Origin of the sequence: Paenibacillus alkaliterrae, from assembly GCF_021532375.1 — a bacterium.
GTDB lineage: Bacteria > Bacillota > Bacilli > Paenibacillales > Paenibacillaceae > Pristimantibacillus > Pristimantibacillus alkaliterrae.
Map to the genome: position 1 here is coordinate 288,357 of NZ_JAKGAP010000002.1, position 57,671 is coordinate 346,027.

Genomic DNA, 57,671 nt, shown 5'->3' on the forward strand with positions numbered 1-57,671 from the left:
CGTTCATAATGGGGAAACTGCACGCACACGAGGAATAGATACGCGGGACGGTCATTTCGCTATTCGGGTACGGGATTATGATAGAACAATATCTTGGCTGAAGCATCGTAAGATAGAGTATAAGGCCAATCCGGATAGCATTACCGGGTTTGCGCAAATCTTTATTATGGACCCTGACCATAATATTATTGAGCTCAATGCACGCTCTTGACACCCGCTTTGGATTGCTGTATAAATACTCTTAAGAAAAAAATGAAAATTCAAAAAAAACATTAGCGAATGGGACAGTAGTCCATGACGGATAGTTGCAGCGAGCCGGGTTAGTGGAAGCCGGTACGGATGTCTTGGAGGAAGCGGGCCCAGGAAATGGTTTGCCGAACCAGTCTTGCAGCAGTAGGCAAATCCGGTCAATGACCGTTACGAAAGCGAGGGGTTAGGTCTATTGCAGGCCTGACACTTAGAGTGGTACCACGGGATCTTCACGGCTCTCGTCTCTTATTTCAGAGACGGGGGCCTTTTTTATTTTTCGACTTATGGAATGGGGGATAAGCGATGGTTAGCAATCAAATTACGGCTGCGATCGAAGAGGTTACACTACAAATTTTAAAAGAGGGCAAGCTGCTGCGCCCTGATGATTTGAAAATCGCGGTCGAACATCCGGCTAACCCCGAGCATGGGGAATATAGCAGCAACATTGCGATGCAGCTTGCCAAGCTGCTGAAGCGAGCGCCTATTCAAATCGCGAATGCTTTTAAAGAGGAGCTGAACGGTCATCCATACCTGAGCCCTGCCATCGACAAAATCGAGGTTGCTTCGCCCGGGTTCCTTAATTTCCATCTCAACTGGGAACATTGGGCGAAGCCATCCAATCAGCAATTGCGCGATAAAGAACGTTCAAACAGGAAAGTGCTGATTGAACATACGTCCATTAACCCGAATAAGTCGGCTCACATCGGTCATTTGCGCAACTCTTGCATTGGCGACACGTTGGCGAGGATGCTGGTTAAGGACGGTTATCAGGTCGAGGTGCATAATTATATCGATGATCTTGGAAACCAGCTGGCGGATACGGTCGTTGGCATTTTGAATACGGCGACTAAGCAGCCGTACGAACGATTCGGGGATTTTTGCTGGGAGACGTATTCGAAAATCAATCAAGCCTACAAGACTCAGCCAGCGCTTCTGCAAGAGCGCACGAACGTACTAACCCATCTGGAGGAGGGGCATTCCAATATTGCCTGGATGGGATTGTTAGTTGCGGAACGAATCGTCCGCGAGCATGTCGAGGAGATGAAGCAATTCGGCATAACCTACGATGTTCTAGTGTGGGAGAGCAGCATCGTAAGGGAAGGCTTCTGGTCCCGCGCTTTCGAGCTTCTGAAGCGGACGTCGATCTTTCGCCAAGAGGAGGATGGAAAGCTGAAGGGCTGCTGGGTGCTGAAGCAGTCGGAACAAGGAAGCGGCTCATTAGACTGGGCAGACTATCAAGCCGATAAAGTGTTGGTACGCTCCAATGGCATCTTGACTTATACGGCGAAGGATATTGCGTATCATTTATGGAAGTTCGGAGTGCTGGATCAAGACTTCCGTTACAAAAAGTTTTCAGACGGTCTCTGGACCACGCATTCAAGCGGCATAAGAAAAAATATCGGTCATGCCGATATGGTTATTAACGTCATCGATCAGCGACAGGAATACCCGCAGGCGATGGTGAAGCAAGCACTGCTTGCTTTGGGCTTCACCGAGCAGGCCGCGAATCTTAGACATGTCAGCTACGGCGTTGTTTCTCTAAGTCCAGAGACGGCTAAGGGACTCGGAATCGATACGTCGGAGGGCAAGCATGCTTACGCGATGTCGGGAAGGCAGGGGATCGGGATAAAAATCGCGGATTTTCTGAAGCGAATGGAACAGATCATTGATAATAAACGTTCCCGCAAAGCCGGTTTATCCAGCCGTGCGATAGCGGCCGCATCCATCCGTTACTATCTGTTGCGGTTCCATTTGCAGACGGAGGTCGTATTCGATCTCGAGCAGGCGACGGAGGTATCAGGCAATACAGGCGTCTATTTGCTTTATTCGTATGCCCGCTCCTGCAGCATTTTGGAAAAGTCGAAGGTGTCTGCGACGTTACAGGCGGACATGATTCCGTGCGGACAGTTGGAGCTGCAGGAACGCAGTCTGCTCAGACAACTTGCCTATTGGCCGGACACGCGGCAATCGGCGATCAGGGAGCTCGCTCCCAATCAATTGTGCACATACGTATATGAGCTGTCTACGATGTTTAACCATTTCTATGCGACATGCCCTATATTGAAAGCGGATAGCGGGAAGCAAAGCTTTCGTTTATGGATAACGGAACGTTATAAGGAAACGATGCGCGAAGCGCTTGAAATGCTCGGCCTGCCGACGCCGAAAAGAATGTAGCCTCAGGTTCCATTCATGCATTTCGTCTGCCTGTCATATAGTTAAACGCAGAGGTACAGGCTGGGGAATGCGATGAATGGAAGGCGGGTGCGGCGTTTGGAGCATAATAGCGAAGCTAAGCAAACCGATAATAGCGTGACGATAGATTTTGCGGTACAAGGAATGAGCTGCTCGGCCTGCGCGGCAAGATTAGAGAAGGCCGTAGGCAAAATGGAAGGCGTGGAGATGGCGGCGGTCAGCTTTCCGCTGCGTACGGCTTGGGTACAGTACTCTCCGGGCGTGCTCGGACCCGCTCAAATAGCGGAGCGCGTTAAGCAATTAGGCTTCGAAGCGCTATTGAACGAGACCGCGCGCGAGGGACTGCATAAGGAGCATCTTGCGCTAAAGCTGCGGCTTGCTGTGTCTGCGCTGCTTACGCTGCCGCTCTTAACCGGCATGCTGCAGCATATTCCGCTGCTGGAGCCGCTGCTTGCGGCGGTTCCGGCGTGGCTAACGCTGCCATGGCTGCAATTGGCGCTTGCCTCGATCATTCAGTTCGTGATTGGCATGCCTTTCTATTTTGGCGCTTACCATGCTTTGCGGCAGCGGAGCGCGAATATGGATGTGCTGGTCGCGATCGGCACGACGGCCGCTTATTTTTACAGCCATTATGCCGTTTTTCAAGACGGGTTGTTTCGTCCGCTTTCGTCCGCGGCCGCTCATGCGCCTCCTCTGTATTTTGAAACCTCGGCAGTCGTTATTACAGCCGTGGTGCTTGGAAAATATATAGAAACCAAAGCGTCGCTCCGTGCCCAGCAAAGCTCGAACGGCTTCAACATACCCCAAAGCCAGCTCGCCGCAGTCGAGCGTGCGGGAGCAGTCGTGCGCATTCAAACGGAATTCGTTCGGGCTGGCGACATCGTGATCGTAGAAGCGGGCGAGGTTATTCCGGTGGACGGGATCGTTATCGGCGGACTGTCAGCGGCGGATGAGTCGCTGCTGACCGGCGAAAGCTTGCCGGTCACGAAGCGGGAAGGAGATCCGGCGTGGGCGGGCACGCGTAACGAGAGCGCATGTCTGCGCATTCGAACGGATGCGGCCGGACATGATACGATGATTAATCGCATTCAAGAGCTTGTACGGCAAGCGCAGCGCTCGAAATCGGCCATACAGCGAAATGTGGATGCGGCCGCGAGCTGGTTCGTGCCGGTTATGTTAGCCTTTGCTCTTATAACGGTTATTTTGTGGGGAGTCTTACTCGATCCCGGCAACTGGAGCCGCGCGTTCGTGAGCGCTATCGCCGTATTGCTGGCGGCATGTCCATGCGCGCTAGGCTTAGCGGCGCCCATATCACTGGTCATTGCTTCGGGCAGGCTGGCGAAGCAAGGCATTATTTCGAAGGAAGCGGGCGCGCTCGAGCGGCTTGCTGGAATTCAGACTCTAATATTCGATAAAACGGGGACTTTGACAGAAGGTAAGCCCCGCGTTAGCGCGATGCTGGCAGTAAAAGGCAGCCGCTCCTCGCTTCTGAGATTAGCGGCCGCGGCGGAAGCTGGATCTTCGCATCCATTGGCCGCTGCCATTAAACGGGAAGCCGGTAAGCTCGGACTTGTCATTCCGCAGGCGGATCAGCAAGCCTTCATCCCGGGCGGTGGGGTCGAGGCCGTGATTGAAGGGCAGAGGTTCGCGGTCGGCAATGCCCGGTTTGCGGCAGAGCGCGGCTGGAAGGTCGGTAAGGAAGCGGCAGCTTTCGCGGCAAGTCGAGAGGCTGCTGGAGAAACCGTCCTTTATGCAGCTGTAGAAAGGGAATGTAACGGCGTCATCGCTTTAAGCGACAGCATAAAGCATAATGCGAGACAAACGGTAAGGGAACTGAAGAAGCTAGGCGTAACCGCACTGCTTGCGACCGGGGATCACGAGTCGCCGGCGCAAGCAGCGGCCAAGGCTGCGGGCATTATCGAGGTGCATGCTTCGATGCTGCCGGAGCAAAAGGCAGCGCTCGTGGAAAAGCTGAAAAATCAGGGGAAAAGAGTTGCGATGGCTGGCGATGGCTGGAATGATGCTCCTGCGTTGGCAACGGCCGATGTTGGCATTGCTATGGGGGACGGTACAGCCGCAGCGCTAAGTGCCGGCCACATGACGTTGCTTTTCTCGCGCTTGCAGGTCATACCCGAAGCGATTCGGATTAGCCGGCTTACGATTCGGAATGTGCGCCAAAACTTAACGTTCGCTTTTCTCTATAATGTCATCATCATCCCGTTCGCCTCGTTCGGGCTGCTCGAGCCTTGGATGGCCGGAACGGCCATGGCGCTGAGCTCCGTATCTGTCGTGGGCAACGCACTTCGCTTAACGGGGCAGTTGCGGCGTACGGTTGGAGCTAAGTCATGACGATCACCTGGCAGCAGCTCGGACTTATTATAATGACTGGATTGTTTAGTGCGCCGCATTGCATCGGCATGTGCGGCGGCATTGTATCTGCTGTTACTTTGCAATCCGCAGCGCACGTTCGCCATTCGATGCTCCTATACAATACAGGCCGTATATTCTCCTATGCCTTATTGGGCGCTCTCATGGGCGCTGTCGGATCATTCGTAGATTTAGCAGGAAAGCTTGCGGGCGTCCAAGGACTTGCTTCGATCATTGGCGGCTGTTTCTTGCTGCTGTGGCTTTGGCGCCGATTTCAACTGCCGCTGATGAATCGGCTTTCAGACCTGCTGCACAAAAGGCTTGCCGGCAACGCCGGACGCGGCGGACGTCAGGAGTCGCTGCATTTGCTGGCTGCCGGAGTCGCCTTTGGATTTCTGCCATGCGGGCTGACGTATGCCATGCAAATGACGGCTGCGAGCACCGGATCGGCAGCCGAGGGAGCGCTGGTGATGGCTTTGTTCGGCTTATCCACGTTCCCGGCTTTGGCGGCAGCCGCTTTCCTGGCGTCCTTCGCCGATCGAAAGTGGCGCCGATTCATGCGGAGAGCAGGCGTCATAACTGCAATAGCGGTCGGCCTATTATCGATTCTGCGCGGCCTTGCCGCGAATGGAATTATACCAAGCATAAATCCTTGGCTTTGGTAGGGAGCGTTCAATGGACGGCTTCCAAGCGTCTTTCTAATGTATACGTCTGATTACCGGCTTCCAGTGTTAAAGTAGCCTTCCACATGCCGGGCATTAAAGGAATGCCTTCGCCGGTATATTTGCCGGGAGCCGCCTCTGTCATTTGAAACTCCACGTCTCCGCAAACCATGCCGAGCATATCCAGTTTAATTGCTAAGTCAGCTCCTTCAAACGGAGCCCCGTTAAGATTAGTTACATGTAACGAGAACGTATTTTCATGCAGCGCCTTAGCTGGATAGCCCTCGATTGACCAAATGAGATTCCCGCTTTCGAAGGCATGCTCCGTAATCTGGGGTGCAGTTTCCTTGCCGGAAAAGAGCCAGGTAAGCAAGAAAGCAATCGCCATGCCTAGGATTATGATGGCGAGTGCGAGCTTTATCCGAGGAGCTAACGGTTTATTTTGCGGAAGCATTCGGAAATACGACCTCCCTTATTTGTGGATGCATATAAAGTTTACTATGCTGACAACGTACGAACCAGAACGGCAAAAACTCCTTAATTGGCTATTGGACAAATTAGAAAATACGGTGTATAGTAACTACTGATAATTTCATAGTGAATAAATAGGTGCTGATACGAGAGAGTGTGAAGAAAGCTATTCACACGATTCGCTTCGTTTCTCGTTGAAGCTTAATAGGGAAGACCGGTGAAAATCCGGCACGGACCCGCCACTGTAAGGAATGGCATCGCAAGCTAACGCTTGGCGATTGCAGCGCGCCGACATACAGTCACTGAGGCTATGCCTTGGGAAGACATCGGCTGCGTATTCCGAGTCAGGAGACCTGCCTGTTTAAATAACGCTTGAACCTACGTGGACTTAGGGAGGTGTTGGAGAAGCTTTTCGCTTTGTTTTTAATGAGGCGTATAGTAGCATTTCTGGCACATTGTCAGAGATGCTTTTTTTATTTTATACGAAATTATTTATAGGGGTGGAGAGAAGGATGAATTCAGTCAACCGCAGTATAATGAAGATGTTGCTTGGATTGCTCTTGACGCTGATGCTCGTTTTTACGGCAGCATGCGGAGCAAATACCAAGACGGAGAATGAGCCTAATCAATCAGCAGCAAACACGGAGCAGGCAGCAACGAGTGAGCCGGCGCCGACAGTTACCGCTACCGCTTACCCGCTTACCGTTTCGGATGATACGGGTACGGAGATGACTTTCGAGCAAGCGCCGGCGAAGGTCGTTACGCTTGTCCCGAGTGAAACGGAAACGATTTTTGCAATCGGCTCCGGGGATCAGGTCGTCGGCGTTGACGAGTGGAGCAACTATCCGGAGGAAGCAGCCTCGAAGCAGAAGATTGGCGATATGACGACCAATATCGAGGCTGTTGCCGCGCTGAATCCGGATCTGGTTCTTGCTTCCGCTTCAATGAACTCGGATGCGATTGCTCAGCTTCGCTCATTAAACATTACCGTATTCGCAACCGAACCGAAAACCTATGATGCGGTTATTGCCAAAATCGAGCTTTTAGGTCATATTATGGATAAGCAAGCGGAAGCGGCGGAAACGGCAGACCATATGCGCTCCGTGAAGCAGCAGGTGACGGACGCCGTCAAGGATGCCGAGAAGAAGAAGGTGTATCTCGAGTTTTCTCCCGGCTGGACCGTTGGTGCCGGAACTTTCCTCGATGAGCTGTTAACGATCGCAGGAGGAACAAATATTTCTGCGGTTAAGCCGGATTGGTACGAGGTTAGCGCAGAGGAAGTCGTTGCTGAAAATCCGCAAATTATTATTTATCCTGACATGGGAGTGGATCCGAATCCAATCGTCGCCGGCATCGAAAGCCGCCCTGGCTGGGATGTGATCGACGCGGTGAAAAACAAGCAGCTGCATGCCGTGACCAATGATCCGCTCGTACGCGTTGGACCGCGTCTTGCCGACGGCTTGCTTGAGCTTGCGAAAGCGATTCACCCGGATCTCGTAAAATAAGCAGATGACATATAAACTCGTTTGGTATGGAGGAGCAGCTATGCTCCTTCTTGCTGTTTCTATCATAGTAAGCTTGTCTATAGGCTCGGCAGGGATTTCGGTCCGTGATGTGTGGGGCATCCTGCTTCATCAGTTGCCCTGGCTCGCGGATAAACCCGTTGCGTATACATCGGGAGAAGTAGCGATCGTGACGCAGGTTCGCCTTTCGCGCGTATTGCTGGCAGTCCTGGTCGGCGCCTGCCTCGCGCTTGCAGGGACCGGCTTTCAAGGAGTGCTGCGCAATCCGCTGGCCGATCCTTATACGTTAGGCGTCGCCTCAGGAAGCTCGGTGGGCGCCGCTTTTATTATTTTGTTCGGCCTGCAGACTGCGCTGGGTATGTGGACGATTCCGCTTGTAGCGTTCAGTACCGGAACGATTACGCTTCTGGGCGTTTTTTGGCTGTCCCGCAGCAAGGGCATCATGCAAATCGAAACGCTTATTTTATCCGGGGTCATCATTCAATCCTTTCTTGGCGCATTTGTATCGTTCATGGTGTCCTTGTCGCAGGGCGTAGTCAATCAAATCTTGTTTTGGCTGATGGGTTCGCTTGCCATGCGGAGCTGGGACAATGTCTATATGCTGCTTCCGTTTCTCGCAATTGGGCTGCCTGTGCTTCTTGTGTACGGCCAATCGCTCAATTTATTCGTATTGGGAGAACGGCATGCGGCGCATCTTGGCATTCGCGTGGAACGGACGAAGCTGATCGTATTGATCAGCTCGACGCTGCTTACGGCGGCGGCCGTCTCCGTTTCCGGTGTTATTGGCTTCGTGGGACTCGTTATCCCGCATCTGATTCGATTGCTGGTTGGTCCGGACTATCGGTTAATTATCCCTCTGTCGGCCATAGGAGGCGGAGTCTTTGTCTTATGGGCAGATACGCTCGCGAGAACGGCCCTGTCACCAAAGGAAATTCCTTTAGGCGTCGTGACCGCTTTAATCGGGGCGCCATTCTTTGCTTATTTACTGCATAGGCGCAAGCTCAAGGAGGGCGGCTAGAAATGATAGAAGCCAAGGCAATTGTTCAGGAGGTTCAAGGACGTCCTGTGCTGGGCGGTCTTTCCTGTTCGTTTCAGAAAGGCCGCATGTACGGAATTATTGGACCCAATGGTGTCGGCAAATCCACCCTGCTGCAGCTGTTATCGGGAATTGACCGTCCGAAGCATGGCGAGGTTCTGTTGGATGGGCGGATCATCCTGTCCTATCCGAGAAAGCAGCTCGCCAGAATTATGGCTGTGCTGCAGCAGAGCGGTCTTCCGCCTGTCGGCTTCTCGGTGCGCGAGGTCGTCAGCATGGGCAGATATCCTTATCAAAACTGGCTTGGCAGCGAGGAGAAGGATTCAGATGCCGTCATTGATGCTGCGCTAAAGGCTATGGGACTTAAAGAGCTTGAGCATCGCAAAATGGATCATCTGAGCGGAGGCGAACGGCAGCGCGTGGCGCTTGCCAAGCTTATGGCGCAAGAGCCGTCTGTTATTTTGCTCGATGAACCGACCACTTATTTGGATATTGGCTTTCAAGTGCAACTGCTCGATACGGTCCGTGCATGGCAGCGAGAACGCGACCTTACCGTTATCGCCGTCCTTCACGATTTGAATTTAGCTTCGCTCTATTGCGACGAGCTCGTTGTTCTGCACCGTGGGACGGTTGCCGCGGCGGGAGAACCCCATATAGTTCTGACGACAGCGTTAATCGAGCAGGTATATGAAACCGCTGCGAGCGTTATCTCCCATCCCTTGACGGGTTCCCCGCAAATTATGCTTCAGCCGTATTCGTACAAAGGAATGAATCAAGTAATGAAAGTGAAGGAGCGACAGTAATGGCAGACGATCTATCAATTAAGCTGGCGGAAACGATTAAAAAGATAAAGCCCTTTAATGAAGAAAGCGCGTCATTGGCGGATCATCACTCCGATCGATTGACGAAGCCGCCTGGAAGCTTGGGAAAGCTGGAAAGCATCGCAAGGCAGCTCGCCGGCATTTCCGGTCAGCTTTGGCCCGATTTATCGCGTAAAGCGGTTATTGTCATGGCGGGAGATCATGGCGTTTGCGAGGAAGGGGTCAGCGCATTCCCGCAGGCGGTAACGCCGCAGATGGTCATGAATTTTTTGAATGGCGGCGCGGCCGTCAATGTGCTCGCCCGTCAAGCGGGAGCGGATGTCGTGTGCGTCGATATCGGCGTGAACGCAGACCTGGCGCATGAGCGTTTAGTATGCAGGAAGATCGTACGTGGAACTGCCAATATGGCGAAGCAGCCGGCCATGACCCGCGAGGAAACGGTCCAAGCGATACTGGTCGGCATTGAGGTCGTGAATGAGCAGGTCAAGCAGGGCTTTCGGCTGTTCGGAACGGGAGAAATGGGCATTGGCAATACGACGGCAAGCGCAGCGATTACGACTGTGTTGACCGGACTTTCTCCAGAGGAGTCCGTGGGACGGGGAACCGGGATTAATGATGCGGGCTGGTTGAATAAGGTTGATGTCGTAAAACGGGCAATCGAGCTGAATCAGCCTGATGCAAGCGATCCGATCGACGTGCTGGCAAAAGTAGGCGGAGCGGAAATTGCCGGGCTGGTCGGCGTTATTATCGGAGCGGCGGCTAATGGCTGTGCGGTCGTCATTGACGGCTACATATCTTCGGCAGCGGCACTCGTGGCATCAAGGCTTGCGGAGCAGTCGAAGCCGTATATGATCGCGTCTCACTTGTCGCAGGAGAAAGGGCATTTGAAGCTGCTCGAATCGATTGGTTTATCGCCTATGATTCAGCTGGAGATGCGGCTGGGCGAGGGGACGGGGGCCGTGTTATGCTTTCATTTTATAGACGCTGCTCTTCATCTCATGCAGGAAATGGCCACGTTCGAGAGCGCAGGCGTATCTAAAGGATAGGTGAACGTAATTGGCAATACTCGTAACCGGCGGAGCTCGCAGCGGTAAAAGCGCCTTCGCCGAGCAATATGCGAAACGTACAGGGGCTAACGGTATCTATATCGCTACTTGTCAATCTTATGACGAAGAAATGAATGAACGGATCGGCAAGCATCGCCGGGATCGAGTGGATTCAGGTTTTGCGTGGGAGACGGTGGAGGAGCCCTATCAGGCAGCTGACCGGCTGGCAAGATTAGAACGGCAATTTACGGTAAATGCGGAAAATGGCCTGAAGCCTCCTGCCGTGCTGCTCGATTGCTTAACGCTGTGGCTAACGAATTGGATGCTGCGCATCGATCAACAATCTTTGGGCGATAGCCGGTTGGAAGCAGAAACGTTAAAGCTGCTCGCCGCTATTCAAGCCTTTCCCTACACGCTTCTTGTTGTTACGAATGAGGTAGGAGATGGAATCGTACCCTCTTATCCGCTTGGAAGGCAGTTCCGGGATGAAGCGGGCCGATTGAATCAGCGGGTTGCTGCCATTTGCGGACGCGTATTTCTGGTAACGGCGGGCATTCCGGTAGAGTTGAAATCGCGAGCCTTCAGGTGGGATCAGCTATGATGCTTTATTCCTTTCAGGAGCTGCTGCTGCTGGCTGCCGCGGCCATTGTTATAGACTGGATCGTCGGCGATCCGAAGCGCCCGACCCATCCCGTCATTTGGATCGGCCGCCTTATACGTTTATTGGAGCGGGTACTGGCGCCTGAACGAAGGAAGGACTGCACGGCTGCCGTCAGGCTATTAGGCGTTATCTTGACGGCAATCACCTTATGCATAAGCTATGGTGTGATGTGGTCGATGGTTTGGGCCGCGGATGCCGTGCATGTTTGGCTTGGTTATGCGGTAAGCGCCTGGTTTATATCGACGACTATTGCGGTGAAGGGCTTGAAGGAGGCTGCGATGCTTGTCTATACGCCGTTATCGGAAGGAAGGCTCGCGGAAGCGCGTAAATTTGTCGGCTTCATTGTAGGGCGGGATACCGGGAAGCTGGATGCCCGGGAAGCTTCCCGGGCCGCGGTCGAGACCGTGGCGGAAAATATAGTGGACGCGCTGGTTTCGCCTGTAATATTCGCGCTTATAGGAGGCGCGCCGCTAGCGATGCTGTACCGGGCGGCCAATACGCTTGATTCCATGGTTGGCTACCGTAATGATACCTACAGATACTTTGGCTGGTGCTCGGCCCGAATCGACGATGTGCTCAATTATATTCCCGCAAGGTTAACAGGCGTAATGCTTACGATGGCGGTGCTGGCATCACCTGGGATGAAAGCCGGTCGTGCTGTGCATGCGATGTTCGTCTTTGCTCGCCTGCACCCGAGTCCGAACAGCGGCATACCGGAATCGGCCGTGGCCGGAGCGCTTGGCATTGAGCTTGGAGGTACAAACGTCTATTTCGGCGTACCTGGCGAGAGAGCGAGAATGGGCTGGCCGCTTCGCCGATTGCAGCCGTTCGACATTGTGCGGACGATAAGGCTTCTGTATGGTGTTAGCTTCATTATGTTCTCGGGGGTGATGGCTGTATGGCTCGTCATAATATAAAACTGCATGCGCAAGCATTAGCCGCAGCCTTTCAGTTTTTGACCCGTCTGCCGATTCCTGTACAGGTGCCGTTCGAAGGACCGGTGCTAACGCGCAGTGTTATTTATTTTCCGCTTGCCGGAGCTTTCATAGGCATTAGTTTGACTGCAGGAGCTCTGCTTCTGAACTTAGCGGTACCGGTTTGGCCTAGTGCCGTTTTGTTATTGGTTTTGTGGACAGCGCTTAGCGGCGGCCTGCATATGGACGGTTGGATGGATACGGCGGACGGCGTTCTAAGCCACCGCTCCCGTGAACGGATGCTGGAAATTATGAAGGACAGCAGAGTCGGGGCAATGGGTGTGCTTGCCGCCGTATTGCTGCTCATGCTTAAAGCCTCTTTGCTGGCGGAACTCATGAGCGGGAGCAAGTCCGGTATTTGGCTGGCCGCGCTTACGATTTGCCCCGTTTGGAGCAGGGCCTGGATGACCGCTGCAATCGCATGCTGGCCGAGTGCGCGTCAAGGCGAAGGTATCGGCGTATTATTTAACGGTGTTAAAGGAATAAACGTTTTCTGGGCGCTCCTTGTATCGTCCGCATGTACTTGGTGTGTTTTGTGGATTGTTGGCATGAGTATTGCTTTTATATTGGTACTGCTGCCGGTTATCCTTCTTGTTACGGTATGCTGCGGAGGTTTGCTTGCCGCATGGCTTAACCGCAAGCTTGGAGGTTTGACCGGGGACACTTACGGAGCCATGAATGAAGCCGTTGAAGCTTCGCTGCTGCTTGCAGCTGTCATTTGGCTTAACGTTTTATAGAAAAGGAGTTGAGGCTCGGGATGTTGGAAAGATACGGGCATGGCGGCGATTTGCGGACAGCCGAGGAAGCTTTTGGAATAGCGGCGGACAGGTTTGTCGATTTCAGCTCCAATATGAATCCGCTGGGGCCTCCGCCTAGCGTAAAGCCAGCTCTTCATGCGTATGCGGATTTAATCGGACAATACCCGGATCCTGCCGTTCGCGGACTTAGAAGGAAACTGTCCGAGCTGCATAATATTGACGAGCATTCGATCGTCATTGGCAATGGAGCGGCGGAATTAATCGACCTGGTCGTCAGGGCGCTCCAGCCTAAACTAACGGCGCTCGCCATTCCTTGCTTCGATGAATACAGAGATGCCGTCCGTAAAATCGGCGGAGCGATCTATGAGATAAAGCTATCGGCTGACAATCATTTTTTATTAGACGGGGACAGTGAGAAATTATTCGAAATCGCTGAAACGGGAGTATTGTTCATGCTCGGTTCACCGAATAATCCAACGGGACAGCTCGTGGAGCCCGGATTGATCATGAAGCTCTTGCAAGAAGGCGCATACGTCGTCGTGGATGAGGCGTTTATGGATTTCGTACCGGAAGAATCGCGGTACAGCCTAATTCAAGAAGCGGCTCGTCATGAACGGTTATTCGTGATACGATCGATGACGAAATTTTATTCGATCCCGGGCATCCGGCTCGGTTACATTGTCGGCAAGCCGCGTTCATTAAGCGGATTACGGCGTCTGCAGGTACCCTGGAGCGTTAATTCCTTGGCACAGCTTATTGGAGAGGCGGTGCTGGGGGAGGCCGATTTTGCCGGAAGGACGCTTGCGTGGCTGTTGAAAGAAAGACCTTGGCTGATTGCGGAGCTGGAAGCCGTCGGTTGTGCAGTATGCCCGAGCGCCGCGAACTATTTATTGGTACGCATTCCGCCGGAGCTTGGTATGAGCGCCAGCATGCTGCAGCTTGCAGTGGGTAAGCTGGGCGTGCTTATCCGCGACGCATCAAGATTCCCGGGACTTAACCACTCCTATATTCGGGTTGCCGTCAAACAGAGAGAACAGAATGAGCTTTTGGTTAAAGCGCTGAAGCAATGTTTTGAAAATACCGGAAATCGTGGGGATTAAGATCATGAGTGAGAATCATACATCTGGATCGCGACCGATTTTAGGCCGTACGATCATGCTTCAAGGAACGGCCTCCGATGTGGGCAAAAGCTTAATGACCGCGGCTCTCTGCCGTATATTCACGCAGGATGGCTTTGCCGCGGCTCCCTTCAAATCTCAAAATATGTCGCTGAACTCCTATGTGACCTGGGACGGAAAAGAGATCGGACGCGCGCAAGGGATGCAGGCCGATGCGTGCGGCATCTTAGCGACGACCGATATGAATCCGATTTTGCTTAAGCCGTCAGGCGAAATGTCGTCGCAGGTCGTCGTTCACGGCAAGCCGCTCCGCGATTATGATGCGCGGGAATACCGCGAGAGCTATTTGCCGATCGCCGGGGAAATCGTTCGGGAATCGCTGCAGAGACTCCGGGAAAGCTACGACATTATCGTGCTGGAAGGCGCCGGAAGTCCGGCGGAGATCAATCTCAAGGATCGCGATATCGTCAATATGCGAATGGCGGCGTGGGCGGACGCTCCGGTCATTCTGGTTGCGGATATCGATCGCGGCGGCGTTTTCGCCTCGATTGTCGGCACACTGGAGCTGCTGGAGCAGGAAGAGCGGGACCGGGTATGCGGATTCGTTATCAATAAGTTTCGCGGCGACGTATCGCTGCTGCAGTCCGGACTTGATTGGCTGGAGCAGAAGACGGGCAAGCCGGTGCTTGGCGTTATTCCGTTTATTCCGAATTTGGAGCTGGAGGATGAGGATTCGCTTTCGCTCAGCAAACCGTTGGATGCTGAATTGCCTATGTCTGGCGCCGGTCGCGAGGCAGAGCTTGATATTGCGGTTATCCGATTGCCGCGAATATCTAATTTCACGGATATCGACCCGTTGCGCTTTGAGGAGGATGTCAGGCTGCGCTACATTGAACGGGTCGAACAATGGGGCAGGCCCGACGCTGTTATTTTGCCGGGGAGCAAAAATACGATAGAGGATTTACTATGGCTGAAAAATAACGGATTGGCCGAACGGTTGCAAAAGCATATGGCCGCCGGCGGCTGGACGGCGGGGCTGTGCGGCGGGTATGAGATGCTGGGAGAGCGCCTGCTTGACCCTCTGCATGTGGAGTCGGCGGTGGAAGAGACAAAGGGTCTTGGATTGTTTCCCTTTGTAGTCAATTTCACCGGGGAGAAAAGAACCGTTCGCGTCGAGGGCAGCGCTTTGCTGTCAAGCGAGCAGTTGCCGATACCAATTACAGGCTATGAAATCCATATGGGCGAGGTGAATTCCGTGCAGGCTGCAAGGCCGATTCACCGACCGTTTCAAATACGTGAGCAAAGGGACTTGACAGGCAGCGAAAGCCTTCTTCCATATGAAGCGGAGGGGGCGGCTACGCCGGATGGAAGACAGTGGGGAACGTTTATTCACGGCATTTTGCATAACGACGATTTTCGCCGGGCATGGTTGAACGACATTCGCGAAGCGAAAGGGCTGAAGCCATTGCGTGCCGAATTAAGGTTTCAGGAGAGACGCGAGCTTGCATTCGAAAGATTGGCAGAACATGCCAGGCGTTACTTGAACATGCCGTATATCTATCAGCTGCTGGGAATGGCAAAGGAGGGAGGGCGATGACGCAGCCTTTCCGTAACGGCAGCAGCTACGAGTCGGTCCATTGGAAGGGCTTAGGTCTGCAATTGTTGGAAGACCGGATCGAAGTAAGTTGTCCGGAGCCGCTGCATGCACTCAGCAGCGCCGTCCATCCGGGCGGTTTCTCGCAAACGGACCGGATCGTGAATTGGAAAGTTCCGCTGACTTATCAGTGCGGCGATCCCGTAAGTGATTTGGTACGTCAGTGCAAGGAATGGGGCTGCGATCCGCAGCGTACGGTCGGTCTTATCACGGCAGCTAAGCTTACCCATGCCTCGGTTGTTGAGGTCCAGGGCGATAAGTTCAACCTGCTTTGCTGCACGACAGCCGGGACGCGGAATGCGGCAAGAGCGGGGCTGCCCCGCCATACCTATCCGGCGTATACGCCAGGAACGATTAATACGATTATATTGATTGACGGTCAAATGACGGATTCGGCTATGGTGAATGCGGTCATTACGGCGACGGAAGCAAAGACGGCCGCTTTGCAGCAGTTAGGCATCGTCGAGAAGGCGAGCGGGGAGCCTGCAACGGGTACGACTACGGATGCGGTCGTAATCGGTGTTAGTCAACGGCTAAGCTGGAATGCGGTGCATGCGTATGCGGGAGCGGCTACCTCGATCGGATGCAAGATAGGGGAAGCGGTGTATGCATCCATACATGAAGCGACTCGAACGCAGCAGGAGGACTAAGGGCAGTCCAAGAAATCCCATAATGAATGAATCCATAGATGCTATGGGTTCTTTTTTTGATGAAAAAAAATCGTAACGGAAAGCAGCTATTAACATTACAGCCGCGTCTATTTCATGTAAAATAGATAAATGCGCGACAGGGGAAAAGGAGATTAAATCGTGATGCAGGAGAAGGAAGCTGCTCCTATGGGCAGAAGAAGAATGTTGAAGGTTGCAGGCATTTTGCTGAGCATCCTGGTCGTCTTGGCGATTATGTTATATTTGATGATTATCGCGCTCGGCAATCGTGCTCCCGCGGATCAAGCAAAGTTGGATCAAATGCTGCATTATACTTATTTTTCTAAAACCGCCGTTAACGGAATGAAGCTTCATGTGCTGCAGACAAAACCTGCCTATATTACGCTCGAGGCTATTCATAATAACGTGACGCTCACGGGCAAGGTAGGGATAAACGGCGGATTTTTTTACGGCGATCAGCTTTTAAGCATCGGTATTGTCAACAGCATTCCGGTAAACGGAGGGGCTCGCGAATTCGGCGCGGGCAACGAGAATGTGAAGTATGCGCGCGGAACGCTTGTCTGGGACGGCGCTTCGGATACGTTAAGTGTGCAGGTGGTTAATCAGGCATCGGAATTGAAGGTTAAGGATCACACCCGTTTCTGGGCTCAGGGCGGCATTAGCATGAGTCTAGACGATGACGAGAAATGGATGGAGCAAACGATGTCGGAGAATGCGCCTTTTCCCGATGACGACCGTTTGCGTTCGGCTGCCGTGTATGATGATAAGGGCGTATTGTATTTAATCGTAAGCGAAACGAAAGGTTCTATAGCGATGTTTCGGGAAGCAATTGTGACCAGCATAGGGGACGGAGGGCTTGTTGACGGGATTTTCCTCGATGGCGACGGCTCGTCTCAAATGCTCTCGAAGGAGGCCGCTTTGCCTGGCGATAACCGTCCGGTCGTGCAAATGCTGCGAATCGTGAAATAAGACCGGGATGGATGAAGGAGTCATTAGCATGAATCAAGTGCAATTGCCAATTGAAGCGGTATTGCCGCAGCTTCTGGAGTCGTTGCGAAGCGGTGTTAACGCCGTACTTGTAGCAGAGCCTGGCGCAGGCAAAACGACCCGGGTGCCGTTAGCGCTCCTGGACGAACCGTGGCTATCCGGAAAAAAAATAATTATGCTCGAGCCGCGCAGGCTTGCCGCAAGGTCGGCGGCGCAATTTATGGCGAAGTCGATAAGCGAGCAGGCAGGAGAGACAGTCGGTTACCGAGTCAGGCTTGACACCCGCGTGGGCGAGCGAACGCGCATTGAAGTGGTGACCGAGGGCGTATTAACGCGTATGCTGCAGGAGGACCCAGCGCTCGAGAACGTCGGCATTATTTTGTTTGATGAGTTTCACGAGCGCCATCTGCACGGCGATCTCGGGCTTGCGCTCAGCCTGCAAGCGCAGGCATTGCTTCGGGAGGATTTACGGATCGCGGTCATGTCGGCGACTCTCGACGCTGAGCCGATCTCCGAGCTGCTTGGCGGCGCTCCGATTATTAGAAGTGAAGGCCGCGTGTTTCCAGTCGAGACTTATTATGCTCCAGTACGCATAACCGGATCAATCGAGCCGTACATGGGACGGACGATTGTGGAGGCGCTCCGGGTTCATGTGGGAGATGTGCTCGCTTTCTTGCCCGGTGCTCCGGAAATCCGTCGAACGGCAAGATGGCTTTCGGAACAGCAGCTCTCATCGACAGTCCGCGTCGAAGAGCTTCACGGCAGCCTGCCGCTGGACAAACAGGATGCTGCCGTATCCCGCTCTGCCGAAGGTGAGAGGAAGGTTGTGCTTGCTACCTCCATCGCGGAATCAAGCTTAACGGTCGAAGGGATTACTATCGTAGTGGACAGCGGATTGATGCGTGTCCCTCGCTTCTCGCCGCGAACGGGAATGACGCGGCTGGAAACCGTTGCGGTTTCCCAGGCTTCCGCCGATCAAAGAAGGGGCAGGGCGGGACGACTGGCTCCAGGCGTCTGTTATAGGCTATGGACCGAGCCCCAGCATCCCTATTTGCCCGAGCAAAGCAAGCCGGAGCTTCTTGAAGCGGATCTCGCTTCGCTGGCGCTTGAGCTGGCGGTTTGGGGCATACAAGATCCGCTTGAGCTGGCGTGGCTTACCCCGCCTCCCGAAGCATCATATGAGCAAGCTGTTTCTCTATTGCGGCAGCTTCAGGCCATTGACGAAAGCGGCAAGCCGACAACCGAAGGGGCGCGCATAGCGAGATTCGGTTTGCACCCTCGGCTCGGAGCCATGATTATGCGGGCCGCGGAGCTCGGTGCTACCCGCATCGCCTGCGATTTAGCCGCATTATTAAGCGAACGCGATTTACTTCCGCAGGAACGAAATGCAGATGTTCAGCTTCGGTTAGAGCTGCTCTATCGGTTAACGGGCAGAGCTGTAAATCCGCATCATGGCGGGAGACCCGATCATCCCGGCATTGGAGCTGCCTATCGCATAGTGACGCAGGCTGACCAGTGGGAGCGACTGGCGAATCAGCATAAGGCAGTAACGAAGGCAGGGGAGCCGGGCTCGAAGGCGTCGCGAGCAGATATGAGTGAGAAGCTTATACCATTAGGCGTATTGCTGGCGCTAGCCTATCCCGACCGAATCGCTCAGCGCCGAAGCGATGGACGTTATTTGCTGGCTAACGGGAGGGGAGCGGTGCTGCCCGAGCTGCAGTCATTATCGCGTGCATCCTTTCTTGCGGCTTGCGAGCTGGACGATGCCGGTACGGAAAGCCGAATAAGGCTGGCGGCTGAACTGAGCCAGAATGAAATCGAACAGTACTTAAGCGATTATATAACGGTTGAAGACGCATTGGAGTGGGAGGCGGCTGCCGGAGCCGTCCGAGCAAGGAGACGGGTACGATTAGGCTCGATTATATTGAGGGAGACGCCCCAGCAGAAGCCGGATGAACAGCAAGTGGCTGATCTTATGTTATCGGTCATTCGGCAAACGGGCTTCGGCATGCTGCCGATGACTAAGCAGGCCAAGCAGCTTCAGTTACGCATGAAGCTTATGGGCCTCAGCGGCGATGATTGGCCTGGCGCCTCCGATGAAGCGCTGCTTGCGACAATGGATCAGTGGCTAAAGCCGAATATTTATGGAATGAAGAGCCGTTCGGATTTGCAAAAGCTGCCGATGCATCAGCTGCTGGAGAACATGCTGTCCTGGCAGCAGAGACAGGAGCTGGACGAACAGGTTCCGACACATATCATCGTCCCCAGCGGCTCGCGTATCCCCATTGATTACAGCGATCCGGACAACCCTGTACTTGCCGTACGGCTGCAGGAGCTGTTCGGCATGAATGATACGCCCCGCCTTGCAAGAGGCCGGCTCCCTGTCACGCTTCACTTGCTGTCGCCGTCCCAGCGTCCGGTTCAAGTAACGCGGGATTTGAGGAGCTTCTGGGATCAAGCCTACTACGATGTGAAAAAGGATTTGAAAGGCCGGTATCCGAAGCATTATTGGCCTGATGATCCTTATACGGCGATTCCAACCCATCGGACAAAGCCGAGGTCTACCTGATCGGCTCGCCAAGAAAGGAAGGTTCATAACATGGCTTACTATTTATTTATTATTTATATGGTGCTTGTTAATAGCTGCACCTTCTTGTTAATGGGCTATGATAAACAGCGCGCCAAGCGGCAGCGCAGGCGCGTGCCGGAGAAGCGGTTGTTTCTGCTCAGCGCGATTGGCGGCGCAGGAGGCACCATGCTTGGCATGAAAGTGTGGCGACATAAGACGAAGCACCGAACCTTTACGGTCGGCATGCCGTTTCTGCTTGGACTAAATTTAATGATCGTGATTGGCTGCATTTGGCTCGCTGGCGTAAATGCCAATTCCTGATTGCTATGATTACTCCTGCTGTGGTATAGTGTGAGTTCGCTTTTTTTACCATACACTACTTAGGAGGTAACTGACATGACCGTTCAAAGTGCCTATCAAGAGGAGCAACAAAGGTTAACGGAATCCTTGCAAGACATCCATGCCCAGCTGCAAGCAATCGGTCCGCGCTACAAAGGAGACGATTTCACCGAGCAGATGCTCGATTTGCAGCAGGAGGAACGGAGACTAAGGCTTGAGATATCGAAGAAGGAGCCGTATTTCGGCCGGATCGACTTCCAAGAGCTGCCTGCAGGCGAGCAAAAGCCGCTATATATCGGCAAAGCCGGCGTCGCGAAGCAAGGCGGCAATGAGCTGCTGGTCATCGATTGGCGCGCGCCGGTCGCGAGTATCTTTTATTCTTTTACATGCGGTGAAGCGCCGGCGGCTTATGATTCGCCCGACGGCGAAATTACAGGTTATGTCCATTTAAAACGGAATTTTATGATTCGTCAGGGAGAGATTGTCCGTTTGGTCGATAGTTACGTGCGCGGCCAAGAGGAGGGCTCGGTTACTGACGAATTTCTTTTATACCGGTTGGGCGAAAATAAAGATAACAAGCTTCGCGATATCGTATCTACGATTCAAGGCGAGCAGGACAGGATCATCCGCGCGGATCGGGGCAAAGCGCTGTTCATTCAAGGGGTTGCGGGTTCGGGAAAAACAACGGTGGCCCTGCACCGAATAGCCTTCTTGCTCTACCAATATGCAGACCGGATGCGCGCGGAGCGGATGATCATATTCGCGCCGAACCGAATGTTTCTTGACTATATATCCGGGGTGCTGCCGGAGCTTGGCGTAGGCGACATCCAGCAGACGACGTTTAACGATTGGTCGATTGAACTGCTGGATAATACGGTTAAGCTTAGCGATCCTTCTCTCTCGATGGCGTATTGGTTCGAGGAGCATCGAACGGCAGAAGAAATCGAGCATGCCTCCGGCAGATTCAAAGGAAGCTTGGCTTTTAAGGCGGTTATAGATGAACGGATTGCTGATTTCGAGAAGCGAATCGTCCCTGCTGCTTCCTTTGTGCCTATCGACGGTCTCGAGCTTCCCGCTGAGCAAATGCGGGAATGGTATGAGACGGATTACGGCGAAGAGACGCTTATGAAGAAGCGAGACAGGCTCGTTAGCCGCATACGCCGATGGTTCGAGTCCGAGCTTAAGCTCAAAGGCGTTGCCGATAAGAAAATAAGAGCGAAGGCGCTCGCAAAATTTAATAGCTTCACGAAGAAAATTCCTGCTTACTCCTCTACAGAGCTGTATGGCTCGTTGTTTCATGGGAAGCTGGCCGCCGCCAGCGTTCCGAAGCGGATAGCAGCCGATACAGCCGAAAGGCTTAAACGCGGAGAAGCCGCGGCAGAGGATTTGGCGCCGCTTGCTTACCTACAGCTGGAGCTGTTTGGCCTGCCGAAGCAAGCTTTTGACCATATCGTCATTGACGAGGCTCAGGATTATTCACCGTTTCAGCTTGAGGTATTACGCAGATGTCAACGGACGGCATCCATGACCGTGCTCGGCGATTTGCAGCAGGGAATCCATGCGTATGCCGGCGTTCAAAAATGGTCGGAGCTGATCGAATTGTTTGAAGAGGAGCAAATCGGATTCTATGAGCTGAATCGAAGCTACCGCTCAACGATGGAAATCATTGAATTCGCGAATAAAATATTAGGCGGAATGACGGGAGCCGTGAAGCCGGCCGTGCCTGTGTTCCGGAGCGGGGACGCGGTTGTCACTAAGAAGGTGTCTAACGGGATTTGGCTTGCTTCGATCGAAGCTTCCGTACGGGAAATGCAAGCAAAGGGCGAGTACGAGACGATCTCGGTCATTGGGCGAACTGCACTGGAGTGCGAGCGGATCTATGAGAATTTAATAGACAGGGGCTTAGAGGCATCGCTCGTACAAAGCAAGCAGCCGGCATACGGCGGCGGCTTATCGGTCGTCCCGGTCTATCTGTCGAAGGGACTGGAGTTCGACGCGGTCCTGATCGCCGATGCAGGAGATGAAGCATATGCACCTCTCGATGCTAGGCTTTTGTACGTCGGCTGTACTCGGGCGCTACATAAGCTAATGCTGCTGTATAGAGGTAATCTCACCTCCTTGATCGGCGAATAAGCGGTTAATAGACTGCTTAATTAAATCAAACATGTGAACGCCGAATCCGATACACCCGATTCGGCGTATTACTTGTTTAAGAAGGGGTGTGAATGCTTGTGCAGCATGTCTTTGATACAAAAGAACAGCTGGCCGCGGCTTTGCGCGAAATAGAAGCGTGGGAGCGCGAGCAGAAGGATTTATGGTTTTGGGAGAAGCTGGGTCGTCTTCCATTCATGCTTCTTGATAAGGTTACGCCAAAATTTATCCAAGAAAAGCTCAGACAGGCAGTGGATGAAATCGGCGGATACATTCAGAACGGCGGGAAGTATCTCGTTTCGGAGCGGTCTGTAATGGATCGTCTGCAACGGAATGCCGAACAAAGCATGGCGGAGAGCGATACGGAACTAACGATCGATAACGTGGCAGCAATGCCGCTTTCAGCTATGAATCTCACTGCGGCGCAGCTGTCCTCGAGTCGCTCTACAATGGCGACGCTGCAAGGCGCGACGACCGGCATTGGCGGTATTTTTACCTTAGCGGTTGATATTCCGGCCGTGCTCGGTTTATCCCTGAAGATTATCCAGGAAATCGCGATTTGCTATGGCTTTGATCCAAAGCTGAAGGAAGAACGCGTATTCGCCGTGAAGGTCATGCAATTCGCATCATCCGATATCGTAGGCAAGAAAGCGATTTTGGAGGAGCTGAGCGATTATCATACAGGGCACAAAAGCAATCAGATGATGTCACAGCTGCAGGGCTGGCGGGAGGTCGTTGCGGTTTATCGGGATAATTTCGGCTGGAAAAAGCTGTTTCAGATGATCCCCGTCGCCGGTATGCTGTTCGGGGCGTTTATTAACCGCGGCATGCTGAACGATGTGGCGGAAGCAGCAACAATGCTGTACCGCAAACGCAGAGTGTTGCTAAAGCTGGCGGAGGGCGAGGCTGCACGATGATTTCTACAGTCTCCGGCAACTACCGGCATATGGAACCGCAGCTTTATTGAAATGGAGCGGACTCCGACTTTTCGCTATCAGACAGCTCCTTATTCATTATCTTAAATAACTCCAATGGAGGAATTATAAACGTGGATTTTCAGATGCAATATTTATCCTTTTTCGTTATTCATACCGATGGGGAAGAGAGCGCGGCCTCATCCGGCAAACGGTTTAAGCATTATCAGACTCTTGATGAAGACACCTATGAAGATAGCGAAATCCAGAAGTTTCTGGATGATGAATTTAAGCGGATCGTGAAGAGGAAGGTTGAACGCAATCCGAATTCGGCCGGCGCGCCGACGAAAATCGGACGTTTTATGGTCGAGCCTGGTTATGAGCTCGGCAGCAATCAAAACTATAATTTATTCCAGAGGCTGCGCGATGCGGACTCGAAGGAAAGATTCATCGGCATCGCCGACGAGCTGGTTCGCATTTATATGGATACGAGCGCCGTTAGAGGGGGAGCCTTCATCATCGCTCTATCGAAGCTGAATACGTATTTCGACGAGCCGTTCTTATTTTTGCTGAAATGCGATTTCGAGCCGAAGATAGCCCGAATTTCCGACGAACGAAACCTCATCTCCCAAGTAGAGATGGCGATAAGCGCACGCAGCATCAAGTCGATTCAATATCCGCATATGCCCGAGGAGGGCATGCTGGAGCATTGGGATCTGAAAATTCATCAAGCCTCTCATGCCCGATACTTCGAGGATTTCTTGAAATACGTCTCCTATGAAAAACCGCTTCCCGAAGTTATGGGCGAGCAGGTCGTCGAGATGGTCCATCAATTCATTGCCGACAAATGGCAGGAGGATGAAAGCTCGGAACGCCGCGAGGAAGAGAATGCGGTAGAGGTATGGGCGGCTAGCGAAAAACGCGATTTGCAGGAATGGTGGTCGCAGGAGCAGGTTGAGGTTGCTGCGGCGGCGCTGGTGGAACAAAAGCCGGATTTACCGTTTTCCTTCAAGCTGGATAGCGTGACGATCAAGGGACTTCTTGCCGATTTCGGCGCTGCCATCCACTTTGCTAAGCATAACGGCCGTTATCTGGCCGTCATCGAAGGGGATTCCTTTCAATTCGACAAGGGCATGTCGCCGGTTGAGCTGCTTCAGCCGCTCGATTTGGTCGATATCATGCCGCTGATCGGCACCAAGCAGCCGCCTCAGGAAGAAAATCCGGCACAAAGCTATGCCGTTACAAGCGAGTCTGCCGCCAGCGACGACGAAGTTCCTTGGTAACGCTTCACGAATGTATTGAATTCATGTATAAAGGAGAGGCTGTATAAGTGGATAACTTATTTTTTATAGAAATTGGCATGGGATGCGACCTGCACGGTCAAAATATTACGAAAGCATCGGTACGAGCGGTTCAAAACGCGATTCATCACAATTCAATGCCGGGACTTCGTTCCGTGCTGCCAGGCGGTACTTTAGACAATATGAGGGTGCGCGTGAAGCTGGCATTGCCTTGCGATAAAGAGCTTTTGGATGTCGAGCAGGTGAAAGCAGTGCTGCCTTACGGTCAAGTGACGGTCGAGCTGGTTGACGGCGGCATGCTCACGACGAGCGGTGTTGTCCTGCCCGATAAAGATGACAAAAACGATCTGATTTACGTAGTTATTGCATCGGTTGAGGTAGGCTTCTAATAGCATCACCATAGCAAGAGGGAGACGACGATGGTTTTAAAGCTTACATTATTTGCGTTGCTGCTCGTATTTACGGCATTCTTTGTCGCGACGGAGTTTGCCATTATCAAAATGCGTGCAAGCCGCGTTAACCAGATGGTGGCCGAAGGAATAAAAAACGCTAAAGCGGTTAAGAGAGTAACGACCAATTTGGATGGGTATTTGTCTGCCTGTCAGCTAGGCATTACGATTACGGCGCTTGGACTTGGCTGGCTCGGTGAACCAACCATAGAGAAAATTTTGCATCCTTTGTTCGATCGTATGCAAATTGAAGGCGAGTTAAGCTCGCTGCTGTCGTTTATCATTTCTTTTGTCATTGTTACCTATTTGCATGTCGTACTCGGAGAGTTATTTCCAAAAACGCTCGCTATCATCATGTCGGAGAGGATCAGTCAGCTTACTGCTCCGCTTATCATTATCTTTTATAAGGTGATGTACCCGTTTATTTGGCTGCTTAATGGTTCGGCGAACGGTTTAGTTCGTCTGTTCGGCTTTAAGCCGGCGAGAGAGCATGAGGCTCATTCGGAAGAGGAGATCCTCATGATTGTCTCCGAAAGTTATGAGAGCGGCAAAATTAATATGAGCGAATTCGGTTACGTTAGCCGTATCTTCGAATTCGATGAGCGGCTGGCGCGAGAAATTATGGTTCCCCGCACAGATATGATTTGTTTATATATAAACCAGTCGCGGGAAGAGAACGTGGCGACCATTAAACGTGAGCTGTATACGAGATTTCCGGTTGCCAAGGGCAGCAAGGACAACATTATCGGCATTTTGAACACGAAGCAGTTTTTTCTGCATTATGATACAGATCGCGAGCTTGATATACGGACGCTTCTGCAGCCCGTCATGTCCGTGCCGGAAGTAACGCCGATCAAGAAGCTGTTGAAGAAGATGCAGCAGGAAAGAGTGCACATTGCCATACTGCTTGACGAGTATGGCGGTACCGCGGGTCTCATTACGATCGAAGATATCATCGAGGAAATCGTAGGGGAAATTCGCGATGAGTTCGACGCGGATGAGGTCAAAGAGATCGAGCTCATCGGGCAGCAGCGGTATCTTGTGGATGGCAAGGCGCTTATCAGTGAGGTTAATGAGGCAACCGGAACGGAATTGGAATGCGTCGATGTGGATTCGATCGGGGGCTGGTTATTCAATCAAAAGCCGGATCTGCCTGTCGGAGAGCCCTGGGTATATGAGAATTTGACGTTTATTATTCGCGAGCGTGACGAAAACCGGATTCGCAAAATTGAAATTCATACCGATTTATTGGAAAATGAGATTAGCGAATACGGACATGCATAAGCTTATAGAGAATCATCCTTGAAAATTCAATAAGTTAGGGGGGGAGCGTGCGTTGGATGATTTAATAAATGCCATCATTATGGGCATTGTAGAAGGACTGACCGAGTTTTTGCCCGTATCGTCAACCGGTCATTTGATATTGACTGGCGAGCTATTGAACTTCACTGGCGATCGGGCCAAAACATTCGAGGTCGTCATACAATTCGGCGCTGTGCTAGCCGTTCTCGTTCTGTACAGGCAGCGCTTTGCAAGTCTGCTTAATTTCAAGGTCGGCAGAAGCTCGGGGCTGAACGCCTTACATATTTTACTCGCCATGATTCCCGCCGGCATATGCGCCGTACTGCTGCACGGAGTGATTAAGCAATACTTGTTCGGACCGCAAACGGTCCTGATCGGGCTCGTCGCAGGCGGGATATTAATGATTATTACCGACAGAGTGAAGAAGAAGCCGGTTACCGAGGAGCTTGACGAAATTACCTATAAGCAGGCTTTTGCGGTCGGCTGTTTCCAGGTGCTCGCGTTATGGCCTGGCTTCTCCCGTTCAGGGTCTACAATATCGGGAGGCATGCTGTTCGGAACAAGCCAGAAGGCGGCCGCCGAGTTTACCTTTATCGTGTCCGTGCCGATTATGGCAGGGGCGAGCGGAGTAGATCTGCTGAAAAGCAGTGAGTTTCTAACGATGGCGGATCTGCCATTATTTCTGATCGGTCTTATCGCAGCCTTCCTTATAGCAATGATTGCAGTCGTAACGTTTATCAATATGATGAAAAAGATTAAGCTTTCCTGGTTCGCTTATTATCGTTTTGCGCTTGCTGCCCTTTTTTATTTTATTATTTTGTAGGTTCAATATTTGATAAAACCCACCTTCTGCCGAAGGCGGGTTTTGAATGTTGATCATGCTTGACAGCCTAAGAATGATCCCGAAGCAGCTTTCTGTCCAGAACGAATGGTCCGAAGGGGAGGAAGGAAGCGATAACGGCGAGAGCGACTTTCACGAACGACCAGCGGTGCGTGATCCATACATTGAGAACAGCCAGAACATAGAGAACGAATAAGAGTCCGTGCAGTCCGCCGACAACGGTGACAACCTGCGGAATGTCGGCCCAATATTTGAGCGGCATCGCGATCAGCAGCAGCACGAGAAACGAGATCCCTTCATAAAATCCGATGAAACGAAGGCGGCCTATTGCGGTTTTAAACATTTGTTTACCTCCATTTGAACATTTGAAGTTAAGTCATTCGAGGGACTAAGCCCGTCCATAATCATTCTACAATTTCTGAGGCCGCTTGTTCCACCGATTTGTGAACATTTTTGATCTCTTTGCGATTATGGGGTGAATGCAACGAATTACCAACTGCTTGCGACTTATACGAAAGGCAAATGGTATTATTATGCTATTGACATCCGGCTGTGGTATTATTGATGAAGTAGGCCAAACGGTAAATTTTGCAACGGAAACGACAGGATTACATGCAATTGTTAACGGACTTCGGATAAGATATGAACGCTCTTGCGGAGCAAGACATGTCCGGCTTAGACGCGAGAACTATGAATAGGAAGGAAGAGTGTAAGTGATCAACATTCAAGTATTAGATGCATCAATGACTTATTCGAAGGAAGACGGGTACGTTGGCAAGGTTCATTTTGGAGTCGAAGGCCATGAGAATGAATATGAAATCGCATTGCATAGCAAGAAGGGGAATGAATGGGGCTATGGTTTGTTTTTCCTGCATGAATCGGGCAAAGAAGAGCAGCTGCTTGCATTAGAGGATCTTATCGAGGAAGATGACGAGCTGTTTGATTTTCTTGTGGAAACGGCACAGGCGAAGCTCGAGAAATAAATAGAGAAGGGGTTTTGCTTCCGGTCTTATGGCCTGGATGCAAGACCCCTTTTATTATTAATGACCGCTTGACGATGTCACGCCTAGTTTGAGGATAACCAATTTGCTTTCCTCGTTTAATCCGATGAACGTAACTTGCTTATTCTGCTGCTCGTATTTGCTTTTCACCTTGGCGATGGCCGATACCGCGGATTGATCCCAAATATGGGAACCGCTGAAATCGAGCGTAATCTGCTGCGGATCGTCTACGTAATCAAACAAAGCTACAAACCGGGATGTCGTTCCGAAAAACAACTGTCCTTTTACATGATAGGTCTGGTGCTGCGGCTGATCATCTGAGAAGGAAACGCCAATTTTGGCCATTTTCCAGACCAAGACAAGTGCGCTAAGAATAACGCCGGCTAAAACGCCCTTGGATAAATCATGCGTATAGAGTACGATTGCGACGGTTACGATCATGATTAAGGCATCCGTGCGCGGTACCTTATGGATATGGTACACGGATTTCCAATCGAAGGTGCTAATAGCTACCATGATCATGACTCCTACCAAAGCGGCCATTGGAACCTTATTGACAACATCGCTTAGTGCCATGATCAAGAACAATAGAAAAGCACCTGATACTAACGTAGATAACCGAGTACGGCCGCCCGATCTCACATTAATAACCGACTGCCCGATCAATGCGCAACCGGCCATGCCGCCGAAGAAACCGGTAAAAATATTGGCAATGCCTTGTCCGCGCACCTCTTTGTTTTTGTTGCTCGTCGTTTCAGTCATTTCATCCAGCACGGATGCGGTCAGCAGAGATTCCAATATGCCGACGATCGCAAGCGAAAGGGAATAAGGCAGTATAATCATTAGTGCTTCGATTGAAAATAAGACATCCGGAATATGAAAGAACGGCAGCGTGCTTTCATGTAAGCGATAACATGTGGCATTTTCATCTGATATCTCTCGAAATCTATGTTTAGGATTAAAAATTAATGAAACAAAAAAACACCGCGATAAGCGGTGCGTCGTATTTCAAAACGGATTACATCGGCCGTTCAATTTGTTTCTTCCTATTTCTGCTCTTCACGTACTTATAGGCAAAAAATACAAATGCGGCGGCTGCAAATGCATATAACACGCACAATCCGTATGTGTAGATATGACCTGATATTGCTTGAACCTGATCCCCGACGATCGTTCCGATAATGAAATAGATGAGTGTCCAAACAAAAGCCGAAGGATAAGCGAAAAGAATAAATCGTTTGTAAGGCATGCGGTTCAACCCCATTACATAAGGGGTTACATGCCTTAGAAAGGGGAGGCATAGGCTGATGCTTATCGCATAGCCGCCATAACGTACGCTAAGCTGCTCGGATTTAGCTACGAATTTACTAATATTATTTTTGCTGCTGAACCAAGCGGATAATCTGCTGCTCGCAAATCTTCCGATGCCGTATCCGAATGTCATGGCTGAGCAAATGCCAAGGCATGTCATGATGAATGCAGGAACGGGCAACAGTACGCCTGCCTCCGACAAAGCACCGCCAGTCATAACCACCGCTTCATTGGGAATAGGCAAACCGATTAAGCCGAGACATAAGACGAGAAATAATGCGAAATAACCGATCTCTTCAATTATAGTCAACAATAAATCATACACAAAGCATCATCCTTACTTTCCAAATATTTGAATGATGAAATAATCACTTCAGACAGGTTAACACAAACCAATCTTTATGGATACCATACTTACGTGTTTAAGTGCAGAAGGATTCAAATTTAACATGACAAGCTTAACGATTCGAATCGCTTTGTTATACGATATGCGTCACACTGCTTCCGGAAGAACAAGCCGCTTGCATGATTCATCCCTCCGCCGTAATTCGTCTCCAGACCTTTAATCCTTGTCTGTTTCCGGACAGGCTGTTCACAATAAATAAACATGAAAGGTCCCCCATTTTGCTTAACATTATCCATTTTTTTTCACAATATGGACATAATGTACGAAATGAGTTATCACGATCTACTGCATAAAAATGAATAAATTCAACCAATTCATACCATACTGTTTAGAGAATTTAGAAAGTAAAAAGGGGTATTTTATGCAGAAAAAGATACTAATCTTTTCCGAGGCATTCGGCAGCGGTCATACAAAAGCGGCAGAAGCGTTAGCTCATAGTATTTCAATTCAGGAGCCGTCTGTTCACACGGAAATAATTGAAATCGGAAAAAAACTTCACCCGATTACAAGTAACCTGATATTTCGTACTTATATGCAAATGATCACGAGGTGCCCGTACGTATGGAAAAAAATATATCGGAATCTATCACAACAAATGCAAGCTACTCCATCCTGGCTGCAGCTTTTGATTTACCAGTTGTTTCACCGCAATATTGAACGTGTTCTAGAACAATCAAAACCCGATTTAGTTATTTGTACACACCCGTTTATCAGTTCTTCGTTGTCACGATTAAAAAAAATGGGATATCCAGTAAATATGTGCACCGTCATTACTGATTTTCATGCACACCTCGTTTGGATTCAACACGAAGTCGATCTTTATATGGTATCGAGTGATGACGTCCGCCGGCAATTAATCGATTCGGGAATTTCAAAACATCGGATCGCGGTTACGGGCATTCCGGTCCATTCCAATTATTGGTCGAGAGAGAGCAAGCTGGACGTTAGAAATACATTGAATTTGAAAAATATACCTACTGTTCTGGTTATGGGAGGGGGGGAAGGATTGGGAGGGATCAAGCAAATCGCTCATTCGTTAATCAAGTGGAAAGAAAGGATCCAGTTGTTCATTTGTACCGGTTACAACGATTCGCTTAAAGTTTCACTGGAGCGAAATAAACAGTTTCAACATCCTAATATTAAGATTGTGGGCTTTGTGGATATTATTGATAAACTGCTAGACGCCTCAGACTTGCTGATTACAAAACCGGGCGGGTTGACATGTTTTGAAGCATTAAGCAAAGGTGTGCCGATGCTGATCTATCAACCGATTCCGGGACATGAAGAATATAATTGTAATCATCTGGTTAAGCTTAATCTAGCCTTACGGATTCATCACTGGAAGGAAGTGGATGATTGGATTGAGAAATTGCTTTGTTTTCCCGAAAGTTTTGATCAATTCTATAAACACATCGAACAATTCCAACAAAAAATGAATCCGCTTGCAGGAGCGAAAGCAATTATGGATCTTCTTTTTCATCATGAAGTCACAGAAATATCCTATGAAAAAAGGAGAGGCATCCATGTATAAAAGTACCTATACAGGTGAATTCACGAATCGTATACGGGAGATCGAGCTATATTATCGCTCTTGGATACCTGTAAATCCCAAAGGACTGGTCCTTCTCATCCATGGAGCGGGAGAACATTCTGGAGGTTACTCCCATATTGGTACGGAGTGTGTAAACCAGCAGATTGGATTCATGGCTCCCGACCTGCGTGGATTTGGTAAGTCTGGGGGACAACGGGGACATATTTATCGGTTCGAAGAGTACTTGGAGGATTTGGATCACTTGATCACTCAGTTACAAACTCGATATCGGGGTCTGCCAATTTTTTTATGCGGCCATAGTTTGGGCGGTCTGATCGCAATCCGTTTTGCCCAACAGTTTTCGGGCAAAGCAACCGGTGTCATATTGTCCTCTCCCGCACTGGGCTTTCGAATTCCAATACCGATTCGACAATGTCTTAAGCTTGTTTCATTATTAATCCCGTCCTTGAAGCTTGAACTTGTAAAGTGGAATGAATCGCTGAGGAAGCGGAAATGGTTACAATCCCGTCTGCCGGCTTGGACTTCCGAATTACTCGAAGATCCATTCGCTACGATACAGTACACGCCTCGATGGTTCGCCGAGTTATTGCAAAACGGAACAAAAGCATTATCGGAATCAAATAAATTTCATTTTCCGACTTTATGCTTTTATGACCGTTTGGACCCTGTCGTTAATTCCGATCTGATTGAGCAATTTATCCAGAGGATCATCTCCGAGGATAAAACATGTACCGTTTATTCGGAAGGGAACCATATCCTTCTGCGCGATGGAAAAGTACTGCAACAAATGTTTCAATGGCTGTCTGCTAAACTAAATTAACTTTCGAAGGGTGGTTGCATGGATGAAGTGAGTGATTTGAACTTAGACTCGAGCCGCTCGCTTCTTCCCAGCTCGTGATTGAAAACGAGTTCCACGATCTTAGAAAGACATCGATATGTTATCGATGTCTTTCTTTGCGTGAGGTATATGTTATATGATAGCGGTTACTTTATAAATTCATCTTTATATATTTAATGGAATGTATTGCCTAACATTAAAAACTGCATTAATATGTTAGGTAAACTAACATATTGATAAGGGGAAACACGAGATTTCCTTTCCATTTGGCAGATCTTTTCTTTTGATGAAGGGAGGGATCGCCGGAGGCTGAAGGTTATTATCAACCGTGAGCAGAAAAAAATAAAAGCTGCTTGCAGATGCGAATGCCGAATGCAGAGTCGCGCATAAACTGTGTGAAGAAATGGAACGAGTGGCTGCGGTTGAACCTAGAGGATCTATTTCGAAGGAGGCACCGGATATGACAACTCTACTTATTCGCAACGCCGTAGTAATGACGATGAATGCGGCGGACCATATTTACACAGGCGATGTATTTATAGAAGGAAACCGTATTAAGCAATTGGGAGAACGGCTGGAAATAGCAGACGCAGACCGGGTGATCGATGCGGGCGGGAAGGTGCTGCTGCCCGGCTTCGTTCAAACGCATATCCACCTGTGTCAGACTTTATTTCGCGGCAGAGCGGATGATTTGTCGTTAATCGATTGGTTAAAAGAGAGAATTTGGCCGCTTGAAGCCGCCCATAATGAGGATTCGGTTTATTATTCCGCAATGCTTGGGATTGGCGAACTCATTCGCAGCGGAACAACGACGATCCTGGACATGGAGACGGTTCATCATACGGAATCGGCCTTTCAAGCTATTAAGGAAAGCGGCATTCGAGCGTTGTCCGGCAAGGTGATGATGGATTACGGTACGGAGGTTCCGCTTGCCTTGCAGGAGAATACGCAAAAATCGCTTCAGGATAGCGTGGATTTGCTGGAAAAATGGCATGGCGCCGCCGAAGGAAGGATACAGTATGCCTTTTGCCCGCGCTTTGTCGTTTCTTGTACGGAACAATTGCTGACCGGCGTTCGTGATTTGTCAGAACAATACGGCGTTAAGGTGCATACGCACGCATCGGAAAATGTTGGCGAAATTGCGATGGTTGAAGCGGAGCGCGGCATGAGGAATGTCGTTTATCTCGATCATATCGGATTGGCGAAGCCTAATTTGATTCTTGCTCATAGCATTTGGCTGGATGACGAGGAGAAACGAATCATCCGGGAACGAGGTGTGAAAATAACTCACTGTCCAGGCTCGAATCTGAAGCTGGCGTCGGGCATTGCGGAGGTACCGCTGCTGCTGGAGCAAGGCATTACGGTCGGGATCGGTGCGGATGGCGCAGCTTGCAATAACAATCTGGATATGTTTCAAGAGATGCGTTTGACTGCATATATTCAGAAGGTTAAGCACGGACCTGCCATCATGAATGCAAGAACGGTACTGCGGCTGGCGACAATGGGCGGTGCGAAGGTGCTTGGCCTGGAGGGGCAAATCGGCAGCATCGAAGCTGGGAAGCTGGCGGATTTACAGCTCCTTGATCTTGAGGACTTCCATGTTTATCCTTCTTTTGATGCGGATTGGCATTCGAGGGTTGTCTATGCGGCAACTAGAGGCGATGTAGATACGGTCGTGATTGACGGTCAAATTGTGATGGAAGGAAAAATCGTGAAGACGGTGGACAAAAAGGTTGTGCTCAAGGAAGCCAATCGGTCGCTGCGCAAATTAATCGATAGATTATAAGCATATCCGCTTGGCAGAGGTGCAGGAAACTTGATTTGTGGCTGCAAGATGCTGAGGGAGGATTGTTTATGGAGTTGCATGATGTGTTGTCAGCCATTCAAGCGGACGAACGGCCGAGTGTACTGGCGACAATCGTTTGCGTTGAAGGACATTCTTACCGCAAAGCAGGGGCAACGATGCTCATTAAACTTAGCGGTGAGAAGATCGGTATGGTAAGTCCCGGCTGCCTGGAACAGGATTTGGCAGAGAGAGCGGCAAGCGTGTGGGCTTCCGGCCGCTTTGATATGATCGAATACAATATGAATCCGGACGAGGATATGCTATGGGGCGATGCAGTCGGCTGCGGCGGCAAAATACAGCTGTTGCTGGAGCCGGTCACGGGTCTGCTGCGCTCCTTGCTGCTGGATGCGCTGAAGCAAAATGCCGCGGGGCTGGCGGTTAGACTGGATCGGAGCTGGACGGTGCGAGATATCGAATATGCTCTTTTGGTGGACGGCAGCTTCGATGATTCCTTGGAATATACCGGAGATGAAGACGGAGATTCAACTCAAATGCGTATGGTAATCAGTCCCAAGCCGCGTCTTGTCTTGTTTGGCGCAGGCAAAGATGTGGAAGCCATCTGCTCGATTGCGAAGCATATCGGGTTTCACATTGTAATAGCGGATTGGCGCCCGGAGCTTTGTACGAAAGAACGTTTCCCGGAAGCGGAATGTGCCGTTGGCATGCCTGAACAGCTTGTGGAACGGCTGCAATTGCATTCGGAAGATTATCTGTTGATTTGCAGCCATAATCTTCATCAGGATAAAGAAATGCTGAGGCTTACTCTTCCCCTGCAGCTTGTTTATATCGGAATCATGGGTTCGAAGAAAAGAATTCGGCTGCTGTTCGAAACCTTTCTCATTCCATCAAATGTAAGAGCGCCGGTCGGACTGTCGATTGGTGCGGATGGTCCAAGTGAAATAGCCGTCAGCGTCGCAGCAGAGCTAATTGCTGTTCGTGCGGGCCGGAAATCCAGATCACGGAGAGAGGCGGTGAGGGATGCCTATTTCAGCTCTTTATTTGGCGGCAGGGCAAAGCAAGCGAATGGGCGTGCAGAAGCAGTCGCTGGAGCTATCGAAAGGCAGGCCGCTAGGCTTGATGGCGCTGCATGCTCTATCTTTAAGCCCTCTTAAGGAGGTGGCGGTCGTCGTACATCCTGACGATTCGCTGACATGGATAAAGGCGATGAGCGAAGTGCCTGGGAAGGAGACGCTTACCTGCATGCCTGCCGTTCATGTCGTGATTTGCCCGGAAGCCTCGGGAGGCATGTCTTACTCGATTCGAAGCGGACTTGCAGCGCTCATGTCCGATGGGCAGGAGCTCGATGCGGTCGTCGTTGCGCTTGCTGATCAGCCTTTCGTTTCCGAGAGAACGATCATTCGGCTAATTGACTACTGGCGTATGCATCCCGAGCTCGATTATGTCGCTTCTAAGGCGAAGCATAACGAAGAGACCGCGGATGTGCTTATGCCTCCCGTCCTGATAGCAAGTTCTATGTTCGAAGCTCTGCATGGCCTAAAAGGGGATTCCGGCGCTCGCCAGCTGTTTAAGTCTTCTGCCTTTCAAGGCTGCGGGTTGGTCGTTTTGGATGAAATGGCCTTGCATGACGTCGACACTCCTTCCGACATGGACCTGGCTAGAAAACATTTTCAAGCTTAATGAATGGGGGAGGGGAGATCGATGGGGATGAACATACAGGAGGCAACGGAGTCTCCTCTTGTGTGGCAACCGCAAACGGCTGAGGAGGCGTGGAAGTACAAACAATCCTATGGAGATGACGGCGTCTATATAGCTGGCGGTACTTTGCTTCGGACGCAATGGGAAGCCGGCACGGCGATCCCGCCACGGCATTTCATTGATCTGAACAGCATTCCGGGTTTAAACGAAATTAGTATCGGCGAGGAGGGCTTGTTGATCGGAAGCCAGACCACCTTGCAGGCCTGCCGTGCAAATCCGCTTCTTCAGAGGCATTTTCCCATGGTGATTGCAGCGGTTCGCACCATTGCCGCTCCGTCTATTCGCAATCTGGCAACGATCGGCGGGAATATCGTCTCGGTTGTCGGGGATTCGATAACGGCACTGCTGGCTTACGATGCCGTGCTTGTTTGGTATAACGGAGTCAAAGAACAGGAGGAGGATTTAGCGGATTGGCTGCCGGAAGCTGCTAAACCAGGGAATAGGCATGATCGGCTGCTGCTTCGCCTTTTGCTTCCGTTTAAGGCTTACAGGAAGGAAGAAACGCCTTGCTCAAGCGAGGAGGGCCAAGTGAATTCTGATACGAAGCTGTTTCATGCCTATCATAAAATAGGCCGCCGCGAGTCGTTCACGCCGTCGCTCGTGACAGTATCCGTCAGCGGATTGCTGACAAGGACAGGTGTAATCGAAGAATTGCAAATTGCGGTTGGCGGCGGCCAGACGATACCGGGAAGATTGGAAGAAGCGGAACGGGCAGTCAAAGGCAAGATAGTGGATAATGCCATGCTTGCCTATTTATATGATCGTATTATTGAACTTTACGAGCCCCGGGAGGATATCTTTGCTTCCGCTGCTTACCGAAAGCGGACGGCAGCTAATTTAATCGTGACGGAATTGTGGAAAGCATTCGGCGGTTTATCCGAACAAGGAGGATGAATGCGATGCTGTTGAACCGCTCAGGCAGCGGGGGACGATGGCGGATTCGCCCTGACGGGCCGGATAAGGTAACAGGAGCCCTTGCTTATTTAACGGATATGACAAGTGAAGACATGTTATATGGTCTCGTACTGAGAAGTGAACATCCGCATGCAGTCATATTAGCTATTTACACGGATAAAGCGAAACAATTGCCCGGCGTACACGCTGTGCTGACGTACTTGGACGTTCCCGGCCTGAATGCTTTCGGAATCGCGCACCCGGACCAGCCGGTATTTTGCGAGGATCGGGCGAGGTATATCGGCGATGCGATTGCGGCTGTAGCCGCGGAATCGCCCGCAATTGCCCAGCAAGCTCTCCAGCTTATTGAAGTGGAGTATGAGCCCTTGCAGGTGATTGACGACCCGGAGCAGGCTTTGCTTGCTGATGCGCCGCAGCTTCACCCCAACGGCAACGCGCTTCATCGGACGACCTTCTGCAAGGGGAATACGGAGGAAGGCTTTAAACAATGCACTTATATTATTGAAGAAACCTATTATACGCCGCGTCAGATGCATACGTATATGGAAACGGAAGGCGGATTGTTTGTACCAGAGGAGAACGGAAGATTGACCGTTTATTCTCCAACCCAGCACGGGTTTATGGATCGTTTGCAATTATCGCGCATATTGGCTGTTCCGCAATCCGATATTCGAATCGTATCGAGTCCGATAGGGGGCTCATTCGGCGGGAAGGATGAGTTGAATGTTCAGCCGTATGGGGCTTTGCTTGCCGTACGAACAGGCCGAGCGGTTAAAATGCATAATTCCAGAAGAGAGTCGGTTCGCGCCGGCTTGAAGCGCCATCCGATGAAGATTTATATGAAGACGGGAACGGATGCCGCGGGGAAATTGTTGGCCCATGAAGTTAGCCTATTGGCAGATACGGGGCCTTATTCAACGCTTGGCGCTGAGGTGCTGAATTTCGCCGCTGAACACGCGATTGGACCTTATCGATACGAACACTTGGATGTAAAAGGCGTTTCAGTATTTACGAATAACGGAATGTCTGGCGAATTCCGAGGTTTTGGCGGCAACCAATCGATCTTCGCGCTTGAGGGCCAAATGGATCGGCTTGCCGAGCGGCTCGGAATGGAGCCGTGGGATTTCCGCAGGCTGAATTTGCGTAAGGCCGATGATCCTGGACCATTCGATCAGCCCATCGCGATGACCGAGGGCGCGGAACGGGTGTGGGAAGCTATTGCGAAGTGTCCTTTGTGGCAGGAAAGAAAGGCAATGAAGCAATTGGAGCAGTTTGCCAGGGAGCCTTGGATCAAAACGGGTATTGGTGCTGCAATCACCATGCATGGGGCTGGACTTGGCGTCGGCATTCCTGATCCGGCGGGCGGACGATTACTGCTCGCGGACGACGGGAAGATCGAAGCCGTATTCGGTTACGAGGAGTTCGGTCAAGGCTTGATCGCATCGCTGGAACAAATGCTGATCGAACAGTTCGGTATCGCCGACGGAGATATACGAATCATTATCGGAGATACCGATGTTGTGCCGGACAGCGGATCAACGACGGCCTCGCGGGCGACGGCGATGATGTGGAAATCGCTGCAAAGGCTGCGTGCTCCCTTTACGGGGCAGATGTTAGAGCGAGCCTCTTCCATCATCGGGTTTCCTGCCGGACAGCTTCGCCTCAGTGAAGGCGGCATCAGGAAAATCGGAGCCGACGAGCTTCTGCTTACTTTTAAAGAGCTTGCGAATGCGGAAGGAGTGCCCATTCGCTGCGAAACGGCTTTTAACTTCCCGACTTCCGCTACGGACCGGGTAGGCGCTCACTTCATGTATACGTATTCCGCCGTTGCGGTGATGGTGGAGCTTAATACATTGTCAGGCCGAGTGAGGGTACTTCAGCAATACCATGCGGTGGCTGCAGGTCCCGTCGTTAATCCGCAAGGCTACCTGGGGCAAATCGAGGGTGGAAGCAGTATGGCGCTCGGCTTCACCTTAACGGAAGAAGCGGTTATGGAGAAAGGGCATTATATGACGCGTAATTTGGATACGTACCTGATTCCGACCATTGCCGATCAAAGAGGCACGGTCGAGGTTGAGCCGATCGAGCATCTGCCGGAAGATGACGAATACGGTCCGCGCGGCATCGGAGAGGTCGGTTCAGTAACCCTTGCCCCCGCCATTGCGGCAGCCATCCGGCAAGCAAGCGGCAAATGGGTGAATCGTTTGCCGGTTGATCCGGGCTCTTTGCAGGAAACGCCTTTTTTTCTGAATAGGGCGGTGAGCGAAGGATGAGCGATAAAGTATCCGGGAATGAATTAGCGAACGGGCTGACCTGCTCCATTAACGGCGGCGTGCAGTCGATTCCCGCTTCTCCATCCAAGACGTTACTGACCCTCTTGAGAGACGATTTTGCACTTACCGGGACAAAACGTTCCTGTGATATCGGACGCTGCGGCGCATGCATGGTCTTGATCGACGGAAAGCCGTTTAATTCCTGTTTGACGATGGCTTATCAGTGCTGCGGAAAACAAATTACAACGATCGAAGGCTTGTCCGCGGGCGGAATCGGCTCGATTCAGCAAGCTTTTCTGGAAGAGGGGGGCTTTCAATGCGGCTATTGCACACCGGGAATGATCATTTCCGTTAAAGCCTTGCTCGATGATAATCCGGATCCTTCCGATGATGAAATCGCGGAGGCGTTGTCCGGAAACCTATGCCGCTGCACGGGCTATGGCGGAATATGGCGGGCGGTTAAACGGGCAATAGAATTGATTGGATGCCAATAAAAGCGATCGGACCGTTTCCGGATGCAGATCTGGAGACGGCCGCGATTCATAGGAGTGCTGGAAATGACGATAACGATCGAGCAAATTAATGCAATGAACAGGGAGGAATTTACTCGGCTGCTGGGTGCCGTTTTTGAGCATTCGCCTTGGGTCGCAAGCGCTGCATGGGAATCTCGTCCGTTTGGTTCGGCGGATGATCTTCATGCAGCGATGATGAATGTTGTGCGGGAATCGAGGGTGGAGACTATCGTAGACCTGTTCCGCGCGCATCCGGATCTCGGGACAAGGCTTGCCGTAGCCGAATATTCTGCTCGGGAGCAGCGAGGCGCCGGACTGAATCAATTGACATCCGAGGAATACGAGCGTTTTTACCAAATGAACCGAACGTATGTGAAGACGTTTGGATTTCCGTTCATTTTGGCAGTCAGAGGGAAAAAGAAAGAGCAAATTCTTTCTGCCATGGAAGCTAGAATGAAGCATACGGCTAATGAGGAAGCGGCGCAAGCGCTGCTTGAGATCGAGAAGATTTCCGGATCCCGCTTAAGAGACCTTATTACGGAATCGAGAGGGGATGGGATGCATTGATGAAATTACGCAGCGGACGAACGCTTTATTATGGCAAAGGTGACGTGCTTAGCTACCGGACGTATGCGGCGCCGCTCTCGGTTAAGGCGATACCGGAATCTCTCTATACAGGCGATACAAACATTATTTTTGCCCATAATATAATGTTTTCGGTGAGCAGCGAGGTGCTGCTTACCTCGTTTACGCAGGGCGATAATACCCAAGTCGTTGCCACGGATTCGATGAAAAATTTCATTTTGCGCCAAACGGCCAATTACGACGGCAGTACGACGGAAGGTCTGCTCGCATATATCAGTGAACGTTTTCTTGAGTGGTATCCACATATCGAGGCGATTGAAATCAGTGCAGATCGAATGCCTTTTGGCTCCGTGTCCGTGACCGAAGGAAGCGGCTGGCGTGATAGCCAGCTCGTCTTTCGACGGTCCCATAATGAGCACGCATGTGCTCGTTTGAAGTGGATGCGAAGCGATGCGGGCATAGCGCTGTCGGAGCACGAATGTGCAATGAAGGAGATTCAGCTTATTAAGGTAAGCGGCAGCTCCTTCTACGGCTTCGTGCGCGATGAGTATACGACCTTGCCGGAAAGCTATGACCGGCCTTTGTTTATTTTTCTGGATGTGTGCTGGACCTATTCCGAGGCGGAGGATGCGTTCGATCATAAACGAGATCGTTACGTGCCGTCCGAGCAGGTTCGCGATATAGCGCATACCGTCTTTCATTCCAGCAACACCCCATCGATTCAAAATTTAATCTACCGGATAGGACATCGTGTTTTATCGAGTTTCCCGCAGCTATCGGAAATTCGTTTCGAATCCAACAACCGGACATGGGAAACGATCGTGGAGCCAGCGGGTCCGGTCTCGGCCGGGGTATATACCGAGCCGCGGCCTCCATACGGCTTCCAAGGTTTTACGATGACGAGGGAGGATTTGAACGAGGGAAGGATAGATGAGTGATGAGCGGGCGGATATCGACTCATGTTCTTGATTTAGCCGGCGGAAGACCGGTCGTTGGCATTGCCATCGAGCTATGGTATTTGGGCGATGGTTTAACCTCTCCTAATCATTCGCCAGTCTTGATAGGCACTTTTAAAACAAACGGCAACGGCCGCGTTGACCAGCCGCTTCTGGAAGGCGATGCTCTAAAGGAAGGCGTGTATGAGCTTATATTCGAGGCGGGGGACTTTTTCCGGCGAGAAGAACATTTGGCCGCTATTTCTAACAGTATGTTTGACCGGATTCCAATCCGTTTTCATATCAAGGACAGGAGCTCGCATTTTCATGTACCGCTGCTTATTGCACCGGGAGGATATAGTACGTATCGGGGAAGTTAAAAAGCGCATGAGGTATACATGCAGTCTGTAAGGTGTATGAATATACGGAAGGAAGCATGCTGTAAAAATGGATGCGGAAAGGACATTTGACGATGACCGTACCAAATGAACGAACGGCAAGGGAGAAGTCGTTATTGTTACTGCTGCCTAAGGTCGATTTGCATGTGCACTTGGATGGAAGCGTCAAGCCTGAAACGTTGAAGGCGCTTGCTTTGGAGCAGGCAAAACCTTTGCCGATTGCCTCAGACTCCGAGCTGCAGGATCGGATGAAGGTAAGTCGGCATAACGAGAATCTTAAGCAATATTTAGCTACATTCAGCTTTGTGCTGCCTTACTTGCAAAGCGGTGCAGCGCTTGAACGCATTGCCTACGAGGTTGTTGAACAGGCAGCCGGCCAACGCGTGAAATATATCGAGGTACGGTTCGCTCCGCAGCTGCACCGGCAAATGGGCTTATCTATTCATGATGTGATTCATCATGTGGTTAAAGGTCTGAGACTCGGCGAGCAGGCGTTCGGAACGATGGCTAGAGCGATCATCATTTGCCTGCGCAGTCATTCTTATGAGTGGAATAAGGCGGTAATCGAGGAAGCGGGACGCTTTTATAATCATGGTGTCGTTGCAGTCGATTTGGCAGGTGACGAGGCTTCGTTCCCGGCGGCGCTCTTTCGCTCCCTGTTCGATGAAGCCCGGCACTTAGGTTTGCCGATTACGATACATGCGGGGGAAGCGGCCGGCGCCGACAATGTTCGGGTGGCCGTCACCGAGCTTGGCGCATCCCGAATCGGGCATGGCGTGCGAATGCTCGAGGATCATTCGGTGATGCAGCTTGTGAAGGAACGGCAAATTCCGCTGGAGATGTGTCCATTGAGTAATATACAGACAAAGGCTGTGCCGGGATGGGAGGTTTATCCTATTCGCCGTTATTTGGACGATGGCATTGCAGTGACGGTGAATACGGATAATCTGACCGTGTCGGATACGACGATATTAAAGGAATACGAGCTGCTGATGGAGCATTGCAGCTTAACTCTGACCGACATCGGGAAAATTATTATGAATGGGGTACGGGCGGCTTTTCTGGTAAAGGAAGAGAAAGAACGATTGATTGCGCAATTTGAGAAGGAGTTTAGTGACTTGGGATTGGATGTAGAGGCGCGGTGATTCCGAAATCGCAATGGTCTATAGGATTTGTTTAGAAGGCTCGTGTCTGCGTGAAGACAATTGAGCCTCTTTGAGTTAGAGGATGAGTTGGTTGGCTATTGTTTCCAAATGTTATTATGGTTGGTATACTAAAACATATATTTATCCAGCAGTAGAAACGATAGCGTAAAGGCGGAAAAATGATGAACGATCATGAACAAAAGGCAAAAGAGTTGTTTGCGACCTATTACGGCAGCTTCATTCAAATGCATCGTGAAGGCAAGCTGGAAAAATATAAGAGTTATGACATTTCGAAAGAAGTCGAGTCAGAATGGCACAAGGAGATGATGGAGAAGTTTAGCCGCGGGCTGTCCATTACAAACTGGGATGCATTGCTTCAATTACAGTCACTAGCGAGAAATTATCAGGATAGTCAGATACTTGAGAATATTATTGCATTCACCTCCCGGCAGATCATGTCTGCTGATAGCATCGTTAAGCTCACGTATGCCGAAACTACAATTGATTTGATTAAATCAATTCCAAACCAATACTCACCTGAATTAATCATAAAAGCTTTTAAAGTAATCATTCGTATTCTTGATGACATTATTGCTAAGCCATTAGTTATTGATCCTGGACATGAGCTGAATCTATTCAATCTCAAAGATAAGAAATCATTAAATAATAGAGCCAAGAAAAATATAGATGCGATCGTCGATTATCTAAATTAATGAAAGAGTAGTCATTATAATACGGGGAGAAAAATGAATGGAACATGTATTACTGGTTTAGGTTGCACCTGATCATGAGCATTTACAAAAGCTAATTGCGAAGCTGGATCATTACTTGAGTAAGCTTTACCCGGCTGATGAGATTTTTGGGGTGGATTTTGAGGATTTGAAAATAAACGAAATTGTATTTATCGTCGCGTATTTAAATGATACTCCAGTTGGTTGCGGCGCGATCAGACCTATCGATCAAGAATCCACCGAGTTAAAGCGATTTTTCGTTGAAGAGGCATATCGTAATAAAGGAATTGCTAAAATGATTTTAATAGAGCTTGAGGCAAGAGCAAGGGAAGCGAAGTATAAAAGCATAAAGTTGGAAACGGGAGAAGAGCAGGTAGAAGCTGTTAGCTTTTATAAGAAGAATGGCTACTATCCTACCGAAAAGTTCGGAGAGTATGTAGACAGTGAAACAAGCCGGTGTTATGAAAAAAGATTTTAAATGGATTTTTATCGTCTAAAGAATGAAAATTATGCAAAAGTGCAGCATTTGTAAGCATTCCTTTACATACAAGCAGATCATAAGGTCTTGCTTTGGATTTAATTTTTAAGTTATATAATTAGATTTAAGACAGTGGATAAGGAGGGATAATGCTATGAGCAGAAGTTTTTTCTTATTACAGGTACCACTAGAGGAATTGGAGAAAGTCTTGCTAAAATGCTTTTGGCAGAGGGTCATCATGTTTGCGGATTGTTCAGATCATCCTCTGATTTAGAAGCTCTTTATTCGAATTATCATCATGCCACTTTTGATTTAAGCCAAATATTTGAAATAGAGTTGATAGTAAAATCTATTATCGGAACCATTCCTTATGATCAATTCGAAATGATTTGTCTCGTCAATAATGCGGCCATGCTCGAACTATTGAAACCCATTGATCGTTGTACGATGGTAGAAATATTCAAGGAAAATTAAAATAAATTCTTATGATTGAATTGACAACCATTTCGGGATGGTGTAAATTAGAAATCAGTTAGTGTATCGGTTTCCAAGAAAACAAAAAAAACCTTCATTTTATGATTTATAAGCGATTTGCAAGCGCTTATTTTTTTGGAATTCTGGTGTATCGATTTCCAAAACGATAGCAGGGAGTGATGATAGCTTTGAAAGTGACCATAGGCGATGTAGCTAAAAAGGCTAATGTCTCAAAAACGACTGTCTCCCGCATCTTAAACGAGAACTATGCTCACACCACTGCGGAAACGAGAGAAAAGGTTCTCATGGCGATAAAGGAGCTGGAGTATCGTCCAAACGCATTGGCTAAAGGCTTAAAGTCGATGAGGACGAATGTGATCGGAATTATGCTGTCCAATTTAAAGAACCCGTTTTGGTCAACCGTATTGGAGGGCGTCGAGGATACTTGCCGTGAACTGGGCTATAATTTGATGATTTGCAACTCGAATGAAAATCCCGAGATGGAAGAAGAATTCATCAAAGAGTTTCAAATGCGGCAAGTCGATGGCGTGATTATTAATCCGACATGCAAAAATCCGGACTTATACGATAAACTAATCGACCAGAACTATCCGATGGTCATCGTTAACAGGAGAATCCAAAATGAAAACGCATACGGAGTAGTCGTCGACAATGTGAAAGGCGCTTATATCGCGGTTAATCATTTGCTCAAATACGGGAGGAAAAGGGTAGCTGTATCCTTGTTTAAAAACCCTTTTGTGAGCACCTGGAAGGAACGCCTCGAAGGCTACAAGAAAGCGTTTTTGGCCAATGGTTTTACCGAAGCGGACTATATCATTATGGAATTGGAGGAAGGCAAAGACCAGAAAGAGTACATCAAGCGCTTTTTGCGAAAACATCCGGATATTGACGCCATATTCTCTACGAATACTATGGTTACGCTTGAAGTCATCGGTGCAATAAAGGATATGAATTTAAAAATTCCAGAGCAAATCGCGATTGTCAGTTACGATGAAACCATTTGGTCCAAGTATCTTGACCCCCCATTAACGACGATCAGGCAACCAGGCTATCAGATGGGTCAGAGGGCTGCTCAAAGTTTGATCGATTTGTTTCAATCAAAGAGTAAACCACTACCTGCAACGGTCGTCCTCGAGCCTGAATTAATCGTCCGCATTTCCTGCGGTGCTATACCTAAGACATAAAGAAGGAAGGGTGTTACCCTTTTCTACCTATTATTTAGGGAGGTGATGCGGCGAGAAAAAGAACTGAACTTACTTTTGGTTTATCATGGGGCTTACTAAAAAATGAAATGAAAAGAGGAGAAGAAAAATGGCAGAAAACAAAGCGGTAAAAGAAGAAGCGGTAAAAGACGAAAGACAGGAGCTGCTAGAACTTTACAAGGATTTGCGGGTTACCGACGTTCGCGACGGTATGGACTGGGCCGGCATGCACGGTTATGGAACGGTACACCACAATATCCGTCCATTGTTCCGTACCAGAGCGGTAGGTATCGCAAGAACGGCTCGGTATTTGCCCTTTGAAGGACCTGCGCCTAAACTGACCGGAGATGAGTATACCGAATGGGCGAAATGGTATTATAAAGAGGTTTGTAACGATCCGTGGGGTCATGATATTGTTGAAGGCGACTTCATTGTCATGGACGTTGCCGGCGTGGATGTTGGTATCCTTGGCTCGAATAACACGTTGGACTTTAAACTCAAGGGTGCGCAAGGATACTTAACGAATGGCGGCGGGATAAGAGATACCGATGAAGTGATTATGCAAGGCATACCGGTTTGGTCGCAATTTATATCTCAAGGTATGGACCAGGCCCGTATCCGCTTCCATGAGAAGGATGTACCTGTAGCAATCGGCGGTGTAGCGATTTACCCCGGCGATATTGTAGTGGCAGACGGAGACGGAGTCGTCGTCGTTCCAAGAAAATTGGCCTATGAAGTCGCTAAATATGCGCATCAAGAGCTGAAAGGCGACAAAGCGGGAAGACGGAGATTGTACGAAAAGTTAGGCTGGGAGCTTGATGAGTCGGTTTTATAATCCGTAATAAAAAAACAGGTTTCCCATGCTGAACCGGCCGTTCGAGCTTGGGTAACCTGCGTCAGAAAAACAAACTTAAATTAAATATAGCATGATTAAATAAATAGATCAAATTGAGGGCTAATGATGAGATTAGCCCTCTCCAGACGGGGATGGTAACGGTGGCATCAAAACGTATAGGGTTCATCGGATTAGGGGCTATGGGGCTTCCGATGGCTCAAAATCTGATTAAAAATGGTTTTGAACTGCATATAACGGCAAACCGGAACAGAATTCCGGTGGATTTGTTAGCTGGGGCGGGGGCTACCGAACATTCCTCGGTCGGCGAGGTCGTTTCTCATTGTGATGTACTAATTACGATTTTGCCCACAGATAGGGAGATGGAAAGCGTACTCCTCTCTGATGAAGTACTGAGCAGTGTAAAGCCTGGAATGATTTTAATCGAGATGACATCCGGTTCTCCTGCGATGATGAAAAAAGTCGGAGCGGTTTATTCTGCGAAAGGGGCCCAGGTGCTTGACGGGCCTGTCAGCGGCGGAACAATCGGTGCTGAACAAGGAACACTGACTGTGATGGCTGGCGGAGAGACCCGGGTGCTGGAGCAAGTCCTTCCGATTCTGGAGGCCATGGCGAAAAACATTTATCCAGTCGGTGCGATTGGAGCCGGAAAGGCGATTAAAGCAATTAATCAGATGCTGGCAGGCATCCATATGGTTGCTTCTGCTGAAGCCGCTGCCTTAGCCGAGAAGCTCGGCGTCGACAGCAGCGTGTTGAAACAAGTGATCGGCAGCAGCTCCGGTGCGTCATGGATGTTCATGAATAAGCTGGACAGCTTGACCAATCGCAACTTCAATCCTGGCTTTAAGCTTTCTTTAATGAAGAAGGATGTTCAAATTGCAGTAAACGAAGCAGCGGATTTAGAGTTGCCGCTGGCACAGGCTGCTTTGGAAATGTATAAAAGCGCGGAACGGGACAGCGGAGATCTGGATTTCTCGGCAATCGGCAAATCAATTCTATCCTAGGTTAATCGTAAACGTAACTAAAGGGAGGTTTACCCATGCATAAAGTTATGAAAGCTTTCTTATTAACATTTATTTCTACAGTGCTTATTTTCGGTTTAGCCGCATGCGGCAGTTCCAATAACAATTCGCAGTCTGAAAACGCTGTAAATGAGCCTAGCAATAATCAAGCTGCGAATGAACCAGCTGCACAGGATGAAAAGAAAGAACCTGTTGAAATTCGTTTTACTTGGTGGGGCGATACGAAGCGCAATGAAGTTTACAACGCCATTGCAGACCGTTTTGAAGAAGAATATCCGCATATTACGGTAAAGCGCGAATTTGGCGGATGGGGAGATTACTGGGATCGTCTGACTACGCAAATCGCGGGCGGCAATGCGCCTGACGTCGTCAGCATGCATCAATTCTATGTATCCGACTATGCGCGAAGAGATGCTCTCGTCGATCTGGAAACGGTTGTTTCCTCGGGTGAACTGAATTTGGTGGACTATCCGGAAGCGGCCATCAATAGCGGAAGAATTAACGATACTCTTTATATGGTTCCTAAAGGCGTAACGATGCCGGGCTGGGCTTATAATACGGCGCTGTTCGATGAACTAGGCGTCGCTTACCCGGACATGAACTGGACATGGGATGATTTTGTCGCCAAGGTAACGGAAATTAAAGAGAAATCCGGTTCAAAAAACATCTGGGGAGCACCTGATGGAGGAGGCGGACAGCCGCAGCCAAACTTCCGGTATTTCCTGCGTCAGAGCGGCCAAGATTTGTATACGGAGGACGGCAAGCTGGGATTTACGAAGGAAACGTTGGTCGAATGGTGGACGATGTGGGACGGACTGCGCCAGAAGGGCGCCATTCCGGATGCAACGACGGGTACGGAGTACGAAAATGCGCCGCTGGAGCAAAACATGTTTGTAAAGGGTCTAACGGCAATTACGCAAATCCCTGCAAACCAAATTTACCTGTATCAGCAGCAATTTAAATCCGGTGAAATCCGGATGGTACGTATGCCCCGCAAAGAGGGCGGAGAGAACGGCGAATATATTGAAGGAGCGTACCTGAGTATCACCAAAAAATCGGAACATCCGAAAGAAGCGGCCATGTTCATCAACTTCTTTATTAACTCCGAAAAATCGTTGGAATTGTTTAAGGTAGAGCAAGGCTCTCCTGCTTCCACGAAGATGAGTGAATTCGTGAAGCCTCTTCTTGATCCAGCGCAGCAGCGTGCGGTTGCCTTCATCCAAGAGACTCTGCCTTACTCGAGCCCTGCGGTGTATGCGCCGCTTGGTGCAGCAGAGATTGAGCAGGCTTTCAAGGATAACTCTACCTCCATCGCATTTGGCAAATTGACGATTGAGCAGGCGGCTGACGGTTTCATGAAGACGGCTGAAAGTGTTTTGAAATAAAGAGTCTTTTACCGTAAAAACTCACCAGCTGAATGGAAGAAGGGGCTGCCTTTCTTCCATTCTTTTGAGAGAAGGGGTTAGTCGCATGGAAAAACTTAAAAGCTTTTGGAAGCGAAATTGGGTCGGATATTTCTTCTTAACCCCGTGGCTCTTTGGACTATTCGCTTTAAGCGCTATCCCGATGGGAGCCTCGCTCTATTTATCGTTCACGAATTACGATATGTTTACATCACCGGTTTGGGCCGGCTTTGAAAACTACTCCAGCATGATGCAGGACAGTAAATGGCAAAGCGCCATAAAGGTAACGATTTCTTACGTATTTCTAGGCGTTCCGCTTCAGCTCATATTTGCGCTTTCCGTTGCGCTTCTGTTAAATCGAGGCATCCGAGGCATCAAGTTTTACCGCGCTATCTATTACGTGCCTTCTCTGTTTGGCGGAAGCGTGGCGATCGCGCTGCTTTGGAGACAGCTGTTCGGACGTGAGGGTGTCGTCAACGTCATTCTATCCCATTTCGGCATTGAAGGCATGAACTGGATTGCGACGCCCGATACAGCGCTGTATACGCTTATTATTTTGAAGGTATGGCAGTTCGGTGCTCCTATGGTCATCTTCTTGGCGGGCTTGAAGCAGGTTCCAGTCGAGCTATATGAGGCATCTAAAATTGACGGGGCAGGCAAATGGAAGCAATTTTTGAAGATTACGCTGCCGTTGATTACGCCTGTCGTCTTCTTTAATCTCGTTATGCAGATCATCGCAGCGTTTCAGGCTTTTACGCCGGCCTATATTGTAAGCGGAGGCAGCGGCGGGCCGCTTGACTCCACGTTATTTTACACGCTGTATCTTTATCAGAAGGGCTTTGGCCATTTCCAAATGGGCTACGCTTCGGCAATGGCATGGTTTTTGCTCATTATGATTTCGATCTTAACGGCACTCGTTTTCGTTACATCCAAGAAATGGGTTTACTATCAGGAATAGAGGTGATGATGTGAAAAAAGCGAATCCGCAAGTGGTTACAGGTCTGATTTATCACGATAAATCGGCTTCGTCGCCCAAGCTCAATGCCCTATTTATCCATATGGTCATTATCCTCGCAGGTTTTGCCATGATTTACCCGTTGTTATGGCTGATAAGCGCATCATTCAAACCGAATACGGAAATTTTCCAGAGCATTTCTTTTTTCCCGACGACGTTTACCTTTGAAAATTATAGTCAGGGCTGGGCAGGATTGTCCGGCATCGGCTTTGACAAATTTTTCGCCAACACTTTTTTCTTAGTGGCCATGTGCATTATCGGAAATATCATTGCATGTTCGATGGCGGCCTATGCGTTCGCACGGCTGGAATTCGCGCTAAGAAAGCTATGGTTCGCCATTATGCTTGTGACGATGATGCTGCCGTTTCATGTTACCGTTATTCCTCAATATATCATTTTTAATAAGCTGGATTTGATCAATACGTATTGGCCGCTAATTCTGCCCAAATTTCTTGCCGTGGAAGGGTTCTTTGTTTTCCTCATCGTTCAGTTTGTCCGTTCCATTCCTCGCGATTTGGACGAAGCGGTTAAGATTGACGGCTGCGGACCGATCAAGATGTATCTGTATTTGATTATGCCGCTCGCGCTGCCGGCCATTATTACGACTACGATTTTCACGTTTATCTGGATCTGGAACGATTTCTTTGGACAGCTACTTTATATTAGCGAAATTCAACTATACACCGTAGCCTTAGGATTGCGGATGTTTCTGGATGCGATGGGACAAAACTCATGGGGAGCGCTGTTCGCGATGTCGACGCTATCCTTGATCCCGCTCTTTACGGTATTTATTTTCTTCCAACGCTATTTAATTGAAGGGATTACCACTGGCGGTCTTAAAGGCTAGGCAATAATCTCGAATTTAAGCGTATACTTCCGATGCGAGTTTTGTTGCGATCTTTATTCAGGAAGCCAAGCTTCACAAAACTTTAAGGAGGAGTTAATTTGGCTAATATTGGATTCCGCATTATGCCCTTGAACAAACGACCTGCTAAGGCAATCATCGCACAATACATCGATGTGGTAACCCCGCATATTAGCGATAATTTAAATCGGCTGCATGCCGTCTGTTCCGGCTTAAGGCCCTATCACAAGGGGGGGAAATTAGTTGGGACGGCCATAACCGTCAAGACGAGACCCGGTGATAACCTTATGGTGCACAAGGCTATTGATTTGGCTGAGCCGGGAGATATCATCGTCGTGGACGCGGGCGGCGATTTGACGAACGCGATCGTCGGGGAAATTATGATGCGGCTCGCCCAAAAGAAGGGATTGGCCGGCTTTGTGATCGATGGCAGCATTCGCGATACGGAAGCGTTCAAAAACAACGACTTTCCCGTCTACGCTAGAGGGATTACGCATCGAGGGCCATATAAGGATGGTCCGGGGGAAATCAATGTACAGGTTTCTGTCGGTGGAATGGTTGTCCACCCCGGCGATATTCTTGTCGGAGACGAGGACGGTCTGGCTGTTATTCCATCGGCATTGGCGGAAGAAGTGCTTGAGCTCGTGAAAGAGCAGCAGAAGAAGGAAGAAATGATTTTGAAATCGATTCAGGAAGAGACGATAGACAGGCGCTGGATTGATGATTTGTTGAAACAGAAGGGGTGTGAATTTGTTGACAATGCCAACAAGATATAATTGGTTAAAGCTGCAGCAATTTTGTCAACAAGTTTTCCAGAAGGCGGGCGTTCCAGCCGGCTCCGCTGCCATCGTGGCTGAATCGTTAATACAAGCGGATCTGCGCGGCGTTGATTCTCATGGTGTTGTCCGGACCCCCATCTATTTGAAGCGAGTCGAAAAAAACATGATCGATCCTTTTGCTGAGGTTGAAATCGTTTCTGAAAGCAATGCTACGATCCTTATTGACGGACATAACAATTTCGGGGCTGTTATCGGCATGAACGCGCTCACGCTTGCGCTTGGCAAAGCGGAGCAGAACGGCGCAGCAATCGTTGGCGTCAAAGGGTCGAATCATTTTGGTACAGGCGCTTATTACGCGATGAAGGCCATTGAGCGCGATATGATTCTGCTCGTCATGTCCAATGCATCGCAAACGATGCCGCCAACCGGCGGGGTACGGCCTTTTATTGGAACAAACCCTTTAGCCGTCGGCGTGCCGAGCAATGAGGAACTTCCCTATATTCTAGACATGGCAACAAGCGTCGTGGCGCGCGGCAAAATTATCGTGTCCGCGCAAAAAGGAGAGGATATCCCCTTTGGCTGGGCCATCGATAAGGAAGGTAACCCGACCACGGATGCGCAAGCGGCTTTGGAAGGATCCGTACTGCCGCTTGGCGGGGCAAAAGGGTACGGCATATCGATGTTTATCGACATTTTAAGCGGCGTTCTAACGGGGGCAGGTTTCGGGAAATACGTCAATAACATGTATGAAAATTGGAACGAGCCGCAAAATGTCGGACACTTGTTCATAGCCGTGGACATTAAACGGTTTTTACCCGTAGAGCACTTTAAGGCCCGCATGGATCAGTATATCCGGGAAATTAAGCGGGAACCGAAAGCGCCCGGCGTAGAAGAAATATTGATCCCCGGCGAGATTGAGCACAGACGCACGGTTGAGCGCAAAAAAAATGGCATTGAGCTTCCTGTGCAGGTAGTAAAAGAGCTGGATGCCATCGGACGCTCGTACGGCGTTTCGTTAGCGGAAGCCGCATGCCAAAACTATTCAAATGAGGAGTCTGCATGATGCTATTAAATCATTCCTTTCGCTATGAAATTCCTACTGTAATCGAGTTTGGCATTGGGGCCATCCGAGAGCTGGCCGGGCATGTGAAAGCGCTTGGAGGCACAAAGGTATTGATTGTAGGGGATCCGGGAGTCGTTCTGGCCGGCGTTGTCGACCGACTGACAGCGCCACTCAAGTCGGCGGATATTCCTTTTGCCGTATTCTCAGAAATCGAAGCTGATCCGGATATCGGATCCGTTGAAAAGGGACTTGCGCTGGCCAAGCAGGAAGGTTGTGATCTCGTTGTCGGTGTCGGGGGAGGAAGCTCGCTGGATACCGCGAAAGCGATCGGTATTATGCTGACAAATGAAGGCCATATCCGGGACTATGTCGGGATAAATAAGGTTGTGCATCAAGCGGCTCCGGTTATAGCCGTACCAACAACAGCCGGGACGGGGAGCGAAGTAACGATATGGTCGGTCCTATCCGATAAGAAAGCAAAAGTAAAGCTAAGCGTAGGAAGCCCTTATAATTGTCCGACTTTGGCTCTTTGCGATCCCGAGCTTACCGTTAGTCTGCCTCCGCATATTACGGCGGCTACCGGTATGGATGCATTGACCCATGCATTGGAGTCTTACGTTAACAAAGCAACCCAGCCGATTTCTGAGGGCATGGCCGTGCAGGCGATGAAGATGATCGCCAGAAGCCTTCGGCTAGCGGTGGTGCAAGGCGAGAATATCCAGGCACGTTCCGATATGCTGCTTGCCAGCTTAATAGCCGCAATGGCATTCAATTCCACCCGGCTCGGACTTGCGCATGCGCTTGCGCTGCCGCTCGGCGCACATTTCAAAATTCCTCACGGTACGGTAAATGCCATATTGCTGCCGGAGGTTATGCAGTTCAATGTGATTGGAAACCCGAACAAGTTTAAGGAAATCGCAGCTATTTTCGGCGAGAAGGTGGAGCACTTATCCGTTCGGGAAGCGGCGGAGCGCTCCGTCTCGGCCATCCGGCAGCTTAAACAGGATGTAGGCATTACGCAATCCTTATCCGATTACGGGCTGCGGGAGGAACATTTGGACTTTATTGCGGAGGAAGCCATGCTCTCCGGTAATGTTCCGGTCAATCCGCGCAAACCGACGCTGGAGGATTTAAAAAATATTTGCAGAGCGGTTATGGAAAATTAGAAATGCAGGGAACGACGGGAGGAAATAAGCATGTCTATGTTGTCTTGGCTGGAGAGCCATTCTGGAAGAACATATTGCAATTTTATAAATGGCGAATGGCTGACTAGCGTAAGTGGAAACACGCTGCCTCTGCATCATGCGGCCCGATCGGACGAGGTGCTGGGTTACTTTCCAGATTCAACGGAAGCAGACGTTCATAGGGCTGTCGAGGCCGCCCATGAAGCATTCCTTGCTTTATCTCAGACATCGGCACCTCAGAGAAGCGCGATTCTGCTGAGGTTCGCCGACCTGCTGGAAAGAGATATCGACGAGCTCGCTTACCGATTGTCCGCCGAACAAGGGAAGACGCTGGCGGAGTCGAGGGGAGAGGTTGGTCGTGCGGTGAAAGAAGCCCGATTTGTGGCCGGCGAAGCGCTGCGCATCGAAGGAGACACGTTCCCCGGCGAGCGGACGGGCGTCATCAATTCAACGATTCAATCTCCAATCGGCGTCGTGGCGGCGATCGCTCCCTGGAATTTCCCGGTAGTCACGCCGGTTCGCAAGATTGCCCCGGCTTTTGCCTACGGCTGCACGGTTGTGTTCAAGCCGGCTTCCGCCACCCCATGGGCGACGATAAAATTGATGGAGTTGTTTGACGAGGCCGGCGTGCCTAAAGGGGCGATCAACCTAGTTATTGGCAGCGGCTCCCGTGTCGGTCATTCGCTTGTGGGTCACCCGCTTGTGAAAGGGATCAGCTTCACGGGATCGACAAAGCAGGGGATTCGGATTCAAGAAATAGCCGCCAAAGGATTGGTTAGGACCCAGCTCGAGCTGGGCGGGAAAAATCCGGCGGTCGTTCTGAATTACGACGATTTGGCAAGTGCGGCAAAGCAGATTGTCAGCGCGGCCTTCACCTGCAGCGGCCAGCGCTGCACAGCCATCAGCCGGGTGATTGTATTGCGCGAACAGGCGGAGGAGCTGAAAGCCGAGCTTCTGAAAGAAATGAAGCATATCCGGATAGGACCTGCCTGGGAACCGGACGTTACGATGGGACCTTTGATTAATAAAAGTCAATTCGACTCCGTCGCACAATACATTCAAATCGGGAAAGAAGAGGGTGCACGGCTGCTTGCTGGAGGGGAAAGTCTGTCGGATGGCGAATATATAAGGGGGCATTATCTGACACCTGCGCTGTTCGACCAAGTGACTGCGGATATGCGGATCGCCAAAGAAGAGATTTTCGGCCCGGTTCTAAGCGTGATCGAGGTTGATAACGAGCAGGAAGCGCTTCGGGTCGCCAATTCCACCGACTACGGCTTGGCCGCTTCGATTTTCACGAATAACCTTGCCTCTGCGTATCGTTTTGCGGAAGGAATTGAAAGCGGGATGGTTCATATTAACCATGGGACTGCAAGTGCGGCACACATGCCCTTCGGCGGCGTTAAGCAATCCGGCTTCGGGCCGTATTCCATCGGGAGCTCGAATAAAGCATTTTTTACAGAAACAAAGGTTGTGTATGTCCAATATTAGCATGTGGGGAAAGAGAACGAAGGCAGCTTCGCTTCTCTTTCTTGAATATAAGGACCGCAATGAAATGTGAGAAGGGCTAGTTCCGATGAAAGGATGTGGAGGCATGAGGCCTAAAATATATATCACAAGAAAAATTCCTGAAACAGCGCTGCTTAAACTTGCAGAAAACTGCGATGTGGAAATGTGGCAGCAGGAAAGCATTCCGGTTCCGCGGGATGTGCTGGAGGAAAAGGTGCGGGATGCCGATGGACTATATTGTCTGCTGACCGAGGCGATTGATTCGCGGCTGCTCGCTTGCGCTCCCCGCTTAAGGGTCATCAGCAATATGGCGGTGGGCTACAACAACATCGATGTCGGGGAAGCCAGCCGCAGACAAATCATGGTGACGAATACGCCGGGAGTCCTGACGGAGACGACAGCCGATTTGACGTTTGCTTTATTGATGGCTGCCTCGCGCAGAATCGTTGAAGCGTCCGATTATTTAAGGTCGGGACAGTGGACGACATGGTCTCCTATGCAGCTCACCGGTCAGGATGTTTACGGGGCAAGCTTAGGTATTATCGGAATGGGCAGAATCGGGGAAGCCTTGGCCAGGCGGGCAAAAGGATTCAATATGCGGGTTTTGTACCACAACCGAAGCCGCAAAGAAGAGCTGGAAGGAAGCCTTGGGCTTGTTTATACGGAGCTGGACAGCCTTCTGGAGCATTCCGACTTTGTCAGCATCATGACGCCGCTCACGCCGGAAACGCGTCATCTGATCGGGGAACGTGAGCTAAAGCGAATGAAACCGACGGCGATTCTAATTAACACGGCCCGAGGCGGCATCGTGGATGAGCAGGCGCTCTATGACGCTTTATTGGACGGAACGATATGGGGAGCAGGTTTGGACGTCTTTGAAGAGGAACCTGTCAGTCTGGACCATCCTCTCTTATCGCTGCCGAATGTAGTAACTCTACCGCATATCGGAAGCGCTTCGATCCGGACGAGGACAAGGATGGCGGAGCTTGCTGCACGCAGCTTGCTGCAGGGTTTGACAGGCGATATTCCTGAACATATTGTAAACAAGGAAGCTTTTGTGAGAAGAGAATGATTGTGAGCATCAGCATTTGCAGCACCTACAAAGGGCTAACCCGCTGGGGGTCAGCCCTTTGTTTTTGCTATTTTTAATGCGCTTTCGATTTGGCGTTTAATCGATTGAATGTCAACATGATCGACGGCAGAATCCCTTATATTGTATTTTGCTTTCAATCGTAAAATGCGATAGACGTTTCTATCCAGCATCTCCTCTGTGATCGCACCGTCTTCCGCGCTTTTGTTCAGAGCTTTAAGAACCGCTAGCTGAAGGCTATGATCATGCCCAATGAGCAAAATATCGCTTCCTGCTTGAACGGACTTTACGGCGGCTTCTCCAACGTCATAATGCTTCGTTATACCGCCCATCGTCATGTCATCGGTTATGACAAGCCCATCGTATTGAAGGGTGTTTCTTAATAAATCAGTAATCACTTTATGCGAAATGGAGGCGGGATCCTTTTCGTCTACTTTAGGCAGGAGAAGATGAGCGATCATAATCGCATCCGTATTTTGCTTAATCGCTTCCTTGAATGGAATCAATTCAAAGTTTTGCAGCTCGGTCAAGCTTTTGTTGATGACCGGCAGCTCCAGATGCGAATCGACGGAAGTATCGCCATGTCCAGGGAAATGCTTCACGACTGCGGCAATCTTCTTCGATTGTATGGCCATCATCGTTTCCATACCGTGAAGGATGACCGATTGAGGATCGGCACCGTAGGAACGGCTTCCTATGACCGGATTATTCGGATTGCTATTAATATCAAGTACGGGGGCGAAATTCATATTAAAGCCCAGGGAACGAACCATTCCCCCCAAGGCTTGTCCAATTTGCCGAGAATACTGCGTATTGTCAACATTTCCAATCTGCTCGGCGGAAGGCAGCTCCGTAAATTGTGCAGGCATCCGGTTTACTATTCCGCCCTCTTGATCGATACTTAGCCAAAGCGGGGCTTTATTTGATCGATTAGCCTTTTTAAGTTGGTTAAGCAGCGAAACGGTTTGAGAAGCATCCGAAATATTATCTTTATACAAAATGAATCCGCCAACGTGATAATCTTCGATCAAAGCTTCCGTTTCGGCCGTCATAGCATGTCCCTCAAGACCGACGATCACCATTTGCCCTACTTTCTCAGCCATGGACATACTAGCAATTAGATCCTTTATGGAATCGCTAGGCTCAGGTGTGCCACCACCTGTATATACGTTTTTACTGCAGCTTGTTAATAAAGAACAAAGCAAGAACAGAACTAGAGACAAAGTCATCATTTTTCGCATGACATATTCCTCCTAAAAGGTTTACGCAGCAAGGCTACTTCGAAGCATATAATTAGTCAATATCCCCTTGAAGCAAGTTATCCATACCAGCTTATCATTTTATAAGCAGCCTTCTATTCCATGGTAATGAAGTAACGAAACCATAACAAATAATGTTTCAAAATTCTTGACCGAGCTCAAATCAATATTATGATTTCAAATACTACCCGACCAGCAGTCATTCGTGGTAAAATATCCCTTAATTATACGGATAA

General features: G+C 50.0%; 56 protein-coding genes, 1 riboswitch and 1 other annotated feature (1 of these 58 only partly in view). Of the genes, 50 read left to right on the plus strand and 6 right to left on the minus strand.

Annotated features, from left to right (window positions below; genetic code table 11):
- From L1N85_RS01490 to L1N85_RS01505, 4 genes are all read left to right on the plus strand, one after another.
- Positions 1–211: the 3' portion of a VOC family protein gene (locus L1N85_RS01490; RefSeq protein ID WP_235234152.1), read on the plus strand. It extends 170 nt beyond the left edge of the window; only the last 211 of its 381 coding nucleotides appear in the window; the start codon falls outside the window, past its left edge; it ends in the stop codon at positions 209–211.
- Between the two features lie 55 nt (positions 212–266).
- Positions 267–499 (plus strand) — a binding site (T-box leader).
- Positions 500–552: 53 nt separating this feature from the next.
- On the plus strand, positions 553–2,424 hold the full coding sequence (locus tag L1N85_RS01495) for an arginine--tRNA ligase (RefSeq protein WP_235234154.1): 1,872 nt from the start codon (positions 553–555) through the stop codon (positions 2,422–2,424).
- Between the two features lie 96 nt (positions 2,425–2,520).
- On the plus strand, positions 2,521–4,791 hold the full coding sequence (locus L1N85_RS01500; protein WP_235234156.1) for a heavy metal translocating P-type ATPase: 2,271 nt from the start codon (positions 2,521–2,523) through the stop codon (positions 4,789–4,791).
- Complete coding sequence (locus L1N85_RS01505) at positions 4,788–5,474, plus strand: sulfite exporter TauE/SafE family protein (RefSeq protein ID WP_235234158.1); 687 nt, start codon at positions 4,788–4,790, stop codon at positions 5,472–5,474. The genes L1N85_RS01500 and L1N85_RS01505 overlap by 4 nt, the downstream gene beginning before the upstream one ends.
- A 7-nt stretch (positions 5,475–5,481) precedes the next feature.
- On the opposite strand, the gene L1N85_RS01510 is transcribed toward L1N85_RS01505, so the two are convergent.
- Positions 5,482–5,925 (minus strand): FixH family protein, encoded by a 444-nt coding sequence (locus tag L1N85_RS01510; RefSeq protein WP_235234160.1) that lies wholly within the window; start codon positions 5,923–5,925, stop codon positions 5,482–5,484.
- A gap of 176 nt (positions 5,926–6,101) precedes the next feature.
- Positions 6,102–6,317, plus strand: a riboswitch (cobalamin riboswitch).
- A gap of 137 nt (positions 6,318–6,454) precedes the next feature.
- Here L1N85_RS01510 and L1N85_RS01515 point away from each other — a divergent pair.
- The 19 genes from L1N85_RS01515 (at position 6,455) to bacA (ending at position 27,036) form a co-directional block, all read left to right on the plus strand.
- Entirely contained in the window at positions 6,455–7,447 is a 993-nt protein-coding gene (locus tag L1N85_RS01515; protein ID WP_235234162.1) for an ABC transporter substrate-binding protein, read from the plus strand.
- A 4-nt stretch (positions 7,448–7,451) separates the two neighbouring features.
- Entirely contained in the window at positions 7,452–8,483 is a 1,032-nt protein-coding gene (locus tag L1N85_RS01520; RefSeq protein WP_235234163.1) for a FecCD family ABC transporter permease, read from the plus strand.
- A 2-nt stretch (positions 8,484–8,485) separates the two neighbouring features.
- Complete coding sequence (locus L1N85_RS01525; protein WP_235234165.1) at positions 8,486–9,304, plus strand: ABC transporter ATP-binding protein; 819 nt, start codon at positions 8,486–8,488, stop codon at positions 9,302–9,304.
- Positions 9,304–10,368: a nicotinate-nucleotide--dimethylbenzimidazole phosphoribosyltransferase gene (gene cobT, locus L1N85_RS01530; protein WP_235234167.1), complete on the plus strand. Its 1,065-nt coding sequence runs from the start codon at positions 9,304–9,306 to the stop codon at positions 10,366–10,368. The genes L1N85_RS01525 and cobT overlap by 1 nt, the downstream gene beginning before the upstream one ends.
- Positions 10,369–10,378: 10 nt before the next feature.
- Entirely contained in the window at positions 10,379–10,969 is a 591-nt protein-coding gene (gene cobU, locus L1N85_RS01535; protein WP_235234169.1) for a bifunctional adenosylcobinamide kinase/adenosylcobinamide-phosphate guanylyltransferase, read from the plus strand.
- Positions 10,966–11,946, plus strand: a complete 981-nt coding sequence (gene cbiB, locus L1N85_RS01540; protein WP_235234175.1) for an adenosylcobinamide-phosphate synthase CbiB — start codon at positions 10,966–10,968, stop codon at positions 11,944–11,946. Before cobU ends, cbiB begins: the two co-directional genes overlap by 4 nt.
- Positions 11,928–12,740 (plus strand): adenosylcobinamide-GDP ribazoletransferase, encoded by an 813-nt coding sequence (gene cobS, locus L1N85_RS01545; protein ID WP_235234182.1) that lies wholly within the window; start codon positions 11,928–11,930, stop codon positions 12,738–12,740. The genes cbiB and cobS overlap by 19 nt, the downstream gene beginning before the upstream one ends.
- 20 nt (positions 12,741–12,760) lie before the next feature.
- Positions 12,761–13,861 carry a pyridoxal phosphate-dependent aminotransferase gene (locus tag L1N85_RS01550; RefSeq protein ID WP_235234186.1) on the plus strand — a complete coding sequence of 367 codons (1,101 nt, stop codon included), beginning with the start codon at positions 12,761–12,763 and terminating at the stop codon, positions 13,859–13,861.
- Positions 13,862–13,865: 4 nt separating this feature from the next.
- Complete coding sequence (locus tag L1N85_RS01555) at positions 13,866–15,476, plus strand: cobyric acid synthase (RefSeq protein WP_235234187.1); 1,611 nt, start codon at positions 13,866–13,868, stop codon at positions 15,474–15,476.
- The gene (locus L1N85_RS01560; protein ID WP_235234188.1) at positions 15,473–16,183 is read left to right on the plus strand and encodes an adenosylcobinamide amidohydrolase; all 711 of its coding nucleotides are present in this window, start codon (positions 15,473–15,475) and stop codon (positions 16,181–16,183) included. Before L1N85_RS01555 ends, L1N85_RS01560 begins: the two co-directional genes overlap by 4 nt.
- A gap of 162 nt (positions 16,184–16,345) precedes the next feature.
- Entirely contained in the window at positions 16,346–17,170 is an 825-nt protein-coding gene (locus L1N85_RS01565) for a phosphodiester glycosidase family protein (RefSeq protein WP_407946301.1), read from the plus strand.
- A 28-nt stretch (positions 17,171–17,198) separates the two neighbouring features.
- Positions 17,199–19,757 (plus strand): ATP-dependent helicase HrpB, encoded by a 2,559-nt coding sequence (gene hrpB / locus L1N85_RS01570; RefSeq protein ID WP_235234197.1) that lies wholly within the window; start codon positions 17,199–17,201, stop codon positions 19,755–19,757.
- Between the two features lie 30 nt (positions 19,758–19,787).
- Positions 19,788–20,078: a DUF1294 domain-containing protein gene (locus L1N85_RS01575; RefSeq protein WP_235234199.1), complete on the plus strand. Its 291-nt coding sequence runs from the start codon at positions 19,788–19,790 to the stop codon at positions 20,076–20,078.
- Between the two features lie 75 nt (positions 20,079–20,153).
- Complete coding sequence (locus L1N85_RS01580) at positions 20,154–22,229, plus strand: HelD family protein (protein ID WP_235234201.1); 2,076 nt, start codon at positions 20,154–20,156, stop codon at positions 22,227–22,229.
- 92 nt (positions 22,230–22,321) lie between these two features.
- Positions 22,322–23,164, plus strand: coding sequence for an EcsC family protein (locus L1N85_RS01585; protein ID WP_235234203.1), 843 nt, complete (start codon positions 22,322–22,324; stop codon positions 23,162–23,164).
- Between the two features lie 131 nt (positions 23,165–23,295).
- Positions 23,296–24,444 (plus strand): DUF3900 domain-containing protein, encoded by a 1,149-nt coding sequence (locus tag L1N85_RS01590; RefSeq protein WP_235234205.1) that lies wholly within the window; start codon positions 23,296–23,298, stop codon positions 24,442–24,444.
- Positions 24,445–24,491: 47 nt separating this feature from the next.
- Positions 24,492–24,851 (plus strand): Lin0512 family protein, encoded by a 360-nt coding sequence (locus tag L1N85_RS01595; protein ID WP_235234207.1) that lies wholly within the window; start codon positions 24,492–24,494, stop codon positions 24,849–24,851.
- A gap of 30 nt (positions 24,852–24,881) precedes the next feature.
- Positions 24,882–26,195 (plus strand): hemolysin family protein, encoded by a 1,314-nt coding sequence (locus L1N85_RS01600; protein ID WP_235234208.1) that lies wholly within the window; start codon positions 24,882–24,884, stop codon positions 26,193–26,195.
- A gap of 52 nt (positions 26,196–26,247) precedes the next feature.
- Positions 26,248–27,036, plus strand: coding sequence for an undecaprenyl-diphosphate phosphatase (bacA, locus tag L1N85_RS01605; RefSeq protein ID WP_235234209.1), 789 nt, complete (start codon positions 26,248–26,250; stop codon positions 27,034–27,036).
- Between the two features lie 67 nt (positions 27,037–27,103).
- On the opposite strand, the gene L1N85_RS01610 is transcribed toward bacA, so the two are convergent.
- Positions 27,104–27,397 carry a DUF3817 domain-containing protein gene (locus tag L1N85_RS01610; protein ID WP_235234210.1) on the minus strand — a complete coding sequence of 98 codons (294 nt, stop codon included), beginning with the start codon at positions 27,395–27,397 and terminating at the stop codon, positions 27,104–27,106.
- A gap of 370 nt (positions 27,398–27,767) precedes the next feature.
- Here L1N85_RS01610 and L1N85_RS01615 point away from each other — a divergent pair, with 370 nt between their 5' ends.
- A complete protein-coding gene (locus tag L1N85_RS01615; protein ID WP_328285131.1) occupies positions 27,768–28,037 on the plus strand; it encodes a hypothetical protein in 270 nt (89 codons plus the stop codon).
- 57 nt (positions 28,038–28,094) lie between these two features.
- On the opposite strand, the gene L1N85_RS01620 is transcribed toward L1N85_RS01615, so the two are convergent.
- The 3 genes from L1N85_RS01620 to L1N85_RS01630 form a co-directional block, all read right to left on the minus strand.
- Entirely contained in the window at positions 28,095–29,021 is a 927-nt protein-coding gene (locus tag L1N85_RS01620) for a SulP family inorganic anion transporter (protein ID WP_328285134.1), read from the minus strand.
- Between the two features lie 52 nt (positions 29,022–29,073).
- Complete coding sequence (locus tag L1N85_RS01625; protein WP_235234211.1) at positions 29,074–29,691, minus strand: DedA family protein; 618 nt, start codon at positions 29,689–29,691, stop codon at positions 29,074–29,076.
- A 119-nt stretch (positions 29,692–29,810) separates the two neighbouring features.
- A complete protein-coding gene (locus L1N85_RS01630) occupies positions 29,811–29,975 on the minus strand; it encodes a hypothetical protein (protein WP_235234212.1) in 165 nt (54 codons plus the stop codon).
- Between the two features lie 158 nt (positions 29,976–30,133).
- On the opposite strand from L1N85_RS01630, the gene L1N85_RS01635 reads away from it, so the two are divergent.
- From L1N85_RS01635 to L1N85_RS01755, 26 genes are all read left to right on the plus strand, one after another.
- Entirely contained in the window at positions 30,134–31,303 is a 1,170-nt protein-coding gene (locus tag L1N85_RS01635) for an MGDG synthase family glycosyltransferase (protein ID WP_235234213.1), read from the plus strand.
- Entirely contained in the window at positions 31,296–32,144 is an 849-nt protein-coding gene (locus tag L1N85_RS01640; protein WP_235234215.1) for an alpha/beta hydrolase, read from the plus strand. Before L1N85_RS01635 ends, L1N85_RS01640 begins: the two co-directional genes overlap by 8 nt.
- A gap of 478 nt (positions 32,145–32,622) precedes the next feature.
- Complete coding sequence (locus L1N85_RS01645; protein WP_235234217.1) at positions 32,623–33,948, plus strand: 5'-deoxyadenosine deaminase; 1,326 nt, start codon at positions 32,623–32,625, stop codon at positions 33,946–33,948.
- 68 nt (positions 33,949–34,016) lie between these two features.
- A complete protein-coding gene (locus L1N85_RS01650) occupies positions 34,017–35,120 on the plus strand; it encodes an XdhC family protein (RefSeq protein ID WP_235234219.1) in 1,104 nt (367 codons plus the stop codon).
- Positions 35,032–35,646: a nucleotidyltransferase family protein gene (locus L1N85_RS01655; RefSeq protein ID WP_235234360.1), complete on the plus strand. Its 615-nt coding sequence runs from the start codon at positions 35,032–35,034 to the stop codon at positions 35,644–35,646. Before L1N85_RS01650 ends, L1N85_RS01655 begins: the two co-directional genes overlap by 89 nt.
- Positions 35,647–35,667: 21 nt before the next feature.
- Positions 35,668–36,618, plus strand: a complete 951-nt coding sequence (locus L1N85_RS01660) for an FAD binding domain-containing protein (protein ID WP_235234221.1) — start codon at positions 35,668–35,670, stop codon at positions 36,616–36,618.
- Positions 36,619–36,623: 5 nt separating this feature from the next.
- Positions 36,624–38,912 (plus strand): xanthine dehydrogenase subunit D, encoded by a 2,289-nt coding sequence (gene pucD, locus L1N85_RS01665; RefSeq protein ID WP_235234227.1) that lies wholly within the window; start codon positions 36,624–36,626, stop codon positions 38,910–38,912.
- On the plus strand, positions 38,909–39,406 hold the full coding sequence (locus tag L1N85_RS01670; RefSeq protein ID WP_235234229.1) for a (2Fe-2S)-binding protein: 498 nt from the start codon (positions 38,909–38,911) through the stop codon (positions 39,404–39,406). Before pucD ends, L1N85_RS01670 begins: the two co-directional genes overlap by 4 nt.
- A gap of 63 nt (positions 39,407–39,469) precedes the next feature.
- Positions 39,470–39,991 carry a 2-oxo-4-hydroxy-4-carboxy-5-ureidoimidazoline decarboxylase gene (uraD, locus tag L1N85_RS01675; RefSeq protein WP_235234232.1) on the plus strand — a complete coding sequence of 174 codons (522 nt, stop codon included), beginning with the start codon at positions 39,470–39,472 and terminating at the stop codon, positions 39,989–39,991.
- Positions 39,988–40,947 carry a factor-independent urate hydroxylase gene (pucL, locus tag L1N85_RS01680; RefSeq protein ID WP_235234234.1) on the plus strand — a complete coding sequence of 320 codons (960 nt, stop codon included), beginning with the start codon at positions 39,988–39,990 and terminating at the stop codon, positions 40,945–40,947. Before uraD ends, pucL begins: the two co-directional genes overlap by 4 nt.
- Positions 40,947–41,324 carry a hydroxyisourate hydrolase gene (uraH, locus tag L1N85_RS01685; RefSeq protein WP_235234241.1) on the plus strand — a complete coding sequence of 126 codons (378 nt, stop codon included), beginning with the start codon at positions 40,947–40,949 and terminating at the stop codon, positions 41,322–41,324. The genes pucL and uraH overlap by 1 nt, the downstream gene beginning before the upstream one ends.
- Positions 41,325–41,416: 92 nt before the next feature.
- Complete coding sequence (gene add / locus L1N85_RS01690; protein WP_235234243.1) at positions 41,417–42,487, plus strand: adenosine deaminase; 1,071 nt, start codon at positions 41,417–41,419, stop codon at positions 42,485–42,487.
- 182 nt (positions 42,488–42,669) lie between these two features.
- Positions 42,670–43,200 carry a hypothetical protein gene (locus L1N85_RS01695; RefSeq protein WP_235234245.1) on the plus strand — a complete coding sequence of 177 codons (531 nt, stop codon included), beginning with the start codon at positions 42,670–42,672 and terminating at the stop codon, positions 43,198–43,200.
- A 115-nt stretch (positions 43,201–43,315) separates the two neighbouring features.
- Positions 43,316–43,696 (plus strand): GNAT family N-acetyltransferase, encoded by a 381-nt coding sequence (locus tag L1N85_RS01700; protein WP_235234247.1) that lies wholly within the window; start codon positions 43,316–43,318, stop codon positions 43,694–43,696.
- 174 nt (positions 43,697–43,870) lie between these two features.
- Positions 43,871–44,170 (plus strand): SDR family NAD(P)-dependent oxidoreductase, encoded by a 300-nt coding sequence (locus tag L1N85_RS27790; RefSeq protein ID WP_407946302.1) that lies wholly within the window; start codon positions 43,871–43,873, stop codon positions 44,168–44,170.
- Positions 44,171–44,364: 194 nt separating this feature from the next.
- Positions 44,365–45,375, plus strand: coding sequence for a LacI family DNA-binding transcriptional regulator (locus tag L1N85_RS01705; RefSeq protein ID WP_328285136.1), 1,011 nt, complete (start codon positions 44,365–44,367; stop codon positions 45,373–45,375).
- Between the two features lie 127 nt (positions 45,376–45,502).
- Positions 45,503–46,228: an RraA family protein gene (locus L1N85_RS01710; protein WP_235234255.1), complete on the plus strand. Its 726-nt coding sequence runs from the start codon at positions 45,503–45,505 to the stop codon at positions 46,226–46,228.
- 152 nt (positions 46,229–46,380) lie between these two features.
- Positions 46,381–47,250 (plus strand): NAD(P)-dependent oxidoreductase, encoded by an 870-nt coding sequence (locus tag L1N85_RS01715; protein ID WP_235234262.1) that lies wholly within the window; start codon positions 46,381–46,383, stop codon positions 47,248–47,250.
- A gap of 35 nt (positions 47,251–47,285) precedes the next feature.
- Positions 47,286–48,653 (plus strand): ABC transporter substrate-binding protein, encoded by a 1,368-nt coding sequence (locus L1N85_RS01720; RefSeq protein WP_235234264.1) that lies wholly within the window; start codon positions 47,286–47,288, stop codon positions 48,651–48,653.
- Between the two features lie 85 nt (positions 48,654–48,738).
- A complete protein-coding gene (locus L1N85_RS01725; RefSeq protein WP_235234265.1) occupies positions 48,739–49,629 on the plus strand; it encodes a carbohydrate ABC transporter permease in 891 nt (296 codons plus the stop codon).
- A 100-nt stretch (positions 49,630–49,729) separates the two neighbouring features.
- Positions 49,730–50,533, plus strand: coding sequence for a carbohydrate ABC transporter permease (locus L1N85_RS01730; RefSeq protein WP_235234362.1), 804 nt, complete (start codon positions 49,730–49,732; stop codon positions 50,531–50,533).
- Between the two features lie 98 nt (positions 50,534–50,631).
- Positions 50,632–51,327 carry an RraA family protein gene (locus L1N85_RS01735; protein WP_235234266.1) on the plus strand — a complete coding sequence of 232 codons (696 nt, stop codon included), beginning with the start codon at positions 50,632–50,634 and terminating at the stop codon, positions 51,325–51,327.
- The gene (locus L1N85_RS01740) at positions 51,311–52,393 is read left to right on the plus strand and encodes an Ldh family oxidoreductase (RefSeq protein ID WP_235234364.1); all 1,083 of its coding nucleotides are present in this window, start codon (positions 51,311–51,313) and stop codon (positions 52,391–52,393) included. The genes L1N85_RS01735 and L1N85_RS01740 overlap by 17 nt, the downstream gene beginning before the upstream one ends.
- The gene (locus tag L1N85_RS01745; RefSeq protein WP_235234267.1) at positions 52,390–53,559 is read left to right on the plus strand and encodes an iron-containing alcohol dehydrogenase; all 1,170 of its coding nucleotides are present in this window, start codon (positions 52,390–52,392) and stop codon (positions 53,557–53,559) included. The genes L1N85_RS01740 and L1N85_RS01745 overlap by 4 nt, the downstream gene beginning before the upstream one ends.
- A 30-nt stretch (positions 53,560–53,589) precedes the next feature.
- Entirely contained in the window at positions 53,590–55,068 is a 1,479-nt protein-coding gene (locus tag L1N85_RS01750; protein ID WP_235234268.1) for an aldehyde dehydrogenase family protein, read from the plus strand.
- A 103-nt stretch (positions 55,069–55,171) separates the two neighbouring features.
- Complete coding sequence (locus L1N85_RS01755) at positions 55,172–56,158, plus strand: 2-hydroxyacid dehydrogenase (protein ID WP_235234269.1); 987 nt, start codon at positions 55,172–55,174, stop codon at positions 56,156–56,158.
- Positions 56,159–56,208: 50 nt separating this feature from the next.
- Here the strand turns inward: L1N85_RS01755 and nagZ are convergent, their stop codons facing one another.
- Positions 56,209–57,417 carry a beta-N-acetylhexosaminidase gene (nagZ, locus tag L1N85_RS01760; protein ID WP_235234271.1) on the minus strand — a complete coding sequence of 403 codons (1,209 nt, stop codon included), beginning with the start codon at positions 57,415–57,417 and terminating at the stop codon, positions 56,209–56,211.
- Between the last annotated feature and the right edge of the window lie 254 nt (positions 57,418–57,671).

What these genes read in the sequence shown, in the direction of transcription:
- L1N85_RS01750 (WP_235234268.1), top strand. Translation starts at nt 53,590, where the DNA reads ATGTCTATGTTGTCTTGGCTGGAGAGCCATTCTGGAAGAACATATTGC.
- L1N85_RS01640 (WP_235234215.1), top strand. Translation starts at nt 31,296, where the DNA reads ATGTATAAAAGTACCTATACAGGTGAATTCACGAATCGTATACGGGAG.
- L1N85_RS01550 (WP_235234186.1), top strand. Translation starts at nt 12,761, where the DNA reads ATGTTGGAAAGATACGGGCATGGCGGCGATTTGCGGACAGCCGAGGAA.
- add (WP_235234243.1), top strand. Translation starts at nt 41,417, where the DNA reads ATGACCGTACCAAATGAACGAACGGCAAGGGAGAAGTCGTTATTGTTA.
- L1N85_RS01650 (WP_235234219.1), top strand. Translation starts at nt 34,017, where the DNA reads ATGGAGTTGCATGATGTGTTGTCAGCCATTCAAGCGGACGAACGGCCG.
- L1N85_RS01600 (WP_235234208.1), top strand. Translation starts at nt 24,882, where the DNA reads ATGGTTTTAAAGCTTACATTATTTGCGTTGCTGCTCGTATTTACGGCA.
- L1N85_RS01585 (WP_235234203.1), top strand. Translation starts at nt 22,322, where the DNA reads ATGCTTGTGCAGCATGTCTTTGATACAAAAGAACAGCTGGCCGCGGCT.
- L1N85_RS01645 (WP_235234217.1), top strand. Translation starts at nt 32,623, where the DNA reads ATGACAACTCTACTTATTCGCAACGCCGTAGTAATGACGATGAATGCG.
- L1N85_RS01580 (WP_235234201.1), top strand. Translation starts at nt 20,154, where the DNA reads ATGACCGTTCAAAGTGCCTATCAAGAGGAGCAACAAAGGTTAACGGAA.
- cobT (WP_235234167.1), top strand. Translation starts at nt 9,304, where the DNA reads ATGGCAGACGATCTATCAATTAAGCTGGCGGAAACGATTAAAAAGATA.
- L1N85_RS01565 (WP_407946301.1), top strand. Translation starts at nt 16,346, where the DNA reads ATGCAGGAGAAGGAAGCTGCTCCTATGGGCAGAAGAAGAATGTTGAAG.
- L1N85_RS01725 (WP_235234265.1), top strand. Translation starts at nt 48,739, where the DNA reads ATGGAAAAACTTAAAAGCTTTTGGAAGCGAAATTGGGTCGGATATTTC.
- L1N85_RS01510 (WP_235234160.1), bottom strand. Translation starts at nt 5,925, where the DNA reads ATGCTTCCGCAAAATAAACCGTTAGCTCCTCGGATAAAGCTCGCACTC.
- L1N85_RS01655 (WP_235234360.1), top strand. Translation starts at nt 35,032, where the DNA reads ATGGGCGTGCAGAAGCAGTCGCTGGAGCTATCGAAAGGCAGGCCGCTA.
- L1N85_RS01740 (WP_235234364.1), top strand. Translation starts at nt 51,311, where the DNA reads ATGCCAACAAGATATAATTGGTTAAAGCTGCAGCAATTTTGTCAACAA.
- L1N85_RS01575 (WP_235234199.1), top strand. Translation starts at nt 19,788, where the DNA reads ATGGCTTACTATTTATTTATTATTTATATGGTGCTTGTTAATAGCTGC.
- pucD (WP_235234227.1), top strand. Translation starts at nt 36,624, where the DNA reads ATGCTGTTGAACCGCTCAGGCAGCGGGGGACGATGGCGGATTCGCCCT.
- L1N85_RS01710 (WP_235234255.1), top strand. Translation starts at nt 45,503, where the DNA reads ATGGCAGAAAACAAAGCGGTAAAAGAAGAAGCGGTAAAAGACGAAAGA.
- L1N85_RS01560 (WP_235234188.1), top strand. Translation starts at nt 15,473, where the DNA reads ATGACGCAGCCTTTCCGTAACGGCAGCAGCTACGAGTCGGTCCATTGG.
- L1N85_RS01610 (WP_235234210.1), bottom strand. Translation starts at nt 27,397, where the DNA reads ATGTTTAAAACCGCAATAGGCCGCCTTCGTTTCATCGGATTTTATGAA.
- L1N85_RS01515 (WP_235234162.1), top strand. Translation starts at nt 6,455, where the DNA reads ATGAATTCAGTCAACCGCAGTATAATGAAGATGTTGCTTGGATTGCTC.
- L1N85_RS01630 (WP_235234212.1), bottom strand. Translation starts at nt 29,975, where the DNA reads ATGTTTATTTATTGTGAACAGCCTGTCCGGAAACAGACAAGGATTAAA.
- L1N85_RS01730 (WP_235234362.1), top strand. Translation starts at nt 49,730, where the DNA reads ATGGTCATTATCCTCGCAGGTTTTGCCATGATTTACCCGTTGTTATGG.
- L1N85_RS01505 (WP_235234158.1), top strand. Translation starts at nt 4,788, where the DNA reads ATGACGATCACCTGGCAGCAGCTCGGACTTATTATAATGACTGGATTG.
- L1N85_RS01520 (WP_235234163.1), top strand. Translation starts at nt 7,452, where the DNA reads ATGACATATAAACTCGTTTGGTATGGAGGAGCAGCTATGCTCCTTCTT.
- hrpB (WP_235234197.1), top strand. Translation starts at nt 17,199, where the DNA reads ATGAATCAAGTGCAATTGCCAATTGAAGCGGTATTGCCGCAGCTTCTG.
- uraD (WP_235234232.1), top strand. Translation starts at nt 39,470, where the DNA reads ATGACGATAACGATCGAGCAAATTAATGCAATGAACAGGGAGGAATTT.
- L1N85_RS01555 (WP_235234187.1), top strand. Translation starts at nt 13,866, where the DNA reads ATGAGTGAGAATCATACATCTGGATCGCGACCGATTTTAGGCCGTACG.
- L1N85_RS01715 (WP_235234262.1), top strand. Translation starts at nt 46,381, where the DNA reads ATGGTAACGGTGGCATCAAAACGTATAGGGTTCATCGGATTAGGGGCT.
- L1N85_RS01670 (WP_235234229.1), top strand. Translation starts at nt 38,909, where the DNA reads ATGAGCGATAAAGTATCCGGGAATGAATTAGCGAACGGGCTGACCTGC.
- cobS (WP_235234182.1), top strand. Translation starts at nt 11,928, where the DNA reads ATGGCTCGTCATAATATAAAACTGCATGCGCAAGCATTAGCCGCAGCC.
- L1N85_RS01745 (WP_235234267.1), top strand. Translation starts at nt 52,390, where the DNA reads ATGATGCTATTAAATCATTCCTTTCGCTATGAAATTCCTACTGTAATC.
- uraH (WP_235234241.1), top strand. Translation starts at nt 40,947, where the DNA reads ATGAGCGGGCGGATATCGACTCATGTTCTTGATTTAGCCGGCGGAAGA.
- cbiB (WP_235234175.1), top strand. Translation starts at nt 10,966, where the DNA reads ATGATGCTTTATTCCTTTCAGGAGCTGCTGCTGCTGGCTGCCGCGGCC.
- L1N85_RS01720 (WP_235234264.1), top strand. Translation starts at nt 47,286, where the DNA reads ATGCATAAAGTTATGAAAGCTTTCTTATTAACATTTATTTCTACAGTG.
- L1N85_RS01660 (WP_235234221.1), top strand. Translation starts at nt 35,668, where the DNA reads ATGGGGATGAACATACAGGAGGCAACGGAGTCTCCTCTTGTGTGGCAA.
- L1N85_RS01755 (WP_235234269.1), top strand. Translation starts at nt 55,172, where the DNA reads ATGAGGCCTAAAATATATATCACAAGAAAAATTCCTGAAACAGCGCTG.
- L1N85_RS01695 (WP_235234245.1), top strand. Translation starts at nt 42,670, where the DNA reads ATGAACGATCATGAACAAAAGGCAAAAGAGTTGTTTGCGACCTATTAC.
- nagZ (WP_235234271.1), bottom strand. Translation starts at nt 57,417, where the DNA reads ATGCGAAAAATGATGACTTTGTCTCTAGTTCTGTTCTTGCTTTGTTCT.
- L1N85_RS01635 (WP_235234213.1), top strand. Translation starts at nt 30,134, where the DNA reads ATGCAGAAAAAGATACTAATCTTTTCCGAGGCATTCGGCAGCGGTCAT.
- L1N85_RS01525 (WP_235234165.1), top strand. Translation starts at nt 8,486, where the DNA reads ATGATAGAAGCCAAGGCAATTGTTCAGGAGGTTCAAGGACGTCCTGTG.
- L1N85_RS01495 (WP_235234154.1), top strand. Translation starts at nt 553, where the DNA reads ATGGTTAGCAATCAAATTACGGCTGCGATCGAAGAGGTTACACTACAA.